The sequence below is a fragment of the Bacillus sp. EB106-04-02-XG92 genome (genome assembly GCF_058791995.1).
Map to the genome: position 1 here is coordinate 199,789 of NZ_JBYTEA010000005.1, position 57,394 is coordinate 257,182.

At 34.1% G+C, this 57,394-nt stretch carries 66 protein-coding genes and 2 pseudogenes (2 of these 68 running past the window's edge); 24 read left to right on the plus strand and 44 right to left on the minus strand.

Going from position 1 to position 57,394, the window contains the following annotated elements; translation table 11 throughout:
• From AC3WVA_RS14785 to AC3WVA_RS14800, 4 genes are all read right to left on the minus strand, one after another.
• Positions 1-1,105, minus strand: the 5' portion of a protein-coding gene (locus AC3WVA_RS14785) for an ABC transporter permease (RefSeq protein WP_098345334.1). 5 nt of this gene lie to the left of the window's left edge; the window shows 1,105 of its 1,110 coding nt (coding positions 1-1,105); it begins with the start codon at positions 1,103-1,105; the stop codon falls past the left edge of the window.
• 37 nt (positions 1,106-1,142) lie between these two features.
• A complete protein-coding gene (locus AC3WVA_RS14790; protein ID WP_098345335.1) occupies positions 1,143-2,081 on the minus strand; it encodes an ABC transporter ATP-binding protein in 939 nt (312 codons plus the stop codon).
• A gap of 123 nt (positions 2,082-2,204) precedes the next feature.
• Entirely contained in the window at positions 2,205-3,305 is a 1,101-nt protein-coding gene (locus tag AC3WVA_RS14795) for a sensor histidine kinase (protein ID WP_098345336.1), read from the minus strand.
• 4 nt (positions 3,306-3,309) lie between these two features.
• Entirely contained in the window at positions 3,310-3,948 is a 639-nt protein-coding gene (locus AC3WVA_RS14800) for a response regulator transcription factor (RefSeq protein WP_098345337.1), read from the minus strand.
• A gap of 283 nt (positions 3,949-4,231) precedes the next feature.
• Here AC3WVA_RS14800 and AC3WVA_RS14805 point away from each other — a divergent pair, with 283 nt between their 5' ends.
• From AC3WVA_RS14805 to exsE, 4 genes are read left to right on the plus strand one after another with little or no spacing between them, the layout of a single operon-like run.
• Entirely contained in the window at positions 4,232-4,714 is a 483-nt protein-coding gene (locus AC3WVA_RS14805; protein WP_321191683.1) for an RNA polymerase sigma factor, read from the plus strand.
• Positions 4,711-5,154 (plus strand): hypothetical protein, encoded by a 444-nt coding sequence (locus tag AC3WVA_RS14810; RefSeq protein WP_098345339.1) that lies wholly within the window; start codon positions 4,711-4,713, stop codon positions 5,152-5,154. Before AC3WVA_RS14805 ends, AC3WVA_RS14810 begins: the two co-directional genes overlap by 4 nt.
• Positions 5,147-6,217 (plus strand): hypothetical protein, encoded by a 1,071-nt coding sequence (locus tag AC3WVA_RS14815; protein ID WP_098881188.1) that lies wholly within the window; start codon positions 5,147-5,149, stop codon positions 6,215-6,217. Before AC3WVA_RS14810 ends, AC3WVA_RS14815 begins: the two co-directional genes overlap by 8 nt.
• Entirely contained in the window at positions 6,214-7,170 is a 957-nt protein-coding gene (gene exsE / locus AC3WVA_RS14820; protein WP_098345341.1) for an exosporium protein ExsE, read from the plus strand. The genes AC3WVA_RS14815 and exsE overlap by 4 nt, the downstream gene beginning before the upstream one ends.
• 29 nt (positions 7,171-7,199) lie before the next feature.
• Here the strand turns inward: exsE and AC3WVA_RS14825 are convergent, their stop codons facing one another.
• Positions 7,200-8,447 (minus strand): DUF445 domain-containing protein, encoded by a 1,248-nt coding sequence (locus AC3WVA_RS14825; RefSeq protein WP_098345342.1) that lies wholly within the window; start codon positions 8,445-8,447, stop codon positions 7,200-7,202.
• Between the two features lie 150 nt (positions 8,448-8,597).
• Positions 8,598-9,932: a D-serine ammonia-lyase gene (dsdA, locus tag AC3WVA_RS14830; protein ID WP_098345343.1), complete on the minus strand. Its 1,335-nt coding sequence runs from the start codon at positions 9,930-9,932 to the stop codon at positions 8,598-8,600.
• A gap of 151 nt (positions 9,933-10,083) precedes the next feature.
• Here dsdA and AC3WVA_RS14835 point away from each other — a divergent pair, with 151 nt between their 5' ends.
• Positions 10,084-10,629, plus strand: a complete 546-nt coding sequence (locus tag AC3WVA_RS14835; protein ID WP_098345344.1) for a helix-turn-helix domain-containing protein — start codon at positions 10,084-10,086, stop codon at positions 10,627-10,629.
• Between the two features lie 54 nt (positions 10,630-10,683).
• On the opposite strand, the gene AC3WVA_RS14840 is transcribed toward AC3WVA_RS14835, so the two are convergent.
• The 6 genes from AC3WVA_RS14840 to AC3WVA_RS14865 form a co-directional block, all read right to left on the minus strand.
• Positions 10,684-11,364, minus strand: coding sequence for a prolipoprotein diacylglyceryl transferase family protein (locus tag AC3WVA_RS14840; protein ID WP_098345345.1), 681 nt, complete (start codon positions 11,362-11,364; stop codon positions 10,684-10,686).
• Positions 11,365-11,382: 18 nt separating this feature from the next.
• Complete coding sequence (locus AC3WVA_RS14845; RefSeq protein WP_048527220.1) at positions 11,383-11,937, minus strand: TlpA family protein disulfide reductase; 555 nt, start codon at positions 11,935-11,937, stop codon at positions 11,383-11,385.
• Positions 11,938-11,955: 18 nt separating this feature from the next.
• Complete coding sequence (gene ccdA, locus AC3WVA_RS14850; RefSeq protein ID WP_098345346.1) at positions 11,956-12,669, minus strand: cytochrome c-type biogenesis protein CcdA; 714 nt, start codon at positions 12,667-12,669, stop codon at positions 11,956-11,958.
• 53 nt (positions 12,670-12,722) lie between these two features.
• Positions 12,723-13,535 carry a M56 family metallopeptidase gene (locus AC3WVA_RS14855; RefSeq protein ID WP_098345347.1) on the minus strand — a complete coding sequence of 271 codons (813 nt, stop codon included), beginning with the start codon at positions 13,533-13,535 and terminating at the stop codon, positions 12,723-12,725.
• A 1-nt stretch (position 13,536) separates the two neighbouring features.
• A complete protein-coding gene (locus AC3WVA_RS14860) occupies positions 13,537-13,953 on the minus strand; it encodes a BlaI/MecI/CopY family transcriptional regulator (protein WP_098345348.1) in 417 nt (138 codons plus the stop codon).
• 93 nt (positions 13,954-14,046) lie between these two features.
• Positions 14,047-14,445, minus strand: a complete 399-nt coding sequence (locus AC3WVA_RS14865; RefSeq protein ID WP_014893865.1) for a DUF3942 family protein — start codon at positions 14,443-14,445, stop codon at positions 14,047-14,049.
• A gap of 528 nt (positions 14,446-14,973) precedes the next feature.
• Between AC3WVA_RS14865 and AC3WVA_RS14870 the strand changes: the two genes are divergently transcribed.
• On the plus strand, positions 14,974-15,672 hold the full coding sequence (locus AC3WVA_RS14870; protein ID WP_098345349.1) for a peptidase E: 699 nt from the start codon (positions 14,974-14,976) through the stop codon (positions 15,670-15,672).
• 57 nt (positions 15,673-15,729) lie between these two features.
• Here the strand turns inward: AC3WVA_RS14870 and AC3WVA_RS14875 are convergent, their stop codons facing one another.
• Together AC3WVA_RS14875 and AC3WVA_RS14880 are read right to left on the minus strand one after the other, a co-directional pair.
• A complete protein-coding gene (locus AC3WVA_RS14875) occupies positions 15,730-17,139 on the minus strand; it encodes an MATE family efflux transporter (RefSeq protein WP_098345351.1) in 1,410 nt (469 codons plus the stop codon).
• Positions 17,140-17,237: 98 nt separating this feature from the next.
• Complete coding sequence (locus tag AC3WVA_RS14880; RefSeq protein WP_098345352.1) at positions 17,238-18,002, minus strand: DUF2087 domain-containing protein; 765 nt, start codon at positions 18,000-18,002, stop codon at positions 17,238-17,240.
• A 224-nt stretch (positions 18,003-18,226) separates the two neighbouring features.
• On the opposite strand from AC3WVA_RS14880, the pseudogene AC3WVA_RS14885 reads away from it, so the two are divergent.
• Positions 18,227-18,373, plus strand: a pseudogene (locus AC3WVA_RS14885) (MBL fold metallo-hydrolase); the annotation flags it as partial.
• Positions 18,374-18,837: 464 nt separating this feature from the next.
• Positions 18,838-19,221 (plus strand): annotated as a pseudogene (locus tag AC3WVA_RS14890) (PH domain-containing protein).
• Positions 19,222-19,308: 87 nt separating this feature from the next.
• On the opposite strand, the gene fumC reads toward AC3WVA_RS14890, so the two are convergent.
• Entirely contained in the window at positions 19,309-20,697 is a 1,389-nt protein-coding gene (gene fumC, locus AC3WVA_RS14895; RefSeq protein WP_098345354.1) for a class II fumarate hydratase, read from the minus strand.
• Between the two features lie 192 nt (positions 20,698-20,889).
• Here fumC and AC3WVA_RS14900 point away from each other — a divergent pair, with 192 nt between their 5' ends.
• Both AC3WVA_RS14900 and AC3WVA_RS14905 read left to right on the plus strand, forming a co-directional pair.
• On the plus strand, positions 20,890-21,600 hold the full coding sequence (locus AC3WVA_RS14900) for an SDR family NAD(P)-dependent oxidoreductase (RefSeq protein WP_098345355.1): 711 nt from the start codon (positions 20,890-20,892) through the stop codon (positions 21,598-21,600).
• A 16-nt stretch (positions 21,601-21,616) separates the two neighbouring features.
• Positions 21,617-21,997, plus strand: a complete 381-nt coding sequence (locus AC3WVA_RS14905; protein ID WP_098033413.1) for a MerR family transcriptional regulator — start codon at positions 21,617-21,619, stop codon at positions 21,995-21,997.
• A 42-nt stretch (positions 21,998-22,039) separates the two neighbouring features.
• On the opposite strand, the gene nhaC is transcribed toward AC3WVA_RS14905, so the two are convergent.
• From nhaC to AC3WVA_RS14925, 4 genes are all read right to left on the minus strand, one after another.
• The gene (gene nhaC, locus AC3WVA_RS14910) at positions 22,040-23,443 is read right to left on the minus strand and encodes a Na+/H+ antiporter NhaC (RefSeq protein WP_098345356.1); all 1,404 of its coding nucleotides are present in this window, start codon (positions 23,441-23,443) and stop codon (positions 22,040-22,042) included.
• 324 nt (positions 23,444-23,767) lie between these two features.
• Positions 23,768-24,427 carry a class I SAM-dependent methyltransferase gene (locus AC3WVA_RS14915; RefSeq protein WP_048527207.1) on the minus strand — a complete coding sequence of 220 codons (660 nt, stop codon included), beginning with the start codon at positions 24,425-24,427 and terminating at the stop codon, positions 23,768-23,770.
• Positions 24,428-24,539: 112 nt separating this feature from the next.
• Positions 24,540-25,424 carry a TIGR03943 family putative permease subunit gene (locus AC3WVA_RS14920; RefSeq protein ID WP_098345357.1) on the minus strand — a complete coding sequence of 295 codons (885 nt, stop codon included), beginning with the start codon at positions 25,422-25,424 and terminating at the stop codon, positions 24,540-24,542.
• 13 nt (positions 25,425-25,437) lie between these two features.
• Positions 25,438-26,415, minus strand: coding sequence for a permease (locus AC3WVA_RS14925; RefSeq protein WP_098345358.1), 978 nt, complete (start codon positions 26,413-26,415; stop codon positions 25,438-25,440).
• Between the two features lie 185 nt (positions 26,416-26,600).
• Between AC3WVA_RS14925 and AC3WVA_RS14930 the strand changes: the two genes are divergently transcribed.
• From AC3WVA_RS14930 to AC3WVA_RS14940, 3 genes are all read left to right on the plus strand, one after another.
• Entirely contained in the window at positions 26,601-27,788 is a 1,188-nt protein-coding gene (locus AC3WVA_RS14930; protein ID WP_098345359.1) for a GTP-binding protein, read from the plus strand.
• 187 nt (positions 27,789-27,975) lie between these two features.
• Positions 27,976-28,941: an EamA family transporter gene (locus AC3WVA_RS14935; RefSeq protein ID WP_142320964.1), complete on the plus strand. Its 966-nt coding sequence runs from the start codon at positions 27,976-27,978 to the stop codon at positions 28,939-28,941.
• 16 nt (positions 28,942-28,957) lie between these two features.
• Complete coding sequence (locus AC3WVA_RS14940; protein ID WP_098345432.1) at positions 28,958-29,629, plus strand: GntR family transcriptional regulator; 672 nt, start codon at positions 28,958-28,960, stop codon at positions 29,627-29,629.
• 59 nt (positions 29,630-29,688) lie between these two features.
• On the opposite strand, the gene fbpA is transcribed toward AC3WVA_RS14940, so the two are convergent.
• On the minus strand, positions 29,689-29,859 hold the full coding sequence (fbpA, locus tag AC3WVA_RS14945; protein ID WP_000098301.1) for a Fur-regulated basic protein FbpA: 171 nt from the start codon (positions 29,857-29,859) through the stop codon (positions 29,689-29,691).
• Between the two features lie 193 nt (positions 29,860-30,052).
• Positions 30,053-30,952: a cation diffusion facilitator family transporter gene (locus AC3WVA_RS14950; RefSeq protein WP_492322018.1), complete on the minus strand. Its 900-nt coding sequence runs from the start codon at positions 30,950-30,952 to the stop codon at positions 30,053-30,055.
• Positions 30,953-31,163: 211 nt separating this feature from the next.
• On the opposite strand from AC3WVA_RS14950, the gene AC3WVA_RS14955 reads away from it, so the two are divergent.
• Positions 31,164-32,237 (plus strand): WD40/YVTN/BNR-like repeat-containing protein, encoded by a 1,074-nt coding sequence (locus AC3WVA_RS14955; protein ID WP_098345361.1) that lies wholly within the window; start codon positions 31,164-31,166, stop codon positions 32,235-32,237.
• 39 nt (positions 32,238-32,276) lie between these two features.
• Here AC3WVA_RS14955 and AC3WVA_RS14960 read toward each other — a convergent pair whose 3' ends face one another.
• Positions 32,277-33,377, minus strand: a complete 1,101-nt coding sequence (locus AC3WVA_RS14960; protein WP_098345362.1) for a DUF4179 domain-containing protein — start codon at positions 33,375-33,377, stop codon at positions 32,277-32,279.
• The gene (locus AC3WVA_RS14965; RefSeq protein WP_098345363.1) at positions 33,374-33,940 is read right to left on the minus strand and encodes a sigma-70 family RNA polymerase sigma factor; all 567 of its coding nucleotides are present in this window, start codon (positions 33,938-33,940) and stop codon (positions 33,374-33,376) included. The genes AC3WVA_RS14960 and AC3WVA_RS14965 overlap by 4 nt, the downstream gene beginning before the upstream one ends.
• A gap of 262 nt (positions 33,941-34,202) precedes the next feature.
• On the opposite strand from AC3WVA_RS14965, the gene asnB reads away from it, so the two are divergent.
• Complete coding sequence (asnB, locus tag AC3WVA_RS14970) at positions 34,203-36,026, plus strand: asparagine synthase (glutamine-hydrolyzing) (RefSeq protein ID WP_098345364.1); 1,824 nt, start codon at positions 34,203-34,205, stop codon at positions 36,024-36,026.
• Between the two features lie 42 nt (positions 36,027-36,068).
• Here asnB and AC3WVA_RS14975 read toward each other — a convergent pair whose 3' ends face one another.
• On the minus strand, positions 36,069-36,896 hold the full coding sequence (locus tag AC3WVA_RS14975) for a PP2C family serine/threonine-protein phosphatase (RefSeq protein WP_048527198.1): 828 nt from the start codon (positions 36,894-36,896) through the stop codon (positions 36,069-36,071).
• 124 nt (positions 36,897-37,020) lie between these two features.
• On the opposite strand from AC3WVA_RS14975, the gene AC3WVA_RS14980 reads away from it, so the two are divergent.
• Positions 37,021-37,431 carry a MarR family winged helix-turn-helix transcriptional regulator gene (locus tag AC3WVA_RS14980; RefSeq protein WP_098345365.1) on the plus strand — a complete coding sequence of 137 codons (411 nt, stop codon included), beginning with the start codon at positions 37,021-37,023 and terminating at the stop codon, positions 37,429-37,431.
• Positions 37,415-37,744 (plus strand): DUF3147 family protein, encoded by a 330-nt coding sequence (locus tag AC3WVA_RS14985; RefSeq protein WP_098520717.1) that lies wholly within the window; start codon positions 37,415-37,417, stop codon positions 37,742-37,744. The genes AC3WVA_RS14980 and AC3WVA_RS14985 overlap by 17 nt, the downstream gene beginning before the upstream one ends.
• 35 nt (positions 37,745-37,779) lie before the next feature.
• On the opposite strand, the gene AC3WVA_RS14990 is transcribed toward AC3WVA_RS14985, so the two are convergent.
• The 7 genes from AC3WVA_RS14990 to AC3WVA_RS15020 all read right to left on the minus strand — a co-directional run bounded on the left by AC3WVA_RS14990 (position 37,780) and on the right by AC3WVA_RS15020 (position 41,998).
• Positions 37,780-38,151 carry a hypothetical protein gene (locus tag AC3WVA_RS14990; RefSeq protein WP_048527195.1) on the minus strand — a complete coding sequence of 124 codons (372 nt, stop codon included), beginning with the start codon at positions 38,149-38,151 and terminating at the stop codon, positions 37,780-37,782.
• Positions 38,152-38,240: 89 nt separating this feature from the next.
• Positions 38,241-38,816 (minus strand): histidine phosphatase family protein, encoded by a 576-nt coding sequence (locus AC3WVA_RS14995; protein ID WP_098345368.1) that lies wholly within the window; start codon positions 38,814-38,816, stop codon positions 38,241-38,243.
• A 157-nt stretch (positions 38,817-38,973) separates the two neighbouring features.
• Complete coding sequence (locus tag AC3WVA_RS15000) at positions 38,974-39,615, minus strand: DUF3885 domain-containing protein (protein ID WP_098345369.1); 642 nt, start codon at positions 39,613-39,615, stop codon at positions 38,974-38,976.
• Positions 39,616-39,665: 50 nt separating this feature from the next.
• Complete coding sequence (locus tag AC3WVA_RS15005) at positions 39,666-40,757, minus strand: serine hydrolase (protein ID WP_098345370.1); 1,092 nt, start codon at positions 40,755-40,757, stop codon at positions 39,666-39,668.
• A gap of 100 nt (positions 40,758-40,857) precedes the next feature.
• A complete protein-coding gene (locus AC3WVA_RS15010) occupies positions 40,858-41,493 on the minus strand; it encodes a cupin domain-containing protein (RefSeq protein ID WP_048527191.1) in 636 nt (211 codons plus the stop codon).
• A 161-nt stretch (positions 41,494-41,654) separates the two neighbouring features.
• Positions 41,655-41,816: a hypothetical protein gene (locus AC3WVA_RS15015; protein WP_000109009.1), complete on the minus strand. Its 162-nt coding sequence runs from the start codon at positions 41,814-41,816 to the stop codon at positions 41,655-41,657.
• Positions 41,817-41,881: 65 nt separating this feature from the next.
• Complete coding sequence (locus AC3WVA_RS15020) at positions 41,882-41,998, minus strand: multidrug transporter MatE (RefSeq protein ID WP_071757427.1); 117 nt, start codon at positions 41,996-41,998, stop codon at positions 41,882-41,884.
• Positions 41,999-42,039: 41 nt separating this feature from the next.
• Here AC3WVA_RS15020 and AC3WVA_RS15025 point away from each other — a divergent pair, with 41 nt between their 5' ends.
• Complete coding sequence (locus tag AC3WVA_RS15025) at positions 42,040-42,462, plus strand: YfmQ family protein (RefSeq protein ID WP_048527190.1); 423 nt, start codon at positions 42,040-42,042, stop codon at positions 42,460-42,462.
• Between the two features lie 53 nt (positions 42,463-42,515).
• Here AC3WVA_RS15025 and AC3WVA_RS15030 read toward each other — a convergent pair whose 3' ends face one another.
• Genes AC3WVA_RS15030 through AC3WVA_RS15050 form a run of 5 tightly spaced genes read right to left on the minus strand, consistent with a single transcriptional unit; the run spans position 42,516 to position 48,307 of the window.
• Complete coding sequence (locus tag AC3WVA_RS15030) at positions 42,516-43,349, minus strand: hypothetical protein (RefSeq protein ID WP_098345371.1); 834 nt, start codon at positions 43,347-43,349, stop codon at positions 42,516-42,518.
• A gap of 20 nt (positions 43,350-43,369) precedes the next feature.
• Entirely contained in the window at positions 43,370-44,632 is a 1,263-nt protein-coding gene (locus tag AC3WVA_RS15035) for an MBL fold metallo-hydrolase (RefSeq protein ID WP_142320965.1), read from the minus strand.
• Complete coding sequence (locus tag AC3WVA_RS15040) at positions 44,629-46,299, minus strand: ABC transporter permease (protein WP_098345373.1); 1,671 nt, start codon at positions 46,297-46,299, stop codon at positions 44,629-44,631. Before AC3WVA_RS15040 ends, AC3WVA_RS15035 begins: the two co-directional genes overlap by 4 nt.
• A 12-nt stretch (positions 46,300-46,311) precedes the next feature.
• Positions 46,312-47,337 carry an ABC transporter substrate-binding protein gene (locus AC3WVA_RS15045; RefSeq protein WP_088315112.1) on the minus strand — a complete coding sequence of 342 codons (1,026 nt, stop codon included), beginning with the start codon at positions 47,335-47,337 and terminating at the stop codon, positions 46,312-46,314.
• Positions 47,315-48,307 carry an ABC transporter ATP-binding protein gene (locus tag AC3WVA_RS15050; protein ID WP_098345374.1) on the minus strand — a complete coding sequence of 331 codons (993 nt, stop codon included), beginning with the start codon at positions 48,305-48,307 and terminating at the stop codon, positions 47,315-47,317. Before AC3WVA_RS15050 ends, AC3WVA_RS15045 begins: the two co-directional genes overlap by 23 nt.
• A gap of 161 nt (positions 48,308-48,468) precedes the next feature.
• Here AC3WVA_RS15050 and AC3WVA_RS15055 point away from each other — a divergent pair, with 161 nt between their 5' ends.
• Positions 48,469-49,362: a LysR family transcriptional regulator gene (locus AC3WVA_RS15055; RefSeq protein WP_098345375.1), complete on the plus strand. Its 894-nt coding sequence runs from the start codon at positions 48,469-48,471 to the stop codon at positions 49,360-49,362.
• Positions 49,363-49,402: 40 nt separating this feature from the next.
• Here the strand turns inward: AC3WVA_RS15055 and AC3WVA_RS15060 are convergent, their stop codons facing one another.
• Both AC3WVA_RS15060 and AC3WVA_RS15065 read right to left on the minus strand, forming a co-directional pair.
• On the minus strand, positions 49,403-49,927 hold the full coding sequence (locus AC3WVA_RS15060; RefSeq protein ID WP_048527183.1) for a COG3014 family protein: 525 nt from the start codon (positions 49,925-49,927) through the stop codon (positions 49,403-49,405).
• Positions 49,928-50,024: 97 nt separating this feature from the next.
• On the minus strand, positions 50,025-51,293 hold the full coding sequence (locus tag AC3WVA_RS15065) for an MFS transporter (RefSeq protein WP_098345376.1): 1,269 nt from the start codon (positions 51,291-51,293) through the stop codon (positions 50,025-50,027).
• Positions 51,294-51,411: 118 nt separating this feature from the next.
• On the opposite strand from AC3WVA_RS15065, the gene AC3WVA_RS15070 reads away from it, so the two are divergent.
• The 5 genes from AC3WVA_RS15070 (at position 51,412) to AC3WVA_RS15090 (ending at position 54,513) form a co-directional block, all read left to right on the plus strand.
• The gene (locus AC3WVA_RS15070; protein WP_098345377.1) at positions 51,412-52,626 is read left to right on the plus strand and encodes a helix-turn-helix domain-containing protein; all 1,215 of its coding nucleotides are present in this window, start codon (positions 51,412-51,414) and stop codon (positions 52,624-52,626) included.
• A 66-nt stretch (positions 52,627-52,692) separates the two neighbouring features.
• On the plus strand, positions 52,693-52,872 hold the full coding sequence (locus AC3WVA_RS15075; protein ID WP_001025740.1) for an H-type small acid-soluble spore protein: 180 nt from the start codon (positions 52,693-52,695) through the stop codon (positions 52,870-52,872).
• 184 nt (positions 52,873-53,056) lie between these two features.
• Positions 53,057-53,392 (plus strand): antibiotic biosynthesis monooxygenase family protein, encoded by a 336-nt coding sequence (locus AC3WVA_RS15080; protein ID WP_048527180.1) that lies wholly within the window; start codon positions 53,057-53,059, stop codon positions 53,390-53,392.
• A gap of 2 nt (positions 53,393-53,394) precedes the next feature.
• A complete protein-coding gene (locus AC3WVA_RS15085; protein WP_098345378.1) occupies positions 53,395-53,994 on the plus strand; it encodes a dienelactone hydrolase family protein in 600 nt (199 codons plus the stop codon).
• Positions 53,995-54,153: 159 nt separating this feature from the next.
• Complete coding sequence (locus AC3WVA_RS15090; protein ID WP_098345379.1) at positions 54,154-54,513, plus strand: hypothetical protein; 360 nt, start codon at positions 54,154-54,156, stop codon at positions 54,511-54,513.
• A gap of 27 nt (positions 54,514-54,540) precedes the next feature.
• Here AC3WVA_RS15090 and AC3WVA_RS15095 read toward each other — a convergent pair whose 3' ends face one another.
• From AC3WVA_RS15095 to AC3WVA_RS15120, 6 genes are all read right to left on the minus strand, one after another.
• A complete protein-coding gene (locus tag AC3WVA_RS15095) occupies positions 54,541-54,939 on the minus strand; it encodes a DUF5367 family protein (protein ID WP_142320966.1) in 399 nt (132 codons plus the stop codon).
• Complete coding sequence (locus AC3WVA_RS15100; RefSeq protein ID WP_417902561.1) at positions 54,932-55,516, minus strand: TetR/AcrR family transcriptional regulator; 585 nt, start codon at positions 55,514-55,516, stop codon at positions 54,932-54,934. Before AC3WVA_RS15100 ends, AC3WVA_RS15095 begins: the two co-directional genes overlap by 8 nt.
• An 87-nt stretch (positions 55,517-55,603) precedes the next feature.
• The gene (locus AC3WVA_RS15105) at positions 55,604-55,774 is read right to left on the minus strand and encodes a DUF3951 domain-containing protein (RefSeq protein WP_048527177.1); all 171 of its coding nucleotides are present in this window, start codon (positions 55,772-55,774) and stop codon (positions 55,604-55,606) included.
• Positions 55,775-55,836: 62 nt separating this feature from the next.
• Entirely contained in the window at positions 55,837-56,148 is a 312-nt protein-coding gene (locus tag AC3WVA_RS15110) for an AzlD domain-containing protein (protein ID WP_000425935.1), read from the minus strand.
• Positions 56,139-56,864: an AzlC family ABC transporter permease gene (locus AC3WVA_RS15115; RefSeq protein WP_098345382.1), complete on the minus strand. Its 726-nt coding sequence runs from the start codon at positions 56,862-56,864 to the stop codon at positions 56,139-56,141. Before AC3WVA_RS15115 ends, AC3WVA_RS15110 begins: the two co-directional genes overlap by 10 nt.
• Positions 56,857-57,394, minus strand: the 3' portion of a protein-coding gene (locus tag AC3WVA_RS15120) for a TrmB family transcriptional regulator (protein ID WP_098345383.1). It continues 299 nt past the right edge of the window; the window shows 538 of its 837 coding nt (coding positions 300-837); its start codon lies off the right edge, out of view; it ends in the stop codon at positions 56,857-56,859. Before AC3WVA_RS15120 ends, AC3WVA_RS15115 begins: the two co-directional genes overlap by 8 nt.

Sequence of the window (57,394 nt, forward strand, 5' to 3'; positions counted from 1 at the left end):
GCCCCTCCCGTCTACGTAATGCAATAATTGCAATTAATAAAAAGAGTGCTGAAATCCCGAGATTTAAACATATCACCGGCAGTGCTGCTCCTATATCATTTGCATAAATAATTTTCATAACAGCTGTGTTTGCCCACGTTAATGGTGATAAATTCGTAACGAAATTTTCTTCTATTACGAAATATGCACCACCAAAAATAGAGGCTAATTGCACAACTACAAGAATAATCGCTCTCGATGATTCAGCTGTTTTCGTAATATATCCAATCCCTAAACCGAAACTAATCGCTAGAAAGACTTGTGTTAATAAAATAATAAATATGATTCCAAGATGGTCGCCCCAATTTGCTTGAAAAACAAATTTGCTAAATAACATGACGAGTAATACGCAAAGGGCATTTGCTACTAAGCTACCAAGTACTTTTCCAATGAATATTTCAGCCTTACTTATAGGCGCAGCAATGAGACGATCTCCTGTTTTACGTATTCGTTCTCCTCGAATTAAAGAACTGGCTCCCATCGCTGCATATAGTGCAATCATCGTCGTCATTACAACTGCATAGTAATCCATAGAACCTGGCTTTTTCGCAGCTTGTAAAGATGTTTCTTTTATATAATCATTATGATTTCCGTTTGAAATAACTGCGCTCACCTTACTAGGATCTACTTTTGCAACTTCGGTTGCTACATTGTACTTATCAACAAATGTTGTAAGCATACCTTCCACAATACTTCCCTCAATACTACTTTTGTCACTTCCGTACAATTTTGCACCATCTTTATTTAACTCTACATAAGCAGCATATTTATTTTGCTTCACTTCTTCTTTCCCATCTATACTGCCAGAAGCTTTTTTAAAATGAATACCCGATTTATCGACTTCTTTCGTAAATGCTTCAAACGATTGAGAAAGTGTGCTACTTGCTTCATCTTTATATAGCACTTTTATATCTTTAATCGATTGACTATCACTATTAAATGCATTCGTTAACGCCGTTCCTAACACAAGCATAAGTACGACCGGAAATGCTAACATAAAAACTAAAGTTCTTACGTCTCTGAAATCTCTTTTCATATGCATAATCGCAATATTGAAGATGTTCAATTGATGAACCTCCCTTTACCTTTTCTTCATTTACCTTTTATTTATCTCGTAAGTTTCTCCCAGTCAACGTAAGGAATACTGTTTCTAAGTTTGGAGCCTGCTCCTCTAACGAACGAATTTCAATGTCATGATTAATGAAGTGTTGAATAATTTTATTTAAATTGTTTACTCCTGCATCCGAGTTTACTTTAATTACGTTCTCTTCGATTTGAACAGCTTTCACACCGTTTATCTCTTTTAACTGTTCTACATCTAAATTTTCTACTGACTTCACTTCCACCCAAATATCTTTCGTATCAGTAATAATCGCTTTCAACTGCTCTTTCGTACCTTCTGCAATTACTTTACCGTGATCTACAATTGCTATTTTCGTACAAATCTCTTCTACTTCTTCCATGTAGTGGCTCGTGTAAATAATGGTACTTCCCATCTCATTTAATTTTCGAACAGATTGGAGAATATAGTTTCTTGACTGTGGATCAATTCCAACTGTCGGCTCATCCATAATAATTAGCTTCGGTCTATGAGCGATCGCACAAGCGATATTCAGTCTTCTCTTCATCCCGCCTGAAAAGTTTTTCGGATAACTTTTATGTTTATCGCTAAGCCCTACAAACTGAAGTGCTTCCTCTACTCTCGCTTTTAGTTCGGCTCCTCTTAACCCGTACAATCCAGCAAAGAATTTCACATTTTCATAGGCAGTTAACTCTTCATAAATCGCAATATCTTGCGGAACGATACCGATATTCATCTTCGCAAATCGATTATGTTTCTTTATATTTTTTCCTAATATGCTAATTTCACCTTCATTACTTATTAGCAAGCCAGCAATCATATTTATCGTTGTACTTTTACCAGCACCATTTGATCCTAAAAAGCCAAATATCTCTCCTTCTTTAATAGATAAAGACATATTATCTACCGCGATGAAATCACCAAATTTTTTCGTTAAATTTTTAATTTCTAATGTATTCATCATTTCACCCCTATTTCGGTTTCTCTGCTGTTATTATAAACAAAAAAAATGAACCTGCTCAGTGCAGAAGTTCATTCTTTTCACATGAGATTATTCACTTTTTTCATATGAGATGATTCATTCTCATATCGGCAGCAACATTGTTACTGAAAAACCACTTGTTCCATCTACAATAATTTTACCATTTACAGACGCCGTTCGTTCCTCCATCCCCATAATACCGAGACCTTTTTTAACAAGCATTGCACCTTTTCCGTTATCCTTCACTTGTACCTTTACCATCTTGTTAAGTACATGAATATCGATTGAAATGACTGTCGCATCAGCATATTTCATCGCATTTGTTAATGCCTCCGTGACATTTTCACCGATAATCTTCCACTGTATAGGAGAAATCATATCTAAGTTCCCTTTATAAACGAAAGGAATATTCACATCATGCTTACCGGCAAATTCCTCTATGAATAATTTCATACGATGAATACCAATTTGCTCAGTTGGTGGCTTCATATTTTTTAATGTAATCCGAATGCTTTCAATTCCATCTTTCGAAATATGAATTGCATTTTGTAATAACTCGGCAGATTTTTCTTTATCTATCGCCATTAATCTCTTTGCTGCTTCCATTTGAATTAGCGCACCCGTCATCGAATGACCAATTTTATCATGAATTTCTTGAGAGAGCCGGTTTCTCTCTTCTAACTTAAATGTGTACTCTGATTGCTTTATATACTCTTTATTTTCATGTAAGCTTTTCGTCAGCCGCTGCATATCTTTTCGCATCTTATCATTTTGTGATTCAAGCTTTAATACACGCGATATATACCGTTCTGCCATAGTTAATATGATGAAAGAAAATGCAACAATTAATCCATATGTCATTCGAATACTTTCATCTGTAAAAATAATAGGAATCATCATCATGATAAAGAGTTGCCATTTCTTCTCTATATATCGAAATACAAGTTCATATAAGTTCAAAGGTAAAAATAAAATAAAAAGCGGATGTATCTTCCATGTGAATAACATAACTACGCCAATTGACAGAGAAGTTAATATGTTTTTGTGCGTATCTTTTTTAAATATAGAAATGAGCACGTTTACAGAAAGATATAAAAGCAAAGTAAGTATAATCCATGGTAAGTTCGCGACATTTAAATAAATGTAACTAAACACAATATATATAAAGACAATTAATTTACTTACAATTAACCAAAATTCCATATTTTTAATCTACTTTCCCTGTTAAGTAATAAATCGCAATTTGTGTACGATGTTCTAGTCCAGTTTTCCCTAAAACTGATGTAATATAATTTGCAATCGTTCCTTCTGATATGAAAAGTTGCTTTGAAATTTCTTTATTCGAGAAACCTTTCGCAATTAATGCGATAATACTAAGCTCTCTTTCTGTAAAAAGACTCTTATCTATTTTACATTCGTCCTCTTTGCTTTCCATTAAATTGCACTTAATTTTATCAAGCACTACATCTTGCATAACAGTTTGACCGTTATATACTCCTTTTATTGCATCACGAATACGCTCTGGATCATTATTTTTTAATAAATAACCTTTCGCCCCGTTCTTCACTGCGTCCAAAATATATTCATCATCATCGAACGTCGTTAAAATTAGTGGTTTCGTTTCCGTTTCTTCACAAATAAATTTCGTCGCCTCTACCCCGTTCATATTTGGCATGCGGACATCTAAAAGAGCGATATCAACGTCGTTCTTTTTGCAATAGTCAACTGCTTCTTTCCCATCATTTACTGTATCTACCACTTCGAACTCTTCATATGTATTTAAAATAATTTTCATGCCTTCTCTAATAAAAGAATTATCATCTGCTATTAATATTTTTATTTTCATGTTTGTTAGTATGGACCTTCCTCTACTAACATTCACATCCTTTCTTCCCGTAACATTTCCCACTTGCTCATTATATACTCCTTTTTACCATTTTTTCACACCTTTTTTCATATAGCCTCCTTTCTAAAAATATATTATTCTTTTTTTACAACATGTGTAGGGTGACCAGTCATTTCTTACGTCTATATAATAGAATGCGTCAAAAAGGAGGGAGAGACCCATTGAGGAAAAACAATTAATTGAAAAAGCACAGCAAGGAAGCGAACATGCTTTTCGTATCCTTGTGCAAACATATCGTCACTATATTTTCCAAGTTATCTTTTCTATTGTAAGACACGAAGAAGATGCGAAAGATGTTACACAAGAAGTATTCGTAAAAATTCACGCCTCTCTCCCTAATTATCAATTTCGCGGATTAAAGACGTGGATGGCGCGTATTGCCACCAATCACGCTATTGATTATAAGAGAAAAAAAGCTAGAGAAAACGAAGAACTCTCCTTATGTAAAGAAACTGAGGAAAATATAAAATCCTCTCAAAATATTGAGGCTTTATTATTGACGAAAGAGCAAAAATTACTCATTGCTCAAAAGCTGAGAGAACTTCCCGAAAATTACCGTGACGTCGTCCTCTCACATTACTTAGAAGAAAAAAGCTATCAAGAAATTGCTTTACAGGAAAACATCGAAGTGAAAACAGTCGAAATGAAACTGTATCGGGCAAGAAAATGGATTAAAAAACATTGGAAGGAGGAAGAGTTTCTATGACGCATTATTCAAAAGAAGATTGGCGTAATTATACATTAGATTTTATCAAAAACAATGAACGTGAATCTATGGAAGAACACCTTTATGAATGTGATCATTGTTTAGCACTTTATATGGAAAGTATCGATGAACAACATGAAAACCTTCCAATGATAAATGATGATTCATTTACGAACGAAGTTATGACGCAAATTGATTTTGAAACGCTACAACTTAATGAAAATATAAAAACAAACTCACTAAAGCGAACGATTATTCACTACATAATTGCGACCGCAGCTACCATTATTTTTATGGTAAGTGGTTTATTCCAATATATTTTCACAGCAACATCAAATTTCGAGAAATCTTCAAAACATAACGAGTCTTCTATCTCACAACAAATTGTAAACAAATCGGTAGACACATCAAAAAAGGACGGAGGTTCAAAGCATGAATAAAAATCCCTTTTTAGCACTTGTATTAGGGCTAATTCCCGGGCTTGGTCATTTATATGTAAAGAAATTTGGACGGTTTATTTTATATAGCGGAGGGGCTGTATTTCTATTTATCTTTGCAGCATTTTGTACAATAGCACTAGGAGAGCGTGATATTGCTTTTCTTTCTCTATTTTTACTAGTCGTGTTATGGGCGATCAATTTATTAGATTTAGTTATCACTATTATTAATCAATCGAAAAAACAAGCAGCCGGAGAATTGACAGAGTCCTCTAAAGAGAGCGAACGATTTTATATCATTCTCCTATCCATCATCCCTGGACTTGGACATTTTCAATTAGGACTTATGCAACGTGGACTTACATTTTTAGTCGCTTGCACAGGAATCGGAAGTATGATTATTTTTGTTGCACTTTTAACATCGCAAGAAAGTTTCCTAATCTTCCTTATTACATTACCTGTTTTATGGATTTACAATTTCTTCGATGTTGTTCAGCAGCTCCAGAAAAAAGAACGTGGCGAGCAACTAGATGATCGTACTATTTTCGAAGAGTTTGAAGAGCATCGTGAACAAGGAAAGAAGAATAAAACATTCGCTTCTATTTTAGCAATGTTCCCCGGAGCAGGACATATGTATTTAGGCTTGCAGCGACGCGGCCTTCAGCTTATGGTAGCCTTCTTACTTTCTATATACTTACTTGACTTATTAAGACTTTCTGCGTTTTTATTTTTAGTTCCAATCATTTGGTTCTATAGCTTCTTTGACGCTTTACAGCAAACTGCAAAGTATGGAAAAGAACGTGTACATGACGAACCTATCATTGATTATTTTATCAATCATCAAAGATGGATCGGTATTGGATTAATTACACTCGGTGGTTATTATTTATTAGATCAAACACTCCTTCCTATTTTGAATGATTACTTTGCATCTATATTTAACATTCATCTTAGCGAGCTATATTATCGCTATTTCCAAACATCTATCGTTGCACTCCTCTTAATTGGTGGCGGCTTTAAATTGTTACTTGGAAATAAAGAAAACAAAGGTGGTACAAAAGAATGAGAACATGGCGCGTTGGAACATTTTCAATGGGGCTTTCTATTATTTCATTAGGTTGCTTCTTACTATTTTCAGTTATAAAAGGTACTGAAGTATTAGATTCCTTAACAGCATGGTGGCCTGTTTTACTTATTATACTTGGCGTGGAAATTTTACTATACCTTCTATTTTCTAAGAAGGAGCAACCCTTTATTAAATATGATATTTTTAGTATTTTCTTTATCGGCGTTTTAGGAAGCGTTGGAATTGCTTTTTACTGTTTATTATCAACTGGATTACTAGATGAAGTTCGCCATTCTATTCATACCACTCGCCAAACGAGTAATATTCCAAGTGGACAACTTGATATACCTGAATCTATTAAAAAAATTGTAGTGGATGCAGGACAGCACCCTCTAACAATAGAGGGAAATGATACAAATCAAATTCACCTTCTTGGAACATATGAAATGACAACGAAAACTAATGAAAAACTTAATTTAAAACAAGAAGATTTCCTTTCAGTTCAAACAGCTGGGGAAACGATGTATATTACTTTAAAATCATTACCAGTTCAACATACGTTATGGAATTCAGCACCACAGGTCAAGCCGACACTCGTTCTTCCGCAAAATAAAAATGTAGAAGTTCGTGCTTCAAATAACGAACTATCCCTTTATCCAGGTCAATTGCAAAATAATTGGTTTGTACAAGAAAGTTCAAATGTATCTGTTCATTTAACAAAAGAAAGCGACATATCTGTAATCGCCGTAACAAATCAAAAAGAAGCTCACGGAAACACGCCTTGGGAAAAAGTTGAAGATTTAACGAAAAAAGAAGAGAATACTTCAGAAGAAAATAAAGAATTCAATGGCCAAGAACATTGGTATAAAAATTCGATTAAAACAGGAAATGGGACGTACAAGTTACATATTGAAAAAGCTTATAATATCAATATGAGTATTATTGAAAAGTAAAAACCTTCCACAATTGTGGAAGGTTTTTCTCATATAATCGCTTTAATTCCTTCTAACACTAATCCAATCATAAATCCGCAAACAGCCCCGTTTACTCGGATCCACTGTAAATCTTTACCGACGTTATTTTCAATCATTTCGATTAACGTTTTATCATCTAACTTATCAAGGTTTTCTTGTACAAGTTTTCCGATTTTCGAATGATTCTTTTCAACAAGTGTGACAACTTGTTTTTGTAACCACTCTTCTATTTTTTGTACAGTCTGTTCATCTTCTTTTATTTTATTCATTTGTGTTTGTAAAAATGGAATAACATATTTATCCGCAAATTCTTCATTTTTCACAAAAGCAATTGCCCTTTGTTGTACTTGCTCCAGCATCTCTTTAATTTTGTCAGTAGCATTCCAATTGGAAATCCATTTTTCTTTCCAATTTTCTAATTCTTGTAGTAACGCTTCATTCTCTTTTACATTTATAATTTCTTGACGAATTTTTGATAAAATAAGTTGTCTCGTACTATTATCTGCATCTTGTAAGCTGTTAATATTGCTAATAATGAATTTCTGCAAAATGCCGCCAATTTTATCTTCATCTACAATATTCATAAACGATTTCAAAGTAAACTGTAAAAATCCATCTACTTTTATGTTTTCCATCGCCTTCATACCTAAGCTTCCGAGCTGGTAACGCGCTTCATCTTGCGCTGTCCAGTCTTTCACTTTTACTAAAATGTAATCAAGTGTCTTTTCATCATATTCTTGGACAACTAACTGATCAACAAGTACTTGTAAAATGTTACTTGTATTAATTGTATGCAAATACGTTTTTAATTCTTTTTCAATAATAACCGCTAACTTTTCCGTATCTATTGTAACAATCGCTTTCTCCGCGATCGTTACAATCCCCTTTTTCACAGCGTCAGACTGCATTTCTCTCTCAGCAATTTGCAGCACCATTTGTGCTAGCTGCATTTCTTTTACTTTATTCGTAATACTTTCTTTCGTCAGCCACTCATTTTCTAACGTGTTAATGAGTCCTTTCGTTACTCGTTTACGATTTTTAGGTAATAACGCTGTGTGAGGAATTGGAATTCCCATCGGATGACGGAATAAAGCCGTAACTGCGAACCAATCCGCAAGTCCGCCAACTAATCCAGCTTCAAATCCCCCTTGTATAATCTCTCCTGCTACCGTTCCTTGAAACGGGATAGAAGCGGCAAAGCCTACTCCCATAACCCCCAGCGAAATACCCGCTATATATTTAGTCTGTAATGACATCGTATACACATCCTCTTATTATGTAAAATAAATCTTTTTTGTTATATGTATTTTATATTCGTTCTTTATATCTATACTATAATGAACTAATGCGAAAATAACAAAGAATTTTATGCACATGAAAAAAATGAGGCTGTAAAAGCCCCATTTTTATTTTAACGTTAATTCCACACCTGTTTTATAATACCCATTCATCACGTCTTCGGGAACCATACTCCCACCAGTTCCCCACACAATATGAGTACCTTTCTTTACCTTCACAGTTAACTGTTGTTTTTGTAAATACTCATCTTCTTTACATACTTTCACTGGTCCTATCATACCTGCTAACGCAGAAGGTTCTAAATAAATATTTTCTGTATCTGCTAGTTCCTTCAACAATCTATATAACTCTTCATCACTTACTGTGTAATTTCCACTCAAAAATGGTTCCATCGTTTTACCGACAAATCCAGACGGTCTTCCTACCGCTAGTCCGTCCGCGTCTGTTACATTATCAATCCCGATATCTTGAACAGCAATTTTATCATGAAGTCCTGTCATTAAACCGAGTAACATACATGGAGAATGCGTTGGCTCCGCAAAGAAACAGTGCACATTGTCTTTATACAATAACTTTAAACCAAATGCGACGCCGCCAGGTCCGCCCCCTACTCCGCACGGAAGGTAAACGAATAAAGGATGCTCTTCATCTACTACAATCTTTAACTCTTCTAATTGCTTTTGTAGACGCGACGCTGCTACTGCGTATCCTAAAAATAAATCATGGGAGTTTTCATCATCTACAAAATAACAGCTAGGATCTGCATCTGCTTGCTGACGCCCCTCTTCTACTGCTTTACTATAATCAGCTTCATACTCAATAACGTTTACACCTTTACTTCTTAATAAATCTTTCTTCCATTCTTTTGCGTCTGCTGACATATGAACAGTTACGTTAAAACCTAGTTTCGCACTCATAATCCCAATGCTTAGCCCTAAATTACCTGTAGAACCTACTGCAATTGAGTATTTCGCAAAAAACTCTCTACATGTATCACTATCTAAAATAGAGTAATCATCATTTTCTGTTAACATTCCGTGCTGCAATGCTAATTGCTCAGCATGCTTCAGCACTTCATAAATGCCGCCTCTAGCTTTAATGGATCCTGATATCGGAAGCCCGCTATCACATTTTAATAGTAATTCTCCTAATATAGGTTTCCCGTAATTTTTCTCTAGAGACTGTTTCATAGTAGGTATCTTCACTAAGGGAGATTCAATAATACCGCCTGTTTCTTTCGTTTCAGGAAAAACTTTCGCAATGTATGGTGCAAAACGTTTTAATCTTTCTTCCGCATCTTTTACATTCTCTTCATTAAGTGGCGAATCTTTTATTGCCGTTTCATACTTTTCCATGTTCGGATTCACCCAAAATACTTCTTCTGTTACGATTAATTTATTTATTAGTGGATATTCCTCTTTTAAATTCTCTATTCCCTTCATTTCTCTTCCTCCTCATAACCTTGTAGCTTACGATTCAATAAACTATAATTAAATTAATTTTAATATAGTTTAACACAAATTATTCACTTTAGTTAATTTTAATTTAATTTATTTAAATATAATTTAATAATATACAAGGAGCTTTTTCATTATGGAAAATATAGATATTGGTAAAAAGATTGAAAAACAAAGAAAAGAAAAAGGTTTAACGAGTAAAGACTTAGCAAAGATGGCTGATATTACACCATCTATGTTAAGTCAAATTGAGCGCGGGTCTGCTAATCCTTCTATTCAAACATTAAAAGTACTCGCTAAAGCGTTAGAAGTTCCAACATTTAGCTTTTTACTTGAAGATACAAATACAGACGATTTAATTGTACGTTCTCATAAACGAAAAAAAATGATTATCGATAATTTATCATATGAATTGTTATCACCTGATTTCACAGGAAATTTAGCAACAGCAATTATGACTGTTCCGCCAAATACAGCTTCATCAGAAAATGTACTAGAACATAAAGGTGAAGAATTGGCATTTGTATTAGACGGAACAATTACATTGTATTTAAACGAAGAGGAGTACACTTTAAAAAAGGGTGATAGCGTAAAAATACCCGCTTATTTAAAACATAAATGGGTAAATCAGTTCGAGAAAAATGCGATTGTTTTATTTTCTGTTACTCCGCCGATTTTTTAATATAAAATAAAAAAGATAGCCACGTATGGACATACTCCATATATGGCTATCTTTTTACTTTTTCGGCACCAACAAAATTCCTAAACTAATAATAAAGAAGCTCATTATTTGCTGTACTGATAAACCAAATAGAATCGAGTGTTGTTCACTAATAAGCGAAATAATAATATGAGCAACACCCTCAACTATTAGAAAAACACTTATGTTCTTTCCATTTCCAAGTCTTTCATTTTTCATCCATAACAAGCCCAATATACAAAGGGACAGGATGATCTTATATACAAAAATGGGGTGATATAAAAATTTAGATTCATATATTTTCACACCCCAAGGCAATGTCGTTTGTACACCTATTTGGTGGTGGAATAGAAAATAGAAAATAATACTCATACATAGTCCAATAGGCAAGACATCAAGTAAAATGCGAAGTGAAAATTGCTCCTTTTTACTTTTCCAAACAATATATACACTCGCAATTATGCATCCTGCTATCATATGCTTCATACTTCCTATAGCTAATAGTGCCTGTAATGGCGATCTAAAAGCCCATACTGGATTAATAATTGCCGGTGCAAATTTCCATACAAATACGATAATTAGAAATGCATTTGTTACTGCATCCATCATTTTTTCATATGGTACACTTTCGTTCTTCATCTTTCGTTTCATCAACATAAACCCAAATAGACTTCCAATTATAAGAGATACGGGTTGTAACCTTACGATCCAATCCATTAATACAAAATCCCCTCTTTAACTCTCAATTAATTTCTTAAATTTCTCTTCTAATTGATCTGGAGGTAATACGCCTCGTACTTGCTCTACTATAATTCCATCTTTATTAACGAAAAATGTCGTTGGTAACGAGAATACTTTATAATCTAATCCAGCTACTCCGTCCATATCTAGTAAAACCGGAAACTCAAATCCATAGCGATCCGCAAATGCACCTGCTTCTTGTACTGGGTCACTTACAGTTGCATTCACCGCAAAAATTTCAACGTCCTTTTTATATTTATCATACATACGAACTAAATCAGGTGCCTCCATTTCACATGGACCACACCATGATGCCCAAAAATTAATAAGATACGGTTTTCCTTTTGCATCATTTAACGAATGTAGCTTACCGTCTAATCCTTTTAACGTTATGTTCGGTGCTTTAAATCCTACTTGTGGTAATACTTCTGTTTCTTGTAACTCCGCTTGTTTTGCTTTTCTTTCTTTTTCTTCTTTTTTTGTATTATAAAAGTTCACTCCGGCCCAAATTAGTGCCCCGGCCAGTATAATCGCAATTAGTTTCTTCACTTTTCTTCCTCCCCATTATTAAAAGCCTGTAAATCCACCAAACAGACGAATAAAGAATGCTGTAATTTTTGTCATTTGATTTGTATACAATAAAACACCTGTTATAATCATCATTCCGCCGCCAATTTTCATCATGACATTGGCATATGTAACAATCCACTTTACCTTCCCAATAAAGAATGCCATCACGAAAAACGGAACCGCGAACCCAAGAGTATATGCGGTAATATAAAGTAGTGCTCCTTCAGGATTCGTCGCACCAAGCATGAGTACAGCTGAGAATATCGGCCCAATACATGGTGTCCACCCTGCTGCATATGTCATACCGACTATAATAGAGCGAATATACCCAGTCGATTTACTTCTATACTGCACTTTTTTCTCTGCCATGAGCCACTTAGGTTGAAACAAGCCTGTCATAAACAATCCCATCAAAATAATAAAAATCCCACCAATTTGTTGAATCAATTTTTGGTTAGATGAAAATGTTATTCCAATCCAGCTTACCGATAACCCTAACGCATAAAATATAACCGAAAATCCAATCACAAAAAATACGGTATGCATAATCGCTGATTTTTGCATCATTCCACGATTTTCTTTTAAATCTTGAATAGACACACCTGTAATATATGATAAATAAGATGGATATAGCGGTAAAGAACATGGTGATATAAATGACAACACCCCTGCTCCGGCTACAAGCCAAATCGTTAAATCTGCTGCATTCATTTTATTCCCCCTAAAACACTACATTGAGTAGTGTTGATTCGTAAAAAAAGAGGCTATATGCACTCTCCGACAATAAGTACAACCGACATACAGAATAGACCTAATGTTATATATACCGAATTCGTATGTAACGGAATCGTAAGCTTAACAATTTTTTCATTTAGCACTTGCTCGATTCGTAAATTTATTGCTGTTTTTGCAAATGAAGCTGTAACACATCGATTTTCCATCGTCTTTATTTTAATTAATTTTAATAATGCACTGCCTAACTCGAATTTAGATTTCATTTTCCGCATTGCATACTTATCTGCAGCTAACTCCTGATACACATGATAACGCTGCAATAGCCCTTTTAATATTGGGATATATATCATTCCCTCTGCTAATAACGTAAAACAAAATAATTTTAATGGATCTCGATTCGTTTGATGATATTCTTCATGAAAAATAATCGCATCCATTTCTTCATCTGAAAATGTTTGCAGCATCCCTTCTGACATGACAATTTTCGGAAGAAATAACCCAATTGTAAATGCCGCAACTTCCTCGGTCGGCAATATATATATTTGCTTTCCTTTTCGATTAAAAGGGATAAGTACTTTTTGTAACTTTTTACTATAGAAAAATTGTCGCCAAATTCTTTTGCACACGATGAATACAGTAAGTAGTAAAAATCCAGTAATTATAATACGAATGAGCGATAATTCCTTCATATGTTGTTCTAACTGGAACAAGCAAAAATTCGAAAGAAAGAACGCCTTATTTTGAAACAGAAATGGATATGTAACATAATACACTAACATACTGAAAAAGAGGGTACTAACAATAACTGCTAACAGTACGATTTTACGCATTTGCCATTTCATTTTATTGATCCTCTTTTTTCAACTGACTCAATTTATCTTCTAATTTTTTTATTAAAATCGGATCGGCCTGTTCTAACTCATCTAGCATATGATTTACAACTAAATCTCCAAACTCCCCCATCAACTCCTGTGTCATTTTCTTCGTTTGATTGGATAAGAATTCTTCTTTTGTTTGTACAGCACGATATATGCCACTTCTTTTCACAGTCTGTTTTTCTAAGTGTAATTTCTCCACTAACCTGTTCATAACTGTCATAACAGTATTAAAATTCACAGGTGATTCTTCACTTAATTTCTGCTGCACTTCTTTAATCGTAATCCCTTCGCTAGACCAAACAATCTCCATAATTTTCGCTTCAAGCGGTCCAAAGAAATGATTTAACCCTTGCTCATTTAGCTTATAGTTTTGAGTAAACATTGTACGGCTCCTTTCACACTACGAATTGTAGTATAAATTAAACGAAAGGTCAAACGCAAATGATATACACTAAAATTCACTACTCCATTCCAATCATTGTAAACCTAACTTCTCTCCAAATGTCTCAAAGAGATACTGCTCTAATATTTGTACACTAAACTTCTCATTACGCCCAAGTGCAAACAATTCCCGATCTTTCGCTACGATAGTATCTAACGGGATAACGACATTATCCACTATTTTTGTAATTTCAATGATGTTACTTTTTACATTTACCTCTGTTTTAAATTCAATGTTTTCTAATACGATATGCGAGCGTCTTCCTGATGCAAAAAAAGTAAAGTTAGGATTTTTATAAATACCAATTTCACTCTCTAGCGGATATAAATACTGAAAAATGATATCTCTATGTCCATCTTTTATTATTTTTTCATCCTTCTCATCATCCAAGTACTCTTTCACCTTCGTTGTAAATTCGAATCGAAAATCCACTTTTTTCACGCTCCCTCTTTGTATTTTTATATTAAATAAATATATTGAAATAATTTTACCATATTGTAATACAAGTTCCTATTAAAAGTAAAAACTCTATTATTTCCGATTCCTTTTAAAGGATAAACACTCATTCCATATGAATACATGCTTCTTTATATCCATTTAAACATATTGTTTCCATATTTTGAAACAATAGTATGAAGTATTATATATTGATAAAGTGAAACTTTAATCAGTGGGAGTTTTGTTTATCCCCACTGATTATTAGCCTCAACAATCGGGCTTTTACGGGCAGTTGATCCCCCACCTAATTTCTATGCATTTTCTGAGTTTTATGGTGGGGGCTTATTTCTCGTAATTGCGGGGGAAATTGTCTCTAATTCATTTCTCAATGTAACCAGCCTTTGCTTTACTATTCCGATATATTTAAACTATATTTTCTACTTAATCATTACATCACAGAAGGAATGTAACTCTCTTCTATCGAATTTTTATATAACGAAAATGATTAGGTGGTGCTTTACTATGAAATTAGCTGTCATTGGTGGCGGTGATTTACAAGATTCAAATCACTCGCCTATTAATGAGCGACTTATAGAATTAACAAATAAACTGTATCCAAAAGTATTATTCATTCCTACAGCTAGTCATGATGATGAAAGCTATATAAAAAATTTTTTAGACACGTTCGAAAAACAGTTACACTGTAAAGTACAAATTTTACGTACTATAGCCGATACACCTTCTAAATATGAAATAGACGAAATGATTCAGTCTGCTGATTTAATTTATCTCGGTGGCGGGAACTATATTCAAATGATTACAGAATGGAAAGAACATAAACTCGATGAAAAATTACTATTGGCTCTTGAGCAAGGAACGCTCATTGCAGGATGTAGCGCTGGTGCTATGTGCTGGTTCACATCTAGCATTCGATCAGATTATGAAGGCTCTGGTTATATAGAGAGCAACGGCTGGGGGATTGTGAACAAAAGGTTTTGTCCACATTATAATCAATTAAATAGAATGAACGCCTTCCATTCCTTTTTACAAAATCATCAAGGTAATATAGAAGGCATTGCACTAGAGGATAATTGCGCTCTATATATTACAGAAGAATCTTTTGAAATTATCGGTGAACCTGAAAAAGCGTGGGAGTTTTATATGAGTGATAACAAACTCATTAGACAACATTTTGATATCACTTTAAAAAGCTATTTATAAACATACACTTACAAAAAAATGTCCCTAAGTATAATAACTTAGGGACATTTGCATGATTTAACTCACTAATCGTGTAATTCGTTTCTTCTGCCATGAAAGCTTATAATATGCATACTGTAAAATTAAGCTGACAATAAATGCTGCTGGGTATCCAATCCATATCCCTTCTATACCAAGACTTGTATGGTAAGAAAGATAATATGCTACAGGTACTTCAACAAGCCAAATTGATACGACGCCAATAACAGTTGGCCATAATACTGTACCGCTTGCTCGCATTGTCGCACTAATAATTTGCGCATGACCGAAAATTAAATAACTCCATAACGTAATCATAACGAGGCTGTGAGCAATTTCAATAGTAGTTTGACTCGTTAAAAATAGTGCTAGAATGTCTCTTGAGAATAAGTAAATAAGAGAGATTAGCACACCACCGATGACGTAGTTCATAATAATTCCGGCCTTCACAACTTTCTGCAGTCGATCGAATTGATTTGCACCAATTGATTGCGCTGCAAAAATAGAAACTGTAATACCAAGGCTAACGGCTGGCATTTGTACATAACTTGCAACTTGGTTCACGACGCCATATGCTGCTGTTGCATCCGAACCGTAACGGTTTACAAACGCGATTACCGCAATTTCAGATAATGAAACTAATATCATATTAATACTCGCTGGAATTCCGAGTCGTAGCAATAGCTTTAATAACTCCCCATCCATGCGAAGATATTTTCTTACCGCACTATCTAATTGTAGCGGGTGATTTTTCTTCTTTAAATACACTAACATGACAATAAACGTAATAACTGTAGATATAACAGAAGCATAGGCTGCTCCATACACATCTAATTTCGGAGCTCCTAACCATCCAAAAATAAGAATCGGTAATAAGATCATATTTAGCGCTGTACTTACAATTAAAAAGTAAAATGGCGTTTTAGAATCTCCTGTACCTCTCATAAATGTTGTATATGCGAAATATAAAAATAAGATTGGCATCGATATAAATAGAATACGCGCATAATGAACACTTATATCAATAATATTTTCTGGCGTCCCCATAAGGCGCATAATATCCATCGCAAAAATGCTACCTAGTATCGCCAACACAACTCCAATAATAAAGGTAAATGTCAGTGTCGTACCAACGATCGCTTTTAAACGATCTTCGTTTTTAGCTCCAAACGCCTGACCAATTAAAATCGAACTACCTGAACCAATACCAATTACAAATGAAACGAGTAAGAAAAATAGCGGGAAGAATGCTGATATGGCTGCTAAATCATTCACTCCAAGCCATCTTCCTACTACTACCATACCGAATAATTGGCCGATTGATTGTAGTACATTACTTAATAGTAACGGTACTAAAAACATGGACATTGATTTCCAAATCGGTTTACTCTCACTTTCTAGCTTTTGTGACTCCGCACCTTCTTTATTGTTATCTGTAGGTGGTTTCAAATTTCATTTCTCCTTTTATTAAAAATCTGTTTTCAACTTCTATCTCTTTGTATAGTTGTTATAATAATGTGCTTCTATTCATTTTCTTTTCCATATGATTATAACTTCACCCAATATTGGCTTCCATCAGCTGTTCTATCTAAAAATCCATATTCGATTAAATATCTTCTTAAAGTTACAAAATCTGGGTAAACACTTTCTATGATCGTATTTACTTCTTTTTCAGTGTACTTTTTATTACTATCAAACTTCGTCACTAAATGGCGTAATATAATTAATTTACGCTTTTGCTTTTTCGGAAATTTAGAAAGTGGTCCATCTAATCCATCTGTAAAATGTGCTTTTAATACTTCATCATTTTCTTCTTCCGTAATATTGTAGCGATCATCTACCATCGTTGCGGTTCTATGAATCGGTACAAATTTCGTTTGTACTTTTGCTTTTTCTTCTGAAAGTTCCATTAACGCTAAAAACACTTTTGCTTGTTTCATTTTCTCTCGAAGTGTAAATCGATGATTTCGAATGGTTGAAGTACTTCCGCCATCCATCTCTTTTACAATCTCTTTATCATTCAGCCCCATATGGAAAAACTGAACCATTTTCTTTTGCAAATCTGTTAAACCAGTATACTTCTTATCAAGATCTAATAAATAATCAAACATAGACGTATGTTCATTTTGCACATGCAATTGTACAAACTTCTCTGCGTCATACAAAACTTGATTATCTTGATAAATTACACCCTTAATAAACGCTTCTCCACAAGCTAAACAAATATACTCCTCTGCTTCCGCTTCAAATACATACCCTTTCTTCAATTCCTCAACCGAAGCATCCCAAAACTTCTCTGAAATATCACTCATACTAAACACTCCTTTAAAATGTCTGTTTTAAAACAAACAAATTCCAATAACGTTTACTATCACTTCATCATCTTAACACACCATAAATAAACATTTCAACATTTCGTTTACCCATTTTACAAACTTTTATAAAAACGTCTATTAAACAATCTTTTAAAAGGACTTAAAGCAACGAAGAGCAAATGTACTTATACATGAATTGAAGATAGGATGTGAAACAAAATATGATTATTCTGCAAGATTCTTTGTTTACTGTTAAACAAATTACCTAAAATACTTATGCAATTAGTGAATATGGACATTGGGAGAAAGTACATTCCTTCTCACTTGTAGGTGATACTATCGCACTCCTTATCGATACTGGACTAGGTACTAAAAGAAATAAAATACGCTATTCAATATTTGAGTGACAACAACCTCGTTCTACAGAGAACTGGTATTCACTCATTCCAAAACTTCAGCATTCAATTTTAACTACAAAAAAGGTAATTCCGTATATGGAAACACCTTTTATCCATTATATATTCTCTTTATAACCTCGACTAAAGCCTTACTTACCTGTACAAATATATGCTTTCGATTTCCATCCTCAACAAATTTATTTGCACAACTACCCATAACCGTCATACAACTAATTATGACTAACGCTACCTTTCTATTTTTATAAGCCACTTCATGCCACTCCACTATTACAAAACTTCTTTTGAATTTATTCCATCAAAAAATTTTACATGAATAATAAGTCGAAGGAATATGCAATTCTGCATATCAACACGTTTTATCACAATATTATGATTCATTTTAGTTAAAGAACACGTATACCGAGGTGACTAACTTGAAATTTAAAGCGAAAAAAAATCCGTTTCACGTCATTTTCATTTCATTATTTATCATAATTTTTTTCACTCTCATGATGCTGCTAAATGTCGTAAATCTTTCTTCCTTCTATTTTTCTCACTACCATATAACTGCTTCCTCTCTTATTGTAAAACATGGTTTCATATTTCATACTGAAATTCCATTTGAAGACATTCGCCACATTAAATACTCTGGTAAAAAACTTCATTCAAAAAGATGGACTAGACAGCAATTAGAAATCCATTACAATTTATTTGACTCAGTAACTGTTTTTATACCCCAAGATGAAAAATAGTTCATTTCAGTCTTAAAAGAAAACTGTCCGCATATGAAAGTATTGAATATGCCTGCTAACAAATAATATATTTTGGTACTTACAGTAATACAAATAGAAAAAATACATATTAAAAAAGCCAAGATTCTAAACGAAGAATCTCGGCTCTTTTTATTACTCTTTCGGAGCAATCATTTTTTTCGGATCTACAATTTCATCAAATTGCTCTTCTGTTAGTAGTCCAGATTGTAGTGCTGCTTCTTTTAAAGTTAACCCTTCTTTATGAGCATGCTTCGCAATTTTCGCTGCATTTTCATATCCAATATGCGGGTTTAATGCTGTAACAAGCATTAATGAACGATTCACATTCTCTTTAATTACTTCTTCATCAGCTTCAATACCAACTGCACAATTATCATTAAACGATACAATTGCGTCTGCTAATAAGTGAGCGGATTGTAAGAAGTTATACGCAATAACAGGTTTAAATACGTTCAACTCAAAATTACCTTGACTCGCAGCAAATCCGATTGTTGCATCATTTCCCATTACTTGTGCTACAACCATCGTTAACGCTTCACTTTGCGTTGGATTTACTTTACCTGGCATAATAGAGCTTCCTGGCTCATTTGCGGGAATAATAATTTCTCCTAGACCACTACGTGGACCGCTTGCTAGCCAGCGTACATCGTTAGCGATTTTCATTAAATCAGCTGCTAATGCTTTTAATGCGCCATGCGTATATACAACTTCATCATGGCTCGTTAATGCATGAAACTTATTTGGTGCAGAAATAAATTGCTTACCTGTAAATTGGCTAATTTCCTCTGACACCATCTCACCAAATTTAGGATGAGCATTAATACCTGTTCCAACTGCAGTACCACCAATTGCAAGCTCTTTCATATATGTATTACTCTCAGCAATCATACGCTCTGTTTTTTCAAGCATACGGTGCCATCCGCTAATTTCTTGTCCTAATGTTAACGGTGTTGCATCTTGTAAGTGTGTACGACCAATTTTTATAATATGTTCAAATGCAGTTACTTTTTCTGCTAGCGTTTCTTTTAATTTCGTAATTGCTGGTAAGACGTGATTTTCTACCGCAATTACACATGCTACATGAAGCGCTGTTGGAAATGTATCATTTGAACTTTGGGACATGTTCACATCATCATTCGGATGAATATGTACGTCAGTTCCCTTCTCTTTCAAAATTTGATTCCCACGATTTGCAATTACTTCATTCACATTCATGTTTGACTGAGTACCACTACCTGTTTGCCATACGACAAGCGGAAAATGTTCATTCCATTTTCCTGCAATCACTTCGTCAGCTGCTGTCACAATTGCTTCTGCTTTTTCTTCTGATAGCTTTCCTAATTTTTGATTACTAAGTGCTGCACTCTTTTTTAAAATGGCAAATGCTTTTACAATTTCAAGTGGCATTTGCTCTGTTCCAATCGGGAAGTTTTCTTTACTGCGTTGTGTTTGTGCTGCCCATAATTTATCAGCTGGAACTTTTATTTCTCCTATTGTATCTCTTTCAATTCTGTACTCCATTTTTTCATCCCCTTGAAAATAAAATACCTACATCTCTTATAATAACAGACTTCCCCCTTAAATGATAAGAATTCTCACTCATATATGTAAATATTCTATATTTATTTTTAAAAATTCCTCTTGACCTAAACTTAAGTTTAGGCTGTATCCTTTCCTTTGTAACCTACTATAACAATACTGGAGGAATTCAATATGAAAAAATATGCTTTTATAACAGGTGCGAATAAAGGAATTGGATATGAACTTGTTCGTCAATTAACAGAAAAAGATTATCATGTATTTTTAGGTGCTCGTAATGAACAACTTGGACAACAAGCCGTAGAATCTTTAAATGTTTCAAACGTTTCCTATATTCAAGTAGATATTTCAAATTCACAATCCATTCAAGAAGCAACAAAGAAAATTTACGAAACGACTGATCACTTACATTTATTAATTAATAACGCAGGCATAGCGCTAGACTTCAATATGCTACCTAGTGAATTAAATATTGAAACTTTACGCCAAGGATTTGAAGTTAATTTTTTTGGAACTTTCCAAATGATGCAAGCCTTTTTACCATTATTAAAGAATTCAAGCAACAGTAAAATAATAAATGTAACAACTGACATGGCCTCACTAACAATGTTTGCTAATGGTGAAACACATCCAATTAATACACTAGGATATAATTCTTCAAAAACAGCTATTAATGCTTTAACATTAGCTTTTAGTAAAGAATTTGCTACTAACGGTCCAGAAGTATTTGGGGTAACTCCTGGTTTTACAACTACGGATCTTAATGGAAATTCCCCCGGTGGCCATACAACCACTGAAAGTGCTAAAATTATTATTAAATATGCATTAAGTGAAACAAACTATAATGGTAAAATACTAAATAAAGATGGCATTATACCTTGGTAATAAAAGGATGAATGATATGTATTATACAATTGGACAAGTCGCCAAAATGCAACACTTAACAATTTCTCAAATACGTTATTACGATAAACAAGGACTGTTCCCTTTTCTGCAAAGAAACGAAAAAGGAGATCGAGTTTTTGATGAAGAAGCACTGAAATATTTAGAGATGATTTTGTGTTTAAAAAACACTGGTATGCCAATTCAAAAAATAAAACAATTTATCGACTGGTCTATGGATGGAGAATCCACCATCTTTCAACGGTTGGAATTAATGAAACAACAGGAGACAAATGTCTTACAGCTCATTCAAGACACTGAAAAAAACTTAAAAAAGATACAACAAAAAATTGCTAAATATGAGAATGAAATTACTTCAGCAAATGCTATTACAAAATAAAAAAATCACCTTCTACATATTGTAGAAGGTGATTTTTTTATTTTATGATGCTTGCTTTCCTTTATCGGCATCATCTACATACCAGATGAATTTGCCTGTATATCCGTAAATAACTGCTAAAATTAACGATACGAAGCTTAACCACATAAATGGAACATATGAGAACGTTGCTACACCTAAAATACCAGCCATAAAAATACCATTGTCAGACCATGGAACCATACCTGAAGTTAACGTTCCACCTACTTCTGAGTTACGTGCTAATACACGTCGGTCTATTTTTAATTTATCATAGCTATCTTCCATAATTTTCGGTGTTAAAATTAGTGATACGTACATCGCACAACCAAATATATTCGCTAAGAATGCCACGATTAATGTAGACAATGTTACATTACCTGCAGAATTTAATTTCTTCTCAAATTTTGATACGATTACTTTTAAAACACCTAGTTTTTCAAGTAATCCACCAAATCCTAAACCGAAAATAATAACGGCTACTGATCCAAGCATACCGTCAATTCCACCACGGTTTAATAACTTGTCAACAAACTCGACACCAGATTGAATTGAGAATCCGTTATACGCTGTTCCGATCGCCTCTCCAAAGTTCATTCCTTGGAAAAGAGTTGCCCAAATCGCACCAATTAAAGCTCCCATTGCAATTGTTGGCATAGACGGTTTCTTCATCGCTAATAGTACGATAACAATGACCGCCGGAACAAGCATCCATATTTTAATATCAAATTGCTTTAATAAAGCTTCTTTTAAAAACTCTACTCGATTCAAATCTACATTATCGCCGCCATACATCCAACCAGCTACAGTAAACATAATGCTAGTAATAATATAAGCCGGAACATCTAATACGAGCATAGCTCGAACGTGAGCAATAACATCTACTTTCGCCATAGAAGCTGCAAGAACTGTACTATCAGAAAGTGGTGATAATTTGTCGCCGAAATAAGCTCCTGAAAGAACTGCACCAGCAACAAGCGGAAGTGGTAATCCAAGCCCTTCACCAATCGCCATCATAGCAATACCTGCTGTTCCTACTGTTCCCCATGATGTTCCTGTCGCGATAGAAGTTATCGAACAAATAATTAATGTTGCTAATAGGAATATGCTAGGGTGGATAAACTCTAATCCATAATAGATTAATGTTGGTACAACGCCACCAGCAATCCACGTTCCAATTAAAGCACCTACTGCAACTAAAATCAGTATTGCTTCTAATCCGTTAGAAATTCCTTTCGTAATTGCATCTTGCAATTCTTGATAACGAAATCCTAATCTTAATCCAAGCGCAATTACTAAAAACCATGAAATAAATAGCGCTAATTGAATTGGGAGATCAAAAATCGTTTGGAAGGAAAAGACAACAGCAAGAAATAGTAATAAAAGAACTATGATTTCTAGCATCGATGGTAATCTTACACTTTTCATTTTTTTCTCTCCTTACAAGTCGATAACATGACGTGTGTCGTCTTACATGTATGTGATATACAATTAGCGAAGACAAAACAAAATTTTCATATTATTTCGATTTATTTTTCCAGTATAATATAACACCTTTTCTATTGTAAAAGTAGATGTTACTTTTCGCAATGGAAAATATAAAAAATGTTACATTTTTATATAGAACCATCCAAGAATAACTTTTTTAATATTTGCCACAACAAAACTTTTTACTATTATCCTCACCTTTTAAACACTTACATTTTTCCCACAAAAAAAGCACACATCATTAAAATGATGCATGCTCCACTTTTATTTATACATATTTTGTATTTCTTCTTTATTTTTAAGTATTTCCACAAACTGATCGCTACAACCTTTCGGAAATAATACTCCGAGTCCATATGAATGTTCAAACTGAAAATGAGGGTACTTCGCCTTGACCTCATCCCAAAATTTATACACGCCGAAGTTTCGGTTTTTCACCTCAATATCATGAAATAACACGATACCGTTATTCGCAAGTTTCGGTAACCATGTTTTATAATCATGAGAAACTGCTTCATACGTATGGTAGCCATCAATATGCAACAAATTTATCGTTCCATCTTGAAACTGATCCACAGCCTCATCAAAAGTAGATCGAATTAAATTACCTATACTAGGATAGCTCATTTTCACCACTTTATCTACGATTTGAAAAACACCTTCTCCATATGGACCTGTATGCCCATCTCCTGTCCAAGTATCTACAGCAAAACATTTTGTAGGTAACCCTCCATCTTTTACCCCTTGACAAAAACTGAAAAAAGAAGCGCCTAAATGTGTGCCTAGCTCAACTAATATTTCCGGCTTTTCAAATCTTACTAAATCATATGCGAACTCTAAATGCCCAATCCACGCAGTATTCGCACGAATAAATGGACTATAATTATCAAATTCAAATGTTGGTTTATGAGTAACCCAGTTCATCGCGTATCTCCTTCTACACATATTTTTAACAAACCAAATTACTCTTATCTTTATTTTTTTATCGTCATGATTATGATTCTATTTCATGAAAATATGAAGAATTTATTCTTTTTTATTGGGGTAAAGCATCATATACATATGGGTCTGTTGGCTTATTGATTTTCTCCACTTTGTTTACTTTTACGAGTGGAAATAGCGTTCCTTTATATGTCGTTTCGTCCAACAAACCTGTTATTTTCACCCATGTTTCCTGTGGGAGCTTTTTTACGTTTTCCCCTGCAACAATCATCCCCCAGACAGATGCATCCGCAATACAACAAGTTATGCCGTATCGCGCCACTACCGCTTTATCACCCGTCACATCCTTATCATTATAGATAAACCCTGAGAATGTAATTTCTTTCCCTTTAAACCCTTTTACATCTTGGCCAATTATACTCATTGTTTGAACATAATCCTTATCCTCTACTTGTATTTTTCGTTGTCCTAACATACTTTTTTCTAATTGCTCTTCCACTTGATCTGTCACTTTTAAATTCGAGGTTTCATCTTGATCAACTAATATTTCTTTCCAATTAGAATTTGCCTGTATTCCCTCTTTTTCGTTCTTTTCCATACTTCTTGCCTGTACACTTTGAGTCATACCCCTTTTTCCCGCTAAACTTCCGTCAATTGTTACACTTCCAAATAGAAAAGCACTAATAATCGGAACAACAAATACAACATATACAAAGAAACTTTTCATCCCTGATTTTAATGCTGTATGATGCTTACAACAATTACAATCATCCTGTTTTTCTCTCCCATCTCTCCAAACTTGTAAAGAACCAAGAAGTAAAATCACTACAAAAGCTATATACGTAAATTTAATCATTTTTGGAGCGATAAAATTATAAATATTCCCTGTTACAAATAGTTTAAATAAGAGCATTGCTAAACCAATTAAAATAATGCCACGAATATAGCGATGATAAGCTTTCTGTTCCTGTTCCTCCACTTTCTCCCACCTCCTATAACGTTGTAATTTGCACGATTGTGTACACCGATAAAATAATAATTCCAATCAAAAAGAATACAAATCTCCTTTGAAAATAAGCAAATAGCATCAATGTATTTTTCATATCAAGCATAGGTCCAAACACAAGAAATGCGAGAAGTGCTTTTACAGAGAAAACATGTCCAAAAGATGCTGCTATAAATGCATCGGCTGCTGAGCAAATTGATAAAACATAACCCAATCCCATCATAATAATTGGGGAAATCACTTCATTATGCGCCACTGTATCAAGTACATTTCGATCAAAAAACGTTTGAAATACACTCGCAAAAAAAGCACCAATCAACAAATATTTACCCGTATCAAAAAACTCATCTACAGTGTGATTCACGACATTCCCCCAGCCCTTTTTTTCTTTTTTCTGAACCGGATCCTCTATATCTTTTAAAATATTTTTCCCACGATAGAAATAATACACAATTAGCCCTACTAATAGCGCCGCACAAATTGTTATCCCAAAGCGTGCATATACAACTACATCATTTTTTTGAAATGCATATACGGTAGATAAAAGAACAATCGGATTCATAATTGGTGCACTCAATAATATTACAATTCCAACATGAAGAGGGAGTCCTTTTTGAATAAGTCTTCTTACGATTGGTATAATGACACATTCACACATCGGAAAAATGATTCCGACAAATACCGCTGGAATCATTGCAACAATCTGTGATTTCGGCATTACTTTTTGAATCATATCTTCCGTCACAAACACTTGAATGAGAGAAGAAACAATTACCCCTAATAAAATAAAAGGTATTGCTTCAAATATAATACTTAAAAACACCGTATTCACATTCAACCATTCTTTTGGCATACTTTTATGCAAATTTGCTAAACTTGTAAAATCTACGAAAAATAATAAAAAAAGAAAAATAGCAATAAGGGCTATTCCTATTAATTCTTTTGAAGCTCTATTAAAAACCAACATGATCCCCCCACTCTATTCATATTAGACCGTATACTTGTCCAAATGCCCTACACTACTACAGCACAAATTTGATAGTTTATTCCTATTCTTAAATCGTAATCATTATGATTTATTATTGATTTTTTCTTTTTTATCCCTTAATATAAAACGTAATCATTACGATTTAAAGGAGAGATCATTTTATGAAAAAAGTACCTATCACTGTATTAAGTGGTTTTCTAGGAGCTGGAAAAACCACTCTACTACATCATATTTTGGCTAATAAGAGCAACTTAAAAGTAGCTGTTATCGTTAATGATATGAGTGAACTAAACATTGATGCGTCACTTATAAAAAAAGGTGGATTTTCACGTACGGAAGAGAAATTAGTAGAAATTCAAAATGGTTGTATCTGCTGTACACTACGAGAAGATTTAATGATAGAAGTGAGTCGGCTTGTTGAAAACGATGATATTGACTATATAGTTATTGAATCTTCAGGTATAAGTGAGCCGATTCCAGTTGCCCAAACATTTACTTATACTGACGAAGTACTTCATATCGATTTAACGAAAAATTGTCGCCTCGATACGATGGTTACAGTTGTAGATGCAAATACATTTTGGGATGATTTTGCAGATGGTGAAAGTTTATTAGACCGTAAACAGGCTATCGATGAAAATGATACTCGAGAAGTTATTGATTTACTAATAGACCAAATTGAATTTGCGAATGTCATTATTCTTAATAAAATTGATTTAATAGAAAAAGAAGATAGGATAGAACTTCATCATTTATTACAAAAATTAAATCCCGGTGCAAAAATTATTGAAGCTTCATTTAGCAACGTACCATTGCAAGAAATTTTAAATACAAATTTATTCAATTATGAGGAAGCGAGTCAATCGGCGGGCTGGATGCAAGAACTAAATAGTGAACATCACACACCCGAAACTGAAGAATATAGTATCAATTCCTTTGTGTACCGTCGTAAATCCCCTTTCCATCCTGAACGCCTTATGAATTGGCTAAAAAAATGGCCTGTAGATGTTGTAAGAGCGAAAGGCTTTTTCTGGCTCGCATCTCGTAATAATATGATAGGGCTTCTATCTCAAGCAGGTTCCTCTATTACAATTCAAGGAGCCGGTGAATGGATAGCGGCATTACCTGAAACTGAAAGAAATCAAATTATTACAGAAGAACCCGAAGTATTGAAAAACTGGGACGAGCGATATGGTGATCGAATAACTGAGCTCGTATTTATCGGTATTGATATGAATCGTTCTGTGATTGAACAATCATTAGATGATTGTCTATTAACAGAAAAGGAAATGGAACAAAACTGGAATACATTTGTTGACCCTATTCCGGCTTTTACTTACACTTCATAATCTAAAATAAAAAGGCTTCCATAAACAGAAGCCTTTTTTATTTTATCGTTCTCTTAATTAACAAACTTTCTTTAATTTAAATAACAACTTTACATTAAGAAAGAAATTTCAGTTTATTTTTTATGCACTCCGTGATATATTGCATATTGCATACAATATATTTTTTTGAAAGGAGACTATATACATTATGGATCCAAATCGTTTAAAAGGAATCATTATGGTTGTAATTGGTGCTTGTTTATGGGGATTGTCCGGAACAGCTGCACAACAACTTTTTCAATATGAGCAAGTTTCTACTGAATGGTTAGTTACAATCCGATTGCTTATATCGGGCGTTATCTTGCTCATTATTTCATCATTTGGGACGAACAGAAAAGAAATATTCGGCATATGGAAACAAAGATCTGATGCTACTAAAATGATATTGTTTGGCCTATTCGGTATGCTTGCTGTACAGTACACGTACTTTGCTTCTATTAAAGAAGGAAATGCCGCCGTCGCAACATTATTGCAATATTTAGCTCCTATATTTATTACTGTATACTTACTTTTCAAATGGAACGTTCGTCCATCAAAAATTGATTTCATTTCAATTGCCCTTTCATTAGTAGGCACTTTTCTCTTACTAACAAACGGATCGGTTCATAACTTAGCTGTTTCTACACCAGCTATTATTTGGGGTATTTTATCTGGATTATCTCTCGCTTTTTATAGTTTATATTCAAAGGGATTACTAGAAAGATGGTCTTCCTCTGTTATCGTTGGATGGGGCATGATTATTGGAGGTATTGGTGTAACGATTGTACACTTTATTTCTACGAAAGAATTCATTTTATTATCAACTATGAAATATGTAAAACTAAGTACTCTACCTCTCATCACATTTGTCGTCATTTTCGGGACACTTATTGCATTTTATTTATACTTAGACAGCATACGATACTTGACACCGAAAGAGACGACATTATTCGGTTGTACTGAACCACTTGCAGCTATTATTTCTTCCGTACTTATATTACATGTACCGTTTCAATCTTTTCAGTTATTAGGGGCTTTTTGTGTCATTGTAATGGTGCTCATCTTAAGCCAAAAACCGGATGAAGGGAAACCGAAATTAAAGCTTGTTCATGAGAAAAAAGAAAATATACAATGAAAGGATTGAATTCACTATGCCTATCCCTCAAAATTATAAAAAACAAGGAAGAGTTTCGGCGAAATCACTCGTTTTAAATCAATTACAAGATTGGATTATTGAAGGTGTACTGCAGCCTAATGAAAAAGTTAATGATGGCGAATTAGCTGAAGCACTAGGAGTAAGTAGAACACCTGTAAGGGAAGCACTACAAATATTAGAACTTTCTGGATTAGTGGAAATGGTACCTGGGCAAAAAACAAAAATTGCTCCTATTAAGTTAGACGACATTCCTATCATTTATGAAACGATGGCTGGTCTTCACTCTATTATAGGAAAGCAAGCACTTCAAAACATTACGGACGCTGATCTGAAACTACTTTCTGAAATAAATGATGATTTTCAGCGCTCTATAGAGAAGAAAAACGCAAAACAAGCTTTACAACTCGATATACAATTTCACAATACAATTTCTTCTATTGCTAAAAACCAATACATTGAACCCTTTCTAGAAAATATGCAACTTCACGTTTTACGTCTTGAATACTTGTTTTTCCAAAACTTCGTTCCAGCAAGTCAATCTATTGAAGAACATCACTCCATCATTCAAGCACTGCAAAAGCAGGACGAAAAACAAATAGAACGAATGATGTCTCAAAACTGGCTCCGTCCAATGAAAGAAATATCAAAAATAATTTCTAGGAAATAATAAAAGGTGAGCTGGTTACACAAAATCGTAACCAGCTCACCTTTTATTAATCTATATAGCTACGCCTGAATATCTGCATAATCTTCCATATCTTCGTACTCTTTTTCTAATTCCTCTAAAGACAGCTCGTATAATTGTCGGTCGCGAATTTTAAACACACCTGCTCCAATTAACTCATCAATTAAATGCCTCTTACGATTTTCAACAGCAAAACGGAGTTGACTACTCATCTTTTAAAAAACTCCTTTCCACGATCATTGAAAATGATAATCTTTATCAATTACCACTTTTGATTATAAAAGATGACTCGTTATAAGTAAAGTAATTTCATGAAATATTTACCTTACAAAGTATTTGTGGCCACATTATATATATGTATGTCGTGCGAAAAATGTTATGACACTTTTTCTTATCCTTTTTCTTTCATACTTTGCAAGTTGTCTCACTATGATTAAATTCACCATCTATCTCTACTTGAATGGTGACATGTTCTACATGAAATTTCTCCTTTAATACATCCGTAGCCTCTTTTAGTACACTTTGCGTTTCATTACCTTTAATAATCAAATGGCAAGTTAATACTTGAAAATCAGATGTGACAGACCATATATGCAAATCATGAACTTCTTTTACAACTGTAATATTTAATAATGCACTTTTTACCTCTTCAACATTTATATGCTGCGGTGCACCTTCCATTAATATATGGACCGTATCACGTGTTACACGCCATCCACTAATAATGACTAAAATAGACACAAGAATACTAGCAATCGCATCTGCAGCAGTCCAACCGAAAAATTTAATACATAGCGCTGCAATAATTGCTCCGACTGATCCTAATAGATCACCTAATACGTGTAAGAAAGCACTTCTTAAATTTAAATTACCTTTCACATCTCCGCCTCTCATTAATATCCAAGCTGATAAAATATTAATAAGCAGACCAAGTACAGCAATAATGAGCATCCCATTACTAGCAATCTCAACTGGTTCTTTAAAACGGCGAATCGCTTCAATAAAAATGTATACTGAAATGACTATAAGAACGACGCCATTACATAATGCCGCTAACATTTCGACTCGCTTATACCCGTATGTTTTCGCAGCTGTTGCTGTTTTTTCGCCAAGCTTGAACGCAAGTAAACTTAACGCTAAAGATACTGCATCACTTAACATATGCCCCGCGTCAGATAGAAGTGCTAAACTATTTGTTACAACTCCCCCAATTACTTCAGCAATCATAAAACTTGTCGTTAATACGAAAGCAATTAGCAACGCCTTTTTATTGTTAGAATGACCATGATCATGTGAATGTCCCATACGAATACTCCTTTAAGTGCAATATCTATATGTTAGTATGAAACAAACTCCCCATCTTTATCCCGAATTAACGCCCATAAACGTCCGCTTCCTCTATCTATACACTTCGCTATTTTTCAAACAAGTCCTTTTTCTCAACAAAAAATAAGACTACTTCTTTTTCAGCTTCATATTGTTTACTAATGAAAGAATTTTGAAGGAGGTTATGGAATTGAAACGACTATTTCTCTGTATGGAACGTGAACTTATTGTTGTAAAAGAACGATACGGTAACTATGAAATCTCATATCAATTACAAAATATGCAGCCTACTTGTATCGCAGTTGATCCATTCCAAAAGAATCGCGTATATTGCGGAACATTTGGACGAGGTTTATGGTTAAGCGACAATGGTGGTGATTCGTGGAGACCGATTGGAGATTCATATCGTTACTTTGATTTTCCTAAAGAAGATGGTATTTTACATTCTTCGATCACTTCCATTACGATAAGCTCTAATGAACAAATTAACGGCTATGGCGTCGTTTATGTCGGCACAGAACCGAGCGCTTTATTCCGTTCGGAAAATGGCGGTGAAACGTGGACGGAACTAAAAAATATGAAATCATTATTATCTTCTTATACGTGGGCTTTCCCGCCTAGACCTTTTACTCATCACGTGCGCTGGATTACAGTTGATCCAAACAATCCTAATACAATCCACGTTTCAATCGAAGCTGGTGCTGTTATTCAAAGTAATGATAAAGGGCATACATGGATGGATAAAAAATTTGGTGCTCCTATCGATGCTCATCAATTGCTTATGCACCCTGACGCTCCAAATCGCCTTTATGCATCATGTGGTGACGGATTTATGGGCGGACCTGATCGTGCATACCTTGAAAGCTATAACAGTGGAAATAGCTGGATATCATGCAGCGAAGGACTTGAACACCATTATTTATACAGCATGGCTATTGATCCGGCTGATTGCGATACAATTCTCGTTTCTGCCGCACCAAGTGCTGACCTCGCTCATCACCGTATTCCTTATGAATCTTATATTTATCGTAAAACGAAAGATACTCCTTTCGAGCAAGTACAGCAAGGTCTACCATCTGCAATCGGTACAGTCATTTCGATGTTTGCGACAAATCCAGCAGAACCACATACATTTTACACTTTAAATAACAATGGCTTGTTTCAATCCAATGATAGCGGCGAATCGTGGGATCAACTAAATATTCCTTGGAAAGATGAGTATAAAACGCAACATCCGCATGCGTTACTCGTAATTAGTTCTTAACGAAAAGCGACTGCCTAATGGTTTTAGGCAGTCGCTCTTCTATTTCTTTAAATCAATTACGATATCATCTAGAACAATATCTTTACTCTTCGCTTCTTTATTCGGCACTTCAATTTTCTTCTCTTTTCCATTTACATACTCCACTCCACCATGATTTTCAGGTGTATGAACTCGCAAGTGTACGCGAGGTGTCACGATAAGCTTTGTTGCATTTTCGTTTAGTTTTTGGAATGTGGAACTCCATCGAATATTGTAAGGATCGTTGCCACTTCCTCCATTTCCTTCACCCGGATAATTATTCCCTAAATCATCCTTAACCGTCAATTCAACATCTACACTATCCCATTCTTTCCTCGCATCCTTAGAAACTTCTTGATTGTAATAAAGAATAAATGAAACTGGCGATATTGCGACTTTTTCCATATTTGCTTTTATACCTTCTTTTTCCGAACTCCCACCAATTGTTCTCTCTTTACTATCTACTGATTTTACAATTAACGCGAAATTCCAATTACCTTGTATTGATTTTTTCCTATCTGGCATCTCTATTCCCTCTATATTCCATCTAAAGTTTACTTTATCCTTTTTATTACTATCATGGTGCGTCGTTGTTACCATACCTACATACTTTTTTTCAGTAACTTTAGTCATTTTTCCACTTCCTGAACTACCATGAGCGTCCATTATATCCAATCCGCCTAATATGATAGGATCATCCCCTAAGTCCTGCTCACTTTCCAGTGAATACGTTATAGATACTGTTCTGCCATCAGAAATTACATCATTAATTGTAACCTTAACCCCATTACTCTCCCTCGTCATATTCAATTCAGTCGAAAACTCTTTATAATTTTCATACAGACCTGTTCTACCATTATCTAAAAATCGGAATATATCACCTACAATTGGCAACCCCCCGGCATATGTAGGAAATCCGATACCAAGCGTTGCAACTGATAATCCTACTAAAATAGATGCAGCAGCAACACCTTTTTTCCAATTTCCCATCTTTTTCTTCGTACGTATCGATTGTTTTACATTGCGCTTCACTTTTTCTTTTTCAATTTCAGAAGCCTCAATTTCCTCAAGTTCTTTTTCATCTATATCAATATCATTTAATAATTCATAAATGTCTTTCATATGGCACTACCTCCAAAACTAATATTCGTAGCATTTTGTTGTAGTTTCTTTTTCCCACGGTACACACGATTATCGATTGCTGCCCGAGTTAATCCTAACTTTTCTCCTATTTCTTCTGTTTTCATGCCGAGAAGATATTTCATAATGAACACTTTTTGATCTAGCGGTTCTAATTGATTAATAAGCTTTAATAATTCTTCCCTATCTTCCATAACGATTAATTCATCTTCAGCTGACTTTTCCGTACTAATATGAAACTCATCTGAAATAATTTCTACTTTTCTAGTTGCTTTTCGGTAATAATCAATCGCTTTAAATTTCGCAATCGCCGCAATCCATTTTTTAAAGTCACTTGGCTCTCCATGAAATTTATTTGCGTTATTCCAAATGGAAAGAAATATATCATTTACACATTCCTCTATTAATCCATCATTTTGAACTGGAAGAAGAACTTTGTGTGTGATCCCTTTTATAAGTGGTAGGTATGTATCGACAACGAACTCTAGCGCATCTTCTTTTTGCCGTTGTAATCTTTTTATAAAATTTTTCTCATTTGATTTCATGTAGCGAGTCCCCTTATTTTTTTGTAAAAGCTTTTACACCCTATATAACGTCTTACAAAAAATTTTCTCTCATCTTTTTTATTTTTTGTATGTTATGGAATACTTTCTCTAAGCCATTGTCTCACATAACTACGCATTCAAAGAAAATTTTCTCAAGTCTGCAATTTAATTCATGTAGTACACTATTTATATAGTCATTCTTTAACTTAGTGTACATTTTATTTCGTTAATCTACTATTTTAAATTAGGAGATGAGATGTGTATGTGTGGAATTACAGGTTGGGTAGATTGGAAGAAAGATCTTTCAAATGAACATGTTATTTTAGAAAAGATGGCAAATTGTATTCAGCACCGTGGTCCTGATGCTGAAGGATTTTGGTTTTCACCTCGTGCTGCCTTTGCACACCGACGTTTAATTGTTATTGATCCAGAAGGCGGGACGCAGCCGAAGACATTTCGTACTGGTGATTATACGTATGCTCTTACTTATAATGGAGAAATTTATAATTTCCGTGAACTGAGAGAACAACTTCGAAAATGTGGTCATGCATTTGAAACGCATTCAGATACAGAAGTGTTACTACATGCTTATTTAGAATGGAAAGAAGATTGCGTACAACATTTGAATGGAATTTTCGCTTTTGCCTTATGGGATGATCAGAAGCAACAATTATTTTTAGCGCGTGATCATTTAGGCGTAAAGCCACTCTTTTACACAGAAAGAAATGACAGCATTATTTTCGGGTCTGAAATTAAAGCATTATTAGCGCATCCATCTGTCCCCGCTGAAATTGATGCGGATGGCCTAAACGAAATATTTGGATTAGGCTTATTTCGAACTCCAGGGTGTGGCGTCTTTAAACATATTCAAGAAGTGCGTGCTGGACATTGTATAACATTTACACGTGATAAAAAAGTAGTTACGAAGTATTGGAATTTAGAAAGTAAAGTTCATACAGACTGTACTGAAGATACATCATCACATATTTTATCTATTTTACAAGATACAGTAAAAAGACAATTAATTGCCGATGTTCCTCTCGTCTGTATGTTATCAGGAGGATTAGATTCTAGCGGTATTACTGCACTAGCGGGAAAAGAATTTGCTGCTGAAAATAAAACACTTCATACGTATTCCGTTGACTTTGTAAATAGCGCAAAAGATTTCGAGCTGACATTTGCTCGCACTGGTTTAGACGCTCCTTGGGTAAAACGCGTTTCCGAACATGTAGGGACATCTCATCATGACATTATTTTGAATGCTGAAGAATTAGCAAATCATTTATTCGTTCCCCTCCGTGCAAAAGATTTACCGAGTGCTGGTGAAATGGAAACTTCACTATATTTACTATTTTGCGAAATGAAAAAAGATGCAACTGTAGCTTTATCTGGAGAATCTGCTGATGAAGTATTCGGGGGATATCCTTGGTTTCACCAAGAAGAATTACTGTATGTAGATAAGTTTCCGTGGCTCACAAATTGGAAAAATACATCTCCTCTTCTACTAAATGAAATAAATAACGAATGTAACTTAGAAAACTATATTGATACACGATTCCAAGAAGCGATACTTGAAGTACCTACTCTTGAAGGTGAAAGTAAAAAATCCGCGAAGCAACGTCAAATGTTTTATTTATTTTTAACGAGATTTCTCCCGTTCTTACTTGACCGGAAAGACCGTATGAGTATGGCTGTAGGATTTGAAGTTCGCGTACCGTTTTGCGATTATCGATTAGTTGAATATTTATGGAACGTTCCTTTCAACATAAAAAGCATTGATAATATTGAAAAAGGCATTTTACGTAGAGCACTACAACCTGCTTTACCCGACGATGTACGTAATAGAAGAAAAAGCGCTTATCCAACTTCACAAGATCCACATTATCTGCAAACAATCCGTCATTTATCACTCGACATGTGCAGCAATAAAAATAATCCTATCTTCTCACTTATTAATCATTCCACACTACTTTCGATTGCCGATGAAAGCAATAAGGAAATTAACAATTTTGAAGCAAGAAGTGCTATGGAATACATGCTTCAAGTAAATGAATGGTTGAAAACATATCACATCCATATCGCTTAACAAAAAGGAGTTCAAGGGTAAAAACCTTGAACTCCTTTTATATTAATTAGCGCATCTTTTATTTTCAGTATCAATGGACCATCCAATAATAGTGGCACAGTCTCTACCTTTCCACTGTAGTACATTTGTTAATACTGGCTCAATCTGTAAGCTATTTCCGTCGTGCAATATTTCTACTAAAGATTGATCATCATCAAACCTTCGTTTATCACACTCTAAAATACCGTCCGTTGCCATTACAATGTGATTCATTCCTTTTTCTAATCCTCTTACACCTGACGTAAAGCAAGGTGTATTTGCTGCGAAAATATTTTTTCTACCAATATATTCGTAATTTTTCCGTTTATTTAATCGCCCTTTACTATTCTTCGTTTTCTCAGAATGGAATAAATATGCGAAACAATCACCAACTGATAGCCAATATAAAAATTCGCCTTTTCGTAAACAAATTAAGCATGCAAGTTCCTCATCATCTTGATCACATTTTTCAATAAACAACTCATCTGTAAATAACGCTAATAAGTACATATGTGTATGATGAAAAGCTAAATGTATCGGGTAGGAAAATAACTCTTTTAATTTCTCTTTTCTTTCTGAAATTGCTTCTACTATATAATTTATATTTTTTGTTTTGTGGTGTGTATCAAAAATCATAACAAATTCAAATTGTAATTCAGGATCCCACCAAGCAAGCACCGCATCTCCTCTTTCATATGCATCACTTTCTTGATTTCCCCCATATACGCCGACTGAAAGAGGACCACATTTTTCAACATGTATTTCATCTACATACATCTGTTCATGACTCATCCATTTGAATGTATTCACAGCTATCATCCTCTCTCTTGCTAAATGTATACCTTTACACATAGATTACCTTATATTTCAATAAAAATAAACTTTTTCAACATTTTCCATCCAAATAAAAGGATTTTACTTCTATACTCACGAATATATCTTATTATACGATATAAAAACAGGAGGATTTATCATTATGAAAGACATCAATCAGCATTGGGAGAGCATTTATTATCACTTACGATATGAGTATGAAGACAACCTTTCTCATCAAGCTATTCGTATTTTACAACTCATTTCTCGTGAGAAAGATATAACAATTGGAAAATTGGCTACTGAGCTTAGTCTCTCCCATAACACAGCGTCTGAACACGTAAAGCGCCTTATTCAAAAAGGATTTATCATGAAAGAAAGAAATAAACAAGATGAAAGAGTTGTGAACCTTACATTAACGAAAGAAGGCATTGGAGGATTAGAAAAGCATACTTTACTAGATAAAGAAAAGATAAAAATATTAGAATCTCAGTTATCAAAAGAAGAACAACAATTAATTGAAAAAGCCTTTTCTTTATTAGCGAAGGAGGCAAAATATGCATTTCCTCGTTAAAGTCATTGTTTCTGCACTTATTATTGGCGTTATTACTGAAGTCGCTAAACATTATAGTGCGATAGGCGGCTTTATCGCTGCCCTTCCACTCGTTAGTTTACTAAGTCTATTTTGGATTTCTTTCGAAGGCGGGAACAAACAAGAATTAAGTCAATTTGCTATAGGTGTATTATATGGATTTCCTGCATCCGCACTACTATTATTTATCGTCTATATTGGGTTAAGAAACTCATTTTCACTTAGTACATCTGTCCTGTTCGGTATAGGTGTTTGGTGTATCGTTTTTGCTTGTCAAAAATTATTTCAAGCATAAAAAAAGGAAGCAACTAAAGCTGCTTCCTTACTTATCTATTCATAATCTTCTTCATCATCGATTTCTTCGTAATACGAATTCCCATTACTTACATATATAGGGCCATTCGCAACGTCAATACGTAATACCCATGCCCATGGCACAGCTAAACGCTTATGTATTGATCGCCAAAAGCTCATTGATTTTCTTTCGTACTCCTGGAACTCCTGAAGTAACTCTTTGTAGGAGGAACCGTCTAACTGAATATTTGCTTCTAGCAAACGAGAATGGGCATAGTACTGCAGCTCTAGTTCAGCAGCAATTTCCATTTCTTCTTCCGTTGCCATACCAATAATTGCTCCATCTGCTGGTGCAATTTCATATACGTTGTGAACTTCAATAAGCCCTTCTTTCTCTTTCTCAAACATGTAAACAGCCTCCTTTAACATATATTTTTTATGTTACAAAGTCATACTTCTACAATAACATCTCTCTTTCCTCTTTTTTTGATAAACTTTTACAAATTATTTATCTGATGACCCGTATTCTCTATCCTTTCGGCAGAAACTAAATCTTCATTATGAAAATTCAACTTAAATATATCAGGCATACGAATTGTTTTCCAAAATTGAAAATCATATTTTGAATCAAAATAATTCATGAGTAATACCATAATATTCCCATGAGTTCCTATTACAATATTCTTATCTTCATATTTTTTTAATATATTTTGCATACATATTACAGCACGCCTTTGCGCTACATCATTCGATTCTCCGCCTTCGTGTGCAAAATCCCAATCTTCCCACACCTTTTGGACCGCATCATTAAAATCTGTTACTGGCTCTTTACTTAATAACCTTTCTCGTAAATCTTCTTCTATTTGTATCGATACATTATATGTATTTGCAATTCCTTGTACCGTTTGAATCGCCCTTTTATACGGACTAGAAATCACAACATCAATATGCTTATCTTTTAATAAGCGTGTTACATTCTCTACATCTAAGTGCCCTTTTTCAGATAAGGGACGTACCCTTTCATCTTTTGTATATATAGAGTGAGCATGGCGAACGAAATATATTGTCGTCATTTATTCATCTCCCTTTTCTGTTTCTATCCAAATTCAATACATTACCATCAAATCCCTTTACCTTTATAATAAGCGCTGTCAAATTTGAATGTTGATTTTCATATTAATAAAAGGGAAACACCTCTATGGTATTTCCCTCATTTAAAATAGACTACATTCAATTAAATACCTTATCAATTTTATTTCTATCGTATTCTAATATCCAATCATTATATGTATGATAAATATCTCTAATTGTATTAGAAGAGGTAGCTAATACATCACAACCCCTATCATCATAAACGTGAAATATAGTATTCTTGTTAATATTTATGAAATACACCCTATGAAAAATACGCGGTTTTATTCCCATATCTTGATTACAAATTGCTTTTAGCATAGGAATGTATTTCAAGTCTGAAACTTTACATTTCAAAGTATATCTATGAGTTTTATATACCCCGTCTTCATCGTCTTCTGGAAAAATATAAGGGATTGTATTTTTCTGTAACTTAAACAAATCGGACTTCGCTTTTACATACTTAGAAAAGATATTCAATTTGTGTTTGAAAATTTCACCGTCTGCATAGTCATTTACATCCACTACGATATAAATATCATCTTCTGTTGCATGTAAAGACTGAAATAAAGTAATCGCTCTATTATAAACGCCTTCTAAATATGAGCAATTTTCATAAATGTTAGTGCAATCATAGTTCACGCCTAATCTAAAGCGAATACCAATAGCTCCATTATAAAATAGAGGTGGTCTAAGTTCTAAATTTGGAAATGTTTCAAGCATATACTCATTCAACCTCATCTCAACACCTACCTTTAACCGCATCTTGTTTACATAATAAAATTATTCTATTATAATTTATTTCTGAATTCCTCACTTGTTATAATATCTCGAATAAAATAATCTACATTATTTCTCAGCTTTTGATATGCAACCTGATCTTCTATATCGTTAAACATAATGACAGCTTCTACCTTATTGCCCTTCTTATCTGTACTATACAAGCTTTTTGTCAATACGAATGTGGTAGAACCACCTTTTTGACCAGCATATTCGAACTTACTATTTTTAACTGTTCCTTTGAAAATGTTCTCGATTTCTTCTTGCATTGATTTTGGAAAATACTTTCTACTATTTATTTTTTCCATTATACTCATATAATCTTTAGCGTTTGCACCCACTAATCGATCTGACCAAATTCGCTGAAATTCCATATCTACCTTTAATGGGATATCCCGTTTTTTCCATTCTTCTTCATCTTTCATCCATTCATGAATTTGTAACACATGTTTATTATACTCATCCTTTGACATGTTACGTATCATTTCTAACGATTGATTTTCTGGCTCATGAAGCTCTTTTTCTACATACCCCCTCATATATAGTGAAGCGGTATACGATGTGAACTTGTCATGACTAGTAAGCTCTAATTCTTTTAAACTATCATTTACCCTTTCTATTCCAAGCTTTTCTAACAAATATGTTGTATTTGCATTAGAACTATAATGAATCATTCCTTTAGCGACTTCTTCTAAAGCGATTTGTCCATTTTTCACTAATTCTCTCGTTTTGACATCTTCTAGCCAGTCAGGATGCGCTCCACCATCAGTATCTTTAACGTAATATTTTTCTAGCTCGTGCAATGAAATTTGTTCATCTCGACTTATTTTTCCTTCTGACACTTGCTTAGCAAATTCAACTGCTATTACGATTTTTGCCGTACTCGCTAAAGGCAATTTTTTATTTTCATTTATAGAAGTTAATACTTCTCCATTTCTTTTAATAAGTAATGAGCATGTTTCATCATCTTTATGTTCTTTTATGTACTTTAATACATAACCAGGATCTTCTTTTGACAAATAGTACTTCATAATGACAAAGAAAGCTATAACGGCTACTATAATCACTCCTGCAACAATTCCTATAATCTTTAATATGTTCACAATATGCCCCCTCTAATAAATCCGCTTCTATATAATCATTATAACGAATCAAATTACAAATTTATACAAAACAGAGTAAATCTTCCTAAAAAAGAAAGAGTTACTCTATTTCACATGATGTTATTTGTCCATTTAACGTAACGACTATATTTGAATCGTCACTTTCTTTAACACTTTTTAGTCGATTTGAATTAGGAGGACCAATTACAACTGACTCCTTAATTGGCGAAAGTTCCTTCCCTAATTTTTCTGCACTTACACCATATGCAGCTTGAAATACTTCTGGTGGTGTTAATCTAAGTATGTCTGACCCTTCTGCTGTTTCAAACTGATCATTATTGAAGAACAAATGTAATTGTACTTCTTCTGTTACCGCTGTGATCCAATGCCACCATCCCATTGGAATAAATACAGTTTGCCCCGCTTTTACATGATAATTTTGCAATTGATTCGTTTCAGGATTTAAAATGGATGTAACTGCTTCTCCTGATACAACAACATCCAACTCCCACGCATTCGGATGCCAATGCGGTTCTCGCATATGCCCTTTCGTCATAAATAAATCAACAAATGCTCCACCTATCATCGCTGGTAACTGCGTTGACGTAACTTCATATGCAACGTTTTTCTCATCCCTTTTAAAAAAGATATTTTTTCTCGAATCAAAGAAAAGGTTTGGAGTTCCTGAGCTTTTCTTTAAATTTTTATTATCTGGAACATAACCTGAACTACTCATTTTATCCCTCTTTTCCACTCAGAACATTTCCATCTTCACATTGTATCGTATGGAAAAAATGTATGAATGTGCCTAATCATTCACATAACAAAAAAACATGCCTTCATGATGAGAGCATGTTTTGTGATATTATTCACATTATTTAGTTAAAAAATAAACTTTTACTTACCATGATGTAACATTAAATCACTAAGTTCTTCTTCAATGTGATTTAATTTCGCAACGCTTTCTTTCCATTTATGAATATAACGTGAAACCCCGACAATAAATAAAACAATAATTGTGGAAAGAATAATACCATACACGATTGTTACAGTACTCATAGTTACACTTCCTTATAATTAGTAATGTGGTTATTAGTTATATTTTTATTATAAACCTTTTTCTTTTAAAATACTTCGATTTCAACTTTTTGTAACAAAATTGATTTTTCTAACATTTCGTTCATACAAATGGCATATTTTTCACAAATTATACAAAACTTCACCATATGTACTATTACCATATGAGTTATATTATTTAATAGGAAAAAGGGGATGATATACTATGACGACTTGGTTTATTGTTATGTTAGTTGTATTTGGGGCATTTAAAATTATCGTTTCGAGCCTTCCTAACACTGTTATTGAATCCATTATTAGCAAGTACGAAACACATCCGCAACTTGAAGAAGAGAATGCGACTGTTACAATCAATGGAAATAACTTAGAAGGCGAACAAAAATCTAAAATTATTCATGATTTTAACGAAGGTTTATTTTTAGATCGCTATTATGCACCACCGCACAATGAGGGTACGCCTTTAATTATCAATGCAAAACGTGGCAAAAAAGATTTTATCTTTTACATTTATAGTCATGAAGAACATGTTGATGTTGTAAAGCAATATAAAAAGAAGGTAGTTGCTTATAGTTTACGCTCTAAAAACCTTCAAAATAATGATATGTTCGTGTCAGCTGATTTAGCTTAATACTCAGATATTAGAAAAAGGAATCCATATATGTATGGATTCCTTTTCACTATTCACTGAAAAATAAGCTCTGTCTTCAAACTATCTTTCGGCAACAGCCATCCTTTTTGATCTAAACTCTGCATTAATAATTCTCTTTGTTTTTTTGCAATACTTTCCTCTTTTGTTTTAAACGACACTTCTATTACGAAATCATCTTCTATTTTCCCAGTATTACTTAGTGGCCAAACTTCAATATTCGTTTTAATACTTTCAAATTCAGCTGTATACCTTTTCATTAATACAGGGCCATAAATACGAGAATTTTCGAGCATTTCTTCTCCCCAATTCGTATACAACCATTTGTTCATTTTCCCTGGTAACTTTTCTAGTAACATGTTTTGAGCTGCTCGTTCGTTTGGTAAATCAAGTACTCCATATCCTTTAGCACTGTAGCTTTTCTTATTTGAAATACTTAACGTTTTCTTCTCAAATCCCCAATCTATTTCTGCCTCATAGTTATCGGTTTTACTATCAAACCCATCATTTTTAGCCACTTCTAGTGCATCTTGAATTACACCATTTTGAATAGGATATCTTTTTTTATATGTTAGCTCAAAATCTTTACTAAATTCTTTCTTTCGAATTCTCGCAAACCAACCTTCATTACTTAAATTTTTATTTGTCGTATCTAAAAATTGCACTTGTATTCTTTCATAATTTTTAACAGCCTGGAAATATTCTAGTACCTCTTGATTTATCTCTTTGTTATATCCTAATACTTGTTCTGGTTTTAATAATAACTTCACTTCAAAACTAGGTGTCATTGGACTGGCAGCAAACCCTTCCTTAACGTTATACAGGAAACAACAAAAGAAAATACTTACGAATACAAATACTTTTTTCATATACCGATCTCCTTTATATTTTAAATGACTTCTATACGTTCCTTAGTAAGTGAGTACACATTTTCATACCCTGCCGTGCTAAGCTTTTTCTGTAATCGATCCGTATCCTCTTTCAAAGCGTGTACTAACACCGTATGTTCTGGTAATAATGTATTTAACATCTCTTTCACATCTCTTATACTTTGGTGAACTTTATACGGCACTCGCTTCACCCTACATTCCTTATCTACACGTTCTTTCAAAACTTTTTCTGCAAAACTCCCTTTCGCAATATGTCCAGTAAAGATAATGGAATTTCGTTCTTCATGCCGGAGTTGTTCATAATATAACTGCGCTCGCTTCGTTTGCATATTCGCATCATTCATTACAACTATTCCATAACTATTTTGCGTACAGCTGTCATCATCCATAACAATTATGTTTCTTTTTAAACTCTCCATAAGCCCTTCAAGTTCTTCATTGTTTTTGATCCAATCTTTATATACTAACATCTCCTCAAATCCATCCAAAATTTCTTGATCTACTATAATGGGAAGTTCTTTATATTTTTCATATAAATACAATACGATATCTTGCGCCCTACCAAGCGGTGGCAACGGTAGTAATGCTATTCCTTTCTTCTGCGCAACCCGCTCAATTTCTGTACATAGTTCCTTTATTCGTTCATGTTGCGAAACATCATCAGTATGATAAGCGGCATCTACGATTGCGACTTTTATATCGCCGTGCAACTTCTCAGGTAAATTAGCTCGAAGTATGTTAGACTCTGCTGAATAATCGCCAGAATAAAATACATATGTATGACTCATATCCACTAAAAACCAAACAGCGCCTAGTACATGCCCACTATACCCCCATTGAAAACGCAATGTAGGTGTAATCTGTATCCATTCATTCGGATTGCTAATCTCATCAATATATACATAATTTAAATCTTTAACATTTTGGTCGGTATAAGGTACATACCATCCTTGCGCCAAATTGTAGTTTCGCCATTTTTCATAATAAGCAGGGAGTTGCTCCTTCGTATAACGAGTCGTCCAAATTTTTTTCTTATATCCATACTTCGCTAATAAAGGTAAACCCATCGTATGATCTTCATGAATATGTGATAAAAATACTGCATCTAAAAATGGGACAACTTCCCTCTCTATTTTTGGATAACTATCCTCATATGATCGATTAATACCACAATCAAATACTATTTTCGTCTCTTTATTTTTTACGAAGTAGCAGGAACGACCATATTCTCCCGCTCCTCCCCATACTTCTACCCTCATCATGCTACCCCTTTTCGCTTTTGCTCCATATGTTGCAGAAGTAATAAACATACTGTTGTAAGTCCAACTGAAACGACAGCCATCGCCATTCCAATAGATACTTCTCCTTGTTCAAATTGAGCGAAAATAAATGTTGCTGACGTTTCTACTGATGGAGGTAGTACGAGAAGCGATGCTACTAACTCTCTTATCGAGATTGTAAATGTCATTGCCCATCCGGCAAGAATACCCGGGATAATAAGAGGTAATATTATTTTTCTAAAAATATAAATATAATTTCCAGAAAAAATACTTCCTGCCTGTACAAGAGAATCATCAATTTGACCGAGCGATACTTTTACATACTGCACCGTATAAGGTAAAAAAAGAACGACGTACGTTACGATAACCATGACTGGCGTATTGTAAATTGACAGGGGCATATAGGGTGAATTCCAAAACAAAATAAGCCCTACAACCATCACGATTCCTGGTACCATATTCGGTAACATACCGCACATATCAAGCCATTTTTCAGAGGACTTTTTCCCCTTTCGAATCATAAGCGCCAAAAAGACTCCAATTATAGCGGCCATTACCGCTGTTATAAGTGAAAAGAGAAAACTGTTCCATAGGGCTTCTAATCCTGGGGATCCAATTGTAAACAATGCTTCATAGTGACTTGTTGTAAAGTTATTTACATGTAAGCCGCCACCTCTTAATTTCGATAATGAAGCAATAAGTATAGAAAAATACGGGATTCCAATTGATACGATTAATAAACCCATTACATAAACCCATGCTACAAAGCGCGTAAAGATAGACAATGTATACCTTTTAGATTTCACACCTTTTCCACTCACCATTGCATATGAGTACTTTCGATTCAATACATTTTGCATATACCAAATGAGCATACATGCACTAAGCAATAAAGAAGATAATGCTGTTGCACTACTAAAATCAATTGGCCAACTCGAAATAAATTTATGAATCTCTGATGTTAACACATGAAATCCTATTCTTCTTCCGAACGTAGCCGGTGTTCCAAATTCAGCAATCGTCTTTACGAAAATAAGTAAAGCACCCATTACATAACTTGTTACTAATAACGGCAATATGATTTTTCTTAAACGATAGAAAAATCTCCCACCATGAACTGCTGCAGCTTCTTCTTTACTACTCCCAATTTGAAGTAATGTATTCTTCAACATGAAGTAAAGGAATGGGAATAAATGAAGACTCATTATTAAAACCATACCACCTAAACTAAAAAACGAAGATGATATTGTCTTTAGCATCGGGAAAAACTGTTCGAAATAGCCGTTCGACTGCATGAACAAAATCCAGCCCATCGATCCAATATACGGCGGTGTCATAAATGGAATCATAAAAATAATATCTAACTTACTATACTTTCCAACATCTGTTTTGCTCATAATGAACGCTAATGGAAATGCAAATATGGTTGCTCCTATGACTACGAGTACACCTAAAAGCATCGAGTTTAGAAAAATCCCAGCTAATCCACCACTCTGCATCACTTCAAAAGGCTTTAAAAAATTCCAACTACTATTTTCATATACACTAGAAAATAAAATGAGAAAAAGCGGAATGACGATTAACATCGCCACAAGTAATAACGCTAACGTCATTCCAACGTGTCTTACTGATATGAATCGATTTACCATGTAATCACCATCTTATTGAAATACTTTCTTAAATTGTTTTCCTATTTCATCTTGTTCTTTCTCAACTGTTTTCCAATCAATATTTAATACTGGAATCTCTTCTACATTCGGTCTATTTTCAGCTTTCATATCTGTTCTACCTGGCAATAAATACGCTTTAGCAATTTGTTTTTGCACATCATCTGATAATAAATAATCAATAAACTCTTTTGCACCTTCTACGTTTTTACTATCCTTCATAATCCCTGCTGCACGCGGGCTAATAACTGTTCCGCTTTTTGGATAAACAATATCAACCGATTCACCCTTTGCTTTTGCACTGTACGTCATATAATCAACGCCCGCAATGACCATGTCTTTCGCACCTGTTACTACTGGATCTAACGCTTCTTGATTTGCCCCCGCTACTGTAACTTCATTTTTCTTAAGCTGTTCAAATAAATTCCAACCATCTTTTCCATTCTTTTTCACATATCCTGTTACAAAGTCTAAAGCTGATCCTGAAAGCGCTGGATCTGGAAGATTCACTTTTCCTTTCCATTCCCCTTTCGTTATGTCACTCCAATCTTCAGGCGCTGTCTTCACATTTTTTGTGTTATACACAATCCCTAACGCTGAAGCACTATATCCAAAATAATGTCCTTTATCATCCGACCATTCAGAACGAAGCTTATCAGCTTGTTTCGCTTCTTTATAAGCTAACGTTTGTCCATCCTTTTTTAATCCTTCCATCGCTGGTAACGACGCAAGTACGACTACATCCACGACTGGATTTTTCTTTTCAGCTTCCATTCTCGCTAAAATCTTACCTGTTGTTCCTTGAAACATTTCTACTTTTATACCTGTTTTCTTTTCAAAGTCCTTTTGAATCTTTTCTGCTAATCCTTTAGGTCCTGCACTATATACAACAATTTTCTTTTCATTCGTCGTTTTACTTTTCGCATCTGCATTGCCTGTCTTTGAACTACACCCTGTTACTACAGCCGAAAATAATAAAGTACATACAAATAAAGACTTAAGCGAACTGAATTTCTTCATACGATTCTCCCCCTATATGATGAATACATTTTTTGGGCACATATAACGATACTGGTTTACCGATGCTTAATTTACTATTGTGATAAGCTGTCCATATTCCAAGTGCACCCATGTTTACTTTCATTTCATACCGTTCTCCTACATATGTAACGTTCTGAATTTCACCTTTATACATTTCGCACACTTCATTTTTCGTCCAGCTTACATGCTCTGGCCGAACCATTTGTTTTCCCTCTACAAGCCAATTTGCTTTACCAACAAATTTTGCAACAAATTCATGAGATGGCTTCACATAAATGTCTTCTGGTGTTCCTTTTTGTAGTACTTCTCCTTGTTTCATAACAATAATTTGATCTGACATTGACATAGCTTCTGTTTGATCATGAGTAACATACAATGCCGTTAAACCAATTGAATGAACGATGTCCATAAGCTCTAATCGCATTTCTTCTCGCAAAATCGCATCGAGTGCACTCAGCGGTTCATCAAACAAAATAAAATGCGGTCTCGTTACAATCGCTCTAGCAAATGCGACACGTTGTTGCTGTCCACCAGAAAGTTCATGCGGATATCTTTTCTCCATCCCTTGTAATCGAACTCTCTTTATTGCATCTTCAACTTTTTCCCGTAATTGATTCGTTTGCTTTGTAGCTCTTAAACCAAATGCAACATTTTCAAACACTGTCATATGTGGCCATAAAGCAAAATCTTGAAATACCATCCCGATATTACGTTCATGAGGAGATGTTTTAATTTTTTTCTCACTAGAATACATGCACTTATCCCCAAAATATATTTCACCTTTATCTGGCTCTTCAAGTCCTGCAATCATTCTAAGTAAAGTCGTTTTCCCGCATCCAGAAGGTCCTAAAAGTGTGGTGAATTCGCCTTGTCTCATGACAATTTGTAACGGTTTTAACGCCTGCGTTTTTCCAAACTTCTTTTCTAATCCATAAATTTTAATATCCATCGTATCACCTCTCTCCCCTCACTATTAACTTGCTTTCATTCTATATGGAAGATTTATACTGAATATTAATGTACTGTAAAGATTAAATTAAAAAACTTCTAATAAACTATTTATTTCTATAGATTTTTTCTATAGTTAAAATAAAAAGGCGGCAACTCATAATGAATCTCTTAAAATTAGAAATTGTAGTACTTATTAAGAAATACAAAAAACTTACGATTGTTGCAGAAAAACTTGGTGTGAAACAACCTACTATTACATTCCATATAAAAAGTTTAGAAGAGGAACTCGGTGTACCTTTATTTGAATTACGTTCTGGAAGATATTTCTTAACAGAGGCTGGTGAGGCACTGCATCATTATGCTTGTAAAATAGATGCGCTTATGAAAGAAGCTAGACGGGTCACACAAGAGTTTAAAGATTTTCATAAAGGTGCTATAACAATTGGTGCTAGCTATGTACCAGCGACTTATCTTTTACCAGAAATCATTCACCAATTTCAATGCGAATTTCCAAATATAAAAATAACACTTATGGTAAAAACCGCTCCTGAAATTCGGAAGATGCTACAAAATCATGAAATTGATCTCGGTGTAATTTCCGCAGCACCGTTCGATGAATCACTTTTACAAAAAACAAAAATAATGCCTGATACACTTGTTCTTGCTTTCTCCAAAGAACATCATTTTTCAAAAAAAGAAAATGTATCATTACAAGATATTGAAAAGGAACGTATATTATTGCATCGTAATCCATCTACAACGAGAGATTTACTTACAAAATGGATGTTAGAACATAACATTACGTTCCAATCTGAAATTGAATTAGATTCATTAGAAACGATGAAACAAATTTTAAAATATGGTAATGGAGTGGCTTTTATTTCTAAACTCGCTATCGAACAAGAAGTACACCGAAATGAGCTATGCTATATACCCATCCCTGGATTTGAATTTCAACGTAACATTTATACGATTCATCATGAAGACAGATGGAATTCTAAAATTATTTCTTTTTTACTACATAACATCACTTCTTATGCAGCAAAAAATTAAAAGGCTGTCGTTATATACGACAGCCTTTTAAACTATAACTCTATTTATTTTTCTTCGCTTCAATTTTTGCTTGCGCCTCTTCAGCCTTATCTAATGCTTCTGAAACTTTTTTCTCTTTTTCTTTCACATCATCTATACTATCGACAGCTTTAATAAGTTTATCGATTCCTTCTTCTTCTACTTTTCTCCGCTTTGCTACTCTTTCATTCACTTTCTCTTCTACATCTTTTGCTTTTTGAAGCATATTCTCTGCATTTGATGTTACAGCTTTTTCAAGTGCATCGTCTTTTTTCATTTGTAACACTTCATTTGCAATGTCTTTCGCTTCTAAATACTTACCATCTTTTAATGCTGTAGCTCCGCGATCCATTTTCTCAGCCATTTCTTTATATGATTTCGCTTCATTTCCTGACTTTTCTTTTTCCGCTTTTTCAAACCACATCGTTGCATCACTATATTTTTCATCTTTCAATGATTGCATACCTGTATCAATATACGTGCCATAATTACTACATCCAGCCATTACGACTAACAGAAAAAGCATAACAAAACTTAATTTTTTCATGATGTTTTCTCCTTTTCTTTGTCTGCTCACTATACTGTAACATACATGAAAAAGAGTTTCAAAAACTAAAATACTAATTTGGTCATTTTTATTATTTTCAAACGGACACATCTACTTGTTTTTTCGCCATATGCTGCTTTACCCCAACTAATACAACTAACAATAACCCTCCGCCTATTGTCATCATAACAATGCTAGTTGGCAACATGTCTAATAATAATCCATATACAATCATACCGAGTGGCGCGATTGCAGTAGCAATTGTTTCAAGTAGTCCAAACACACGCCCTAAGTAGCTCGGATCTGTCGTTTTTTGCATATGTACTTGCATCGGAATATTTACAATCATAATTGCAATACCCGTTAACATCATAAAAGCAATATAGTAAATAAAACTTGCCACTTTTGGAATGGTAACTAACAACGGGAATACTGTACATAAACTTAAACCTGCAAATAAAAACAGTCCCGTATAAATAGAACGAAACGGATTATTCACTTCTTTACGCACTGATAAAGCAATCGCCCCCATTAGCATCCCGACTGCTAACATTCCCTCTACAGTACCGAGTTGCTTTGAAGATAAATGCAATGTATGGACGATAATATATGGAAGCGCAACAGTTAGCCCACACGCAAAAAAGTTTACCCACAGCGCTATTTTCATTAAACCATATATTTCATGCTGTCGTTTTACATATGCAAATCCTTCTTTTATGCTCGTTAAGAAATGCTCCTTACTTTCAACCATTTCTTTTTTATATAAATCAAATACGATAAATAATTGCAAAATAACCGCTAAAAAGAACGTAATACTATTTAATAAAAAGAACGACTTAATGGAAAAGAAACCAAATACAACTCCGCCAATAATCGGCCCTAAAATATTTGATAAAGAAGCTGCCGTTTGATTTAAAGCACTCGCTTTTTGAATACGTTCCTCATTTACTAAACTCGGAATAGACGAAGTTAATGCAACAGAATAAAAACTGGCACAAATTGATAATAATGTTGCTGAAACATAAATAAAAAGAAGTGATGGTCCAAATATAGTAGCAAGAATAAACATAATAAGCATCGTTAAGCTACTTAATAAATCAGTACCAATGACAAGCCATTTTCGATTCACACGGTCAGCTACAGCACCCGCAATCGGACCACAGATCATCCTTGGAAGTGATCCGCAAACGAGCGTAGTTGCAAAACCCATTCCTGAACCAGTTGTCTTTAAAACGTATAACCCCATGGCAAATGTATAAATTCCTGCCCCTAATAAAGACGTCATCTTTCCAATCATCATTAAAATAATATTTCTCGTTGCAATCTTCATTCTTGCATCATGTTGACCTATACTTACATCTCCCATAACGACTCTCTCCCCTTAAAAGTTAAATTGTGTTAAACTTATTATATAATCGACTTTCTAATTTTTACAACAAAAAGTTAAATACAATTTAACTTTCCAGTTATAAAGGAGCAATAATATGGCAACTCTCGGCGAAAAAATTAAAGCATTACGAAAAGAAAAAAAACTTACACAAACAGATCTGGCAGGTTCGGAACTTACAAAAAGTATGCTTAGTCAAATTGAAAATGGAAAAGCTACACCTTCCATGAAAACATTACAATATATCGCTGAAAAACTAGAATGTGAAACGAGTTTTTTATTAGAAGATGATGATGGAGAAATTGTAGAACTCATTACAAAAATGGAGCAACTCATAAAGGAAAACAAATGTGATGAAGTGTATGAGACTTTACTACCTATCGTTCAAACAGAGCTACCTTCTACTTTAAATACAGCTCGTTTATACAAACAATTTGTAACTGCTGCGGCGATTATGAAAGATTACGATATTGAATCTTACGTAGAAAAAGCTGTTTCTATTTTCGAAAAATATAAGTTATACCGTGACAGTACGGAAACAAAATTAAAATTAACTTTTGCGATATTCACACGTAAAAAGTATGCAGAATGTTTACAACTTATATCTAATATTAGAAATGACTATGAAGAGAAACATTTAGAAATGGATCTTATTATACATATTGAATTATGTTTATATGAAGCCATCATATTACTAGCATGTGGCGATTATGAAAAATGTGAAGAAACGATATTAGAAGCACTCGCATTTTCAAAAAAGCATCAAGTGTATTATAAAACAGACGAATTTTACCGTATTTTATCTTACCAAAAAGTGATTACAGTCGATAAAGAGCAATATTTATATTACATAAAAAAATCTGAGCAATTTGCCATTTTTACAGAAGATACTCTATCCATTGCGATAATTGACATTTTAAAAGCTTACTACTACAACACGATTACTAATGAATATACAATCGCATTAAAACATCTAGAACAATTTCGAGAAAAACTAAAAGATCAACCCATTTTTCAAGACGACGGATTGTATTATCTTGAAAAAGGAAAAGCTTTATACGGATTAAAACGTTACGAAGAAGCTTTACAAGCATTGCAACGTGGTATTATACCAGATTATATGAACCATCCACTGGATCAAGCATGGCTTACAACAGCTGGTGCATATCGTGCACTTTGTTACGTTAAACTGAATGATAAAAAAAGAGCTCTTGAAGAAGCAACAAAAGCAAATAAAATGATACAATCGTATCCAGACTCTATTTTCTCTTCTTTTATTAAAGAAACATTACAAATAATACAAAAACTTTAAGAACGTCTCGAAATGGTATATTATTCCTCTTTTTTAGCAAAGATAATAATGATGGGAGGAATATAAATGAATATTCAACGTGCAAAAGAGCTTTCTGTGTCAGCGGAGCAAGCGAATGTTAGTTTTCAAGGCATGCCTGTTATGATTCAACACGTCGACGAAAGCAATGAAACCGCCCGCATATATGAAGTAAAAAACCCAGGACGCGAATTAACAGTTCCAGTTAATAGCTTAGAGGAAATATAAGAAATGCCACTTCATTTTTTTGAAGTGGCATTTTTCTTTTTTTAGATTACTTATTATAAATTTCTTCTATCTTCTATTTTACAGGAGCTGAAAAAATAAGAATTTTCTACTTCTTTTCTTTTTGTGACCTGCTAAAATACAAACTATGGATTAATTATTCACACTATATTAAGGAGGAAAAATAATGGCATCTAATTTAGAAAAAAACAATTCTTATTATGCAGTTATATTCACTTCCAATTTATCTAATGATACAGCAGATTATAGTACAGTTGCCGATAAAATGGAGGAACTCGCAAAACAGCAACCTGGATTTCTAGGTGTAGAAAGTGCGCGAGATCATTCAGGGCTCGGAATCACAATTTCTTATTGGGAATCACTTGAAGCAATTGAAAATTGGAAACAGAACGCCTTACATAAAGAAGCGAAAAAAAGAGGCCGTGAGCAATGGTATGAAAACTTCCATCTGCGTATATGCCTTGTCGAGAAAGAATTTAAGTTTCATAGAGGTACATTGTAGCGATGAAGAAAAAATTAGCTCTCGTTGTTGTTCATGAAATATATGGTGTGAATGACCATATGCATCACGTTATCCACCACTTCACTTCATCTCATATAGATGTATTCTGTCCTAATCTTCTACAATCGCACCATGCATTTCATTATAGTGATGAAGAAAAAGCATATCATTTTTTTATGCATCATATTGGATTTGATGAAGGCAAAAAGAAAATTGAAGAATTCATTATTCATCTTTCTAATAATTATACACATATTGGACTTATTGGCTTTAGTGTTGGCGCTACTATCTCATGGCTATGTAGTAACAATCCGAAAATAGATTTTATTATCGGATGTTACGGTTCCCGTATACGTGACTATATTCATATAAAACCAACATGTGCTACCTTACTTATTTTACCTGAAAAAGAAGCTAGTTTTTCAGTATCCTCTTTCATTCAGTCGTTGCAGCAACAAAAAAATCCTTTATTAGAAATTAAACAACTACATGGTGAACATGGGTTTCTAAATCCGTACACTGAAAAATATAACGAGCACTCTACAAAGCAAGCATACTCTCTAATAGATGCATTTCTTGTAAAAAACACTTTTATAAAGTGAAACTTTAATCAGTGGGGGTTTTCTTCATCCCCCACTGATTATTAGTTGAACCAATCGGACTTTTATGGGCAGTTGATCCCCCCACCTAAATTCTTTGCTTTCGCTGAATTTTGAGGTGGGGGTCTTACTGCCCATTAAAGTCGGATAAAGGAGAGCTAAATGACACTTACATTACTCTTACTTATTTTCATATTCATTGCCTTTATATTTGTGCTAACTATCATTTTTATAACAGTTAAAAAAGGGAAGTTTTCCAAACGTCCCTACTTACAATCTATTATCGTTTACATTTTATTTTTTACAAATTGGATCTTATATTTAACATCTTTTTATTCGTTACTCCCCGAGAAAGTTAGCGAGTTCATATTCTTGCCCATTTGGTTTGTTCTTTGTATTTTAGGATGTATCGTTTTCTGGCGCGAATGGCGAAACAATCGTGTGTTCTCAATATGTATCGGTTTTCTTTCCATTATTAGTTTTCTATTTGGGTTATTGTTGTTAGTTCTTTCAGGGATGTAAATGTTGTAAAGAGGATAACATACCTCTTTACAACATTTTTTTTCGTTCCATGACGAAAGGGATCGTTAAATATAATGCATAGGCAATAACCATCCAAATGGTAAATGATATAATTTGCTGTGAGGAGAATTGTGAGAATAGATTAGAAGAATGATATAAGATGTAAGAATCTAAAATTAAACCGATTGCTGTACCGCATATACCTAACTTAATAACTGCATATTTCGTAGTATCTAGTTTTTTGTATAACCACATTACAAAGTATAAAGCTATAGCTGTTCCTAATTCAAGAAACGTCAATTGTAGAAAAAATCTATTTGAAGTGTATTCTAATAAAAAGGAAGAACCGAAAATAATGAAGAATGCTGAGGCAAAAAACCAAACGCCAATCGAAAATAAAATAGTGAGCCAAAATTTATTATTCACTGTCATTACCTCCCTTTTGTAGCACTGTAACCTTTTCCAATAGCATATATAAATCACCATATACTTTCTCTGTAGAAAAAGATGGATTGAATAATGCTTGCAATGCCAATCCATCAATTAATGCATTACATAAAACGCTCCATGTTTCAGTTGAAATTTGAGATGTCATTGTATCTCCTATTTTTTTATTTAACACTTCTTTTAATTCTTGATTTTCATAATGTAACAATCCACCAATTTTATCTTTCATCGCATCATTTTGTAATCCACTAGCTACTAATTGAAAAAACAAATGATGATACATTGAATCCTTCACACATCTACTTTCCGCAGACTGTAAAGCCTTCTCTAACTGTACATCCTTTCCTATTTGTTCCCATGACGCTTTACAAAATGATTCAGTTACTTCAAGTAATAATTGATCCTTCGTTTTAAAATGATAGTATACGGTACCTTGCGTAACTTGAGCACTTTCTGCAACTGCTTTTAATGTCAACCTTTCCATCCCGTGCTCTGCAATAATTGATTTTGCTGCTTCTAGTAACTTCTCTTTATTAACAACATTCGGTTTTGCCACTTCTACGACCTCCTTTTAAGTTAGTTGGATAACTAACTTAAAATATACAGAAAAATCAGATAAAATAAAAGGAAGAAAAGCCACCATTCAACTTTTCTTCCTTCTATGTTTACCTTTATCTTTCACTGTCACTGATTCACAAGGTGTATAATATATTTGAGGTGTCGCCTTATCAACAAACATCATAAACGTAATGAAGCCGATAATAAAGAAAATAAACAACGTTAACAAAATTGCTCCTATCGTTAAAAGTATCATAACACCACCCCTATATCTTTCATGTTATTACACTTTTCGCTATTATATGAGCGTAATCCTTTTTAGAAAAAGAAACGTAACAAAATAATCACAATCACTCCTGTTAATACTGTACCTAATAAACTACGAGTATATATTGCTACAAGAAATGTTGGAATTGCTGCAATAAGATAATCCCACTGCATCGTTTCATGCATAAATAATACTTGTGCTAAAAGTGCTGCTAATATCGCAATTGGTATGTAATTTAACCATTTTAAACCCCAGTCCGGAATTTGAAGTTTGCTAAATACGAGTAGAGGTAAAATACGTGGCACAAGTGTGACAGCTCCTGCTGCTAATAAAAGTAGTATTACATCCAATCTCATTTCCATTTTTCAATCACAACTCCAATCGTCGCAGCTAGTAATGTTGCGATAATAACCGCTATACTATCTGGCATAAATAAGTGTGAAACGTATGCAATTATAATTGCTACAATTGCAACAGTAAGATGAATTGCTAGTTTCGGTTTACTACTTATGAGCTGAAGGACAAATAACCCGATAAACATTGCTGGTAATGCATAATCCATGCCGTACGTATGCGGATCTGGTATCCACTCACCAAACAACCCGCCAATAATAGTAGCAAGAATCCAATTTAAATATGCTGTGACATTTAAACCGATCATCCATCTTTCACCTAAATATCCTTTTTGCGCTGCATGCTGCACAGCAACACCGAACGTTTCATCTGTAATTTGAGAACCGATTATTACGTTTTTTAGTAGAGGAAGTTTCGTAAAGTACGGCGCGAGCGCAGCACTCATTAAAAGGTGGCGTAAATTAACAAAAAAGACGGTAAAAATAATTGCTGAAGCAGGCGCACCAGCTGCATACATACCAGCTAATATAAATTGGGCAGAACCTGCATAAATTAAAGTGGACATAAACGCAATTTCAACGATGGAGAAACCTGCTGTTTTTGCGATTACACCAGCTGCTATACCGATGCTTAAATAACCAAATACAGTTGGTAAACAATCTTTTACTCCTTGCTGAAATGTATCATCCCTTTGCAAAGCTACATGTGCCTGAGCTTTACTCATCCGTATCATCCTCCATTCCTTTCATCGTTCGTTTTCCTGTTACGACATGGACTAAATCTATATTTTCACGCCATAACATATCTAACTTATCAGCTCCAAACTCCTTCGTGATTTCTTCGACCATAATATCGTGCCGTACATACTCTGTAGCAACGAGAACTAAAGCTGGATCATATGTTGTAACGGCCCATGAAGTACTATCATTTGAGAAGTTCGCAATTAATACTTCCTCTCCATCACGAGCAATAACAGTTAAATGACCACCCATTCTCTTTTCTACAACGTGGGGTGTCATATAATTATGGTGAAACGTCGCGCCTATTTTTGTATTTGGAGCACCAAATAAGATTGAAAATATATGTACACCTTCCTTTTCTTTCTGATGAATATATGGTTCAATTTCATGTACTTGATCTTCCCAAATAGAAATCCATAACTCTTCCTTCGCTCTATTAATTATATTGCAAATTTCTTTTACAACACGATCATTTGAGCGAATATGCGAAATTACATCTATTTGTCGCTCTTGT

Excerpts from the sequence above, each read along its gene's own strand:
- AC3WVA_RS14825 (WP_098345342.1), bottom strand. The coding sequence starts at position 8,447 with ATGTCATTACAGACTAAATATATAGCGGGTATTTCGCTGGGGGTTATG.
- AC3WVA_RS14835 (WP_098345344.1), top strand. The coding sequence starts at position 10,084 with ATGGAAAATATAGATATTGGTAAAAAGATTGAAAAACAAAGAAAAGAA.
- AC3WVA_RS15060 (WP_048527183.1), bottom strand. The coding sequence starts at position 49,927 with ATGAAAAAATTAAGTTTTGTTATGCTTTTTCTGTTAGTCGTAATGGCT.
- AC3WVA_RS14900 (WP_098345355.1), top strand. The coding sequence starts at position 20,890 with ATGAAAAAATATGCTTTTATAACAGGTGCGAATAAAGGAATTGGATAT.
- fbpA (WP_000098301.1), bottom strand. The coding sequence starts at position 29,859 with ATGAGTAGTCAACTCCGTTTTGCTGTTGAAAATCGTAAGAGGCATTTA.
- AC3WVA_RS15115 (WP_098345382.1), bottom strand. The coding sequence starts at position 56,864 with ATGAGTAAAGCTCAGGCACATGTAGCTTTGCAAAGGGATGATACATTT.
- fumC (WP_098345354.1), bottom strand. The coding sequence starts at position 20,697 with ATGGAGTACAGAATTGAAAGAGATACAATAGGAGAAATAAAAGTTCCA.
- AC3WVA_RS15110 (WP_000425935.1), bottom strand. The coding sequence starts at position 56,148 with ATGGAAATGAGATTGGATGTAATACTACTTTTATTAGCAGCAGGAGCT.
- AC3WVA_RS14940 (WP_098345432.1), top strand. The coding sequence starts at position 28,958 with ATGCCTATCCCTCAAAATTATAAAAAACAAGGAAGAGTTTCGGCGAAA.
- AC3WVA_RS14960 (WP_098345362.1), bottom strand. The coding sequence starts at position 33,377 with ATGAAAGACATTTATGAATTATTAAATGATATTGATATAGATGAAAAA.
- AC3WVA_RS15090 (WP_098345379.1), top strand. The coding sequence starts at position 54,154 with ATGACACTTACATTACTCTTACTTATTTTCATATTCATTGCCTTTATA.
- AC3WVA_RS15050 (WP_098345374.1), bottom strand. The coding sequence starts at position 48,307 with ATGGATATTAAAATTTATGGATTAGAAAAGAAGTTTGGAAAAACGCAG.
- AC3WVA_RS14990 (WP_048527195.1), bottom strand. The coding sequence starts at position 38,151 with ATGTTTGAGAAAGAGAAAGAAGGGCTTATTGAAGTTCACAACGTATAT.
- AC3WVA_RS15000 (WP_098345369.1), bottom strand. The coding sequence starts at position 39,615 with ATGAGGTTGAATGAGTATATGCTTGAAACATTTCCAAATTTAGAACTT.
- AC3WVA_RS15070 (WP_098345377.1), top strand. The coding sequence starts at position 51,412 with ATGGCAACTCTCGGCGAAAAAATTAAAGCATTACGAAAAGAAAAAAAA.
- AC3WVA_RS14965 (WP_098345363.1), bottom strand. The coding sequence starts at position 33,940 with ATGAAATCAAATGAGAAAAATTTTATAAAAAGATTACAACGGCAAAAA.
- AC3WVA_RS14815 (WP_098881188.1), top strand. The coding sequence starts at position 5,147 with ATGAATAAAAATCCCTTTTTAGCACTTGTATTAGGGCTAATTCCCGGG.
- AC3WVA_RS14810 (WP_098345339.1), top strand. The coding sequence starts at position 4,711 with ATGACGCATTATTCAAAAGAAGATTGGCGTAATTATACATTAGATTTT.
- AC3WVA_RS14995 (WP_098345368.1), bottom strand. The coding sequence starts at position 38,816 with ATGACGACAATATATTTCGTTCGCCATGCTCACTCTATATATACAAAA.
- AC3WVA_RS14855 (WP_098345347.1), bottom strand. The coding sequence starts at position 13,535 with ATGAAATGGCAAATGCGTAAAATCGTACTGTTAGCAGTTATTGTTAGT.
- AC3WVA_RS15010 (WP_048527191.1), bottom strand. The coding sequence starts at position 41,493 with ATGAGTAGTTCAGGTTATGTTCCAGATAATAAAAATTTAAAGAAAAGC.
- AC3WVA_RS15105 (WP_048527177.1), bottom strand. The coding sequence starts at position 55,774 with ATGATACTTTTAACGATAGGAGCAATTTTGTTAACGTTGTTTATTTTC.
- asnB (WP_098345364.1), top strand. The coding sequence starts at position 34,203 with ATGTGTGGAATTACAGGTTGGGTAGATTGGAAGAAAGATCTTTCAAAT.
- dsdA (WP_098345343.1), bottom strand. The coding sequence starts at position 9,932 with ATGAAGGGAATAGAGAATTTAAAAGAGGAATATCCACTAATAAATAAA.
- ccdA (WP_098345346.1), bottom strand. The coding sequence starts at position 12,669 with ATGAATGCAGCAGATTTAACGATTTGGCTTGTAGCCGGAGCAGGGGTG.
- AC3WVA_RS14860 (WP_098345348.1), bottom strand. The coding sequence starts at position 13,953 with ATGTTTACTCAAAACTATAAGCTAAATGAGCAAGGGTTAAATCATTTC.
- AC3WVA_RS14840 (WP_098345345.1), bottom strand. The coding sequence starts at position 11,364 with ATGGATTGGATCGTAAGGTTACAACCCGTATCTCTTATAATTGGAAGT.
- AC3WVA_RS15025 (WP_048527190.1), top strand. The coding sequence starts at position 42,040 with ATGACGACTTGGTTTATTGTTATGTTAGTTGTATTTGGGGCATTTAAA.
- AC3WVA_RS14975 (WP_048527198.1), bottom strand. The coding sequence starts at position 36,896 with ATGTGTAAAGGTATACATTTAGCAAGAGAGAGGATGATAGCTGTGAAT.
- AC3WVA_RS14930 (WP_098345359.1), top strand. The coding sequence starts at position 26,601 with ATGAAAAAAGTACCTATCACTGTATTAAGTGGTTTTCTAGGAGCTGGA.
- AC3WVA_RS14870 (WP_098345349.1), top strand. The coding sequence starts at position 14,974 with ATGAAATTAGCTGTCATTGGTGGCGGTGATTTACAAGATTCAAATCAC.
- AC3WVA_RS14800 (WP_098345337.1), bottom strand. The coding sequence starts at position 3,948 with ATGAAAATAAAAATATTAATAGCAGATGATAATTCTTTTATTAGAGAA.
- nhaC (WP_098345356.1), bottom strand. The coding sequence starts at position 23,443 with ATGAAAAGTGTAAGATTACCATCGATGCTAGAAATCATAGTTCTTTTA.
- AC3WVA_RS14790 (WP_098345335.1), bottom strand. The coding sequence starts at position 2,081 with ATGAATACATTAGAAATTAAAAATTTAACGAAAAAATTTGGTGATTTC.
- AC3WVA_RS14935 (WP_142320964.1), top strand. The coding sequence starts at position 27,976 with ATGGATCCAAATCGTTTAAAAGGAATCATTATGGTTGTAATTGGTGCT.
- AC3WVA_RS15085 (WP_098345378.1), top strand. The coding sequence starts at position 53,395 with ATGAAGAAAAAATTAGCTCTCGTTGTTGTTCATGAAATATATGGTGTG.
- AC3WVA_RS15080 (WP_048527180.1), top strand. The coding sequence starts at position 53,057 with ATGGCATCTAATTTAGAAAAAAACAATTCTTATTATGCAGTTATATTC.
- AC3WVA_RS15035 (WP_142320965.1), bottom strand. The coding sequence starts at position 44,632 with ATGATGAGGGTAGAAGTATGGGGAGGAGCGGGAGAATATGGTCGTTCC.
- AC3WVA_RS14905 (WP_098033413.1), top strand. The coding sequence starts at position 21,617 with ATGTATTATACAATTGGACAAGTCGCCAAAATGCAACACTTAACAATT.
- AC3WVA_RS14795 (WP_098345336.1), bottom strand. The coding sequence starts at position 3,305 with ATGGAATTTTGGTTAATTGTAAGTAAATTAATTGTCTTTATATATATT.
- exsE (WP_098345341.1), top strand. The coding sequence starts at position 6,214 with ATGAGAACATGGCGCGTTGGAACATTTTCAATGGGGCTTTCTATTATT.
- AC3WVA_RS14980 (WP_098345365.1), top strand. The coding sequence starts at position 37,021 with ATGAAAGACATCAATCAGCATTGGGAGAGCATTTATTATCACTTACGA.
- AC3WVA_RS14950 (WP_492322018.1), bottom strand. The coding sequence starts at position 30,952 with ATGGGACATTCACATGATCATGGTCATTCTAACAATAAAAAGGCGTTG.
- AC3WVA_RS14880 (WP_098345352.1), bottom strand. The coding sequence starts at position 18,002 with ATGAGTGATATTTCAGAGAAGTTTTGGGATGCTTCGGTTGAGGAATTG.
- AC3WVA_RS15015 (WP_000109009.1), bottom strand. The coding sequence starts at position 41,816 with ATGAGTACTGTAACAATCGTGTATGGTATTATTCTTTCCACAATTATT.
- AC3WVA_RS14915 (WP_048527207.1), bottom strand. The coding sequence starts at position 24,427 with ATGAACTGGGTTACTCATAAACCAACATTTGAATTTGATAATTATAGT.
- AC3WVA_RS15020 (WP_071757427.1), bottom strand. The coding sequence starts at position 41,998 with ATGGTAATAGTACATATGGTGAAGTTTTGTATAATTTGTGAAAAATAT.
- AC3WVA_RS14985 (WP_098520717.1), top strand. The coding sequence starts at position 37,415 with ATGCATTTCCTCGTTAAAGTCATTGTTTCTGCACTTATTATTGGCGTT.
- AC3WVA_RS15040 (WP_098345373.1), bottom strand. The coding sequence starts at position 46,299 with ATGGTAAATCGATTCATATCAGTAAGACACGTTGGAATGACGTTAGCG.
- AC3WVA_RS15055 (WP_098345375.1), top strand. The coding sequence starts at position 48,469 with ATGAATCTCTTAAAATTAGAAATTGTAGTACTTATTAAGAAATACAAA.
- AC3WVA_RS15045 (WP_088315112.1), bottom strand. The coding sequence starts at position 47,337 with ATGAAGAAATTCAGTTCGCTTAAGTCTTTATTTGTATGTACTTTATTA.
- AC3WVA_RS15065 (WP_098345376.1), bottom strand. The coding sequence starts at position 51,293 with ATGGGAGATGTAAGTATAGGTCAACATGATGCAAGAATGAAGATTGCA.
- AC3WVA_RS15030 (WP_098345371.1), bottom strand. The coding sequence starts at position 43,349 with ATGAAAAAAGTATTTGTATTCGTAAGTATTTTCTTTTGTTGTTTCCTG.
- AC3WVA_RS15075 (WP_001025740.1), top strand. The coding sequence starts at position 52,693 with ATGAATATTCAACGTGCAAAAGAGCTTTCTGTGTCAGCGGAGCAAGCG.